This is a genomic window from Streptomyces sp. NPDC001985 (genome assembly GCF_040296845.1).
Classification (GTDB): Bacteria; Actinomycetota; Actinomycetes; order Streptomycetales; family Streptomycetaceae; genus Streptomyces.
On record NZ_JBEOYB010000014.1, the window covers coordinates 1 to 57,671 of the forward strand.

Here is a 57,671-nt window from a genome sequence, read left to right on the forward strand (position 1 = left end):
GCACCGGACGCACCGGACGCACCGGGCTCCCCCGGCGGGAACGGGCTCCGGTGCCGGTGCCGTACGAGACACCACCGCCGCGGGCGGCGGACGCCGTGCGCATCCCGTGATGGACGCGGCCCGTGTCCGCCGATCCCCGGGTGATGGCCGCGGTGGGGCTCAGGCCTGCTGGAAGAGTTCCGCGGGCAGCGGCTTGAGCAGCGCGTAGAGATCGTCGGTGATCGGGCGGTCCCAGCTCGCGATGGTGACCAGGACCTGGTCGCTGCGGTCGAACTGGACACAGGAGATACGGCTCTCGGAGAGCTTCAGCCGGCGCACGATGAGCAGATTGTCGCCCTGCATCACCGGGACGTCCTCGGTGCCGACGACCTCGACGGGCTCGTCGTTCTCCAGGGCGAGGAGGAGCTGGGCCACCTCGAAGGGGATCTGCCCCTCTTCCAGCTCCCGGGCCGGGGAGCCCTCGGGGAGATTGCCGATGATCATCGCGGGGCCGCGTCCGCCGAAGAGGTCATACCGCAGAAAGACGCCCTGACAGGTGCCGTCGGGTGCGGGCAGGAGCCCCGCGCCGAGATTGCCGGGCCAGTCCCCCGGGTCCATGGCCAGGACGTCGAAGTCCGGGCCCGCGGGTGTGGCGGCGCTGCGGCGGCGGAGGAAGGACATACCGCAATGGTACGTGTCCCAGGACACTCGGCCGACCGGGGGCCGGGGTGTGCCGGGGGCGGAATTCCCGGACCGGGGGTGCCGGCCGGTCGTCCCGGGGACGGAGCGGGCGGCGGGCGCCGGGCTTCCCCGGGCACCGGGGTGCGCGGCGCCCCCGGGGCCGTCAGGTCAGGTCGAACTCTCCCTCACGGGCGTTGCGCACGAAGGCCCGCCACTCGGCGGGGCTGAAGATCAGCGACGGGTTCTCCGGCCGGCCGCTGTTGCGCATGGCGATGAAGCCCTCCACGAAGGCGATCTGAACGTCTCCCGCTCCCCGGCTGCCCGACTGCCAGTCGGCGTTGCTGAGGTCGAGTTCGGGCTTCTCCCAGCCCGCAAAGAACTGCGTGGTGGTGCTCTCGGCCACGTCCGTGCTCCTCCCGCGTCGGCTCGGGCCTCAGCCTAGCGATCGACCCCCTTCCCGGACAGGCCGCGGACAGCAGGGGTGCGCGGGCGGTGGTCAGGTCGTGGGGGGCTCCGCTCCGACGAGCCACATGGCGAAGAACTGGGAGCCGCCGCCGTAGGCGTGTCCGAGCGCGCGGCGGGCGCCGTCGATCTGGTGCGCTCCGGCCTGTCCGCGCACCTGGAGGGCGGCCTCCGCGAAGCGGATCATCCCGGAGGCGCCGATGGGGTTGGTGGAGAGGACCCCGCCCGAGGGGTTCACGGGCAGTTCGCCACCGTTTTCGGTGACTCCCGCCTCGGTGAGTCGCCACCCCTCCCCCTCGGCCGCGAAGCCGAGGTTCTCCAGCCACATCGGCTCGTACCAGGAGAAGGGGACGTACAGCTCCGCGACATCGATCTCCCGGCGCGGGTCGGTGATGCCGGCCTGCCGGTAGACGTCGGCCGCGCACTCCCGGCCGGCCCGGGGGGAGACGAAGTCCTTGCCGGCGAAGAGCGTGGGCTCGCTGCGCATGGCGCCGCCGTGCAGCCAGGCGGGGGGTCTCGGTGAGCGGGCTGCGCCCGCCCGGCCGGTGAGGACCATCGCGCAGGCGCCGTCCGACGAGGGACAGGTCTCGGAGTAGCGGATGGGGTCCCAGAGCATCGGGGAGGACTGGACCTTCTCCAGGGTGATGTCGTGTTCATGGAGATGGGCGTACGGATTCCCGAGGGCGTTCCGCCGGTCCTTGTAGGCGACCAGGGAGCCGACGGTCGCCGGGGCTCGGCTGCGGCGCATATAGGCGCGGATGTGCGGGGCGAAGAAGCCGCCCGCGCCCGCCAGCAGCGGCTGCTGGAAGGGGACCGGCAGGGACAGGCCCCACATGGCGTTGGACTCGGACTGTTTCTCGAAGGCGAGGGTGAGCACGGTGGTGTGCACCCGGGCCGCGATCAGCTGGGCGGCGACCAGCGCGGTGGAGCCGCCGACCGATCCGGCGGTGTGCACCCGCAGCACGGGTTTGCCGACCGCGCCGAGGGCGTCGGCGAGATACAGCTCGGGCATCATCACGCCCTCGAAGAAGTCGGGGGCCTTGCCGAGGACGACCGCGTCGATGTCGGCCCAGGTCAGCTCGGCATCGTCCAGGGCTCGCCGGGCGGCCTCGCGGACGAGTCCGGCGATGGAGACATCCCGTCGGGCGGCCCGGTGCCGGGTCTGGCCGATGCCCGTGACGGCGACGGGCTCCTTGTTCATCACCGCTCCCCCTCCAGGACGGCGACCAGGTTCTGCTGGAGGCAGGGGCCCGAGGTGGCGTGGGCGAGCGCGCGGTCGGAGGCGCCCCGGTGGATCGCCGCGGCGGCCTCGCCGAGCCGGACGAGGCCGGTGGCCATCACCGGATCGGCGGCGAGCGCGCCGCCGGACGGGTTGACTCTCACCCTGGAGTCGAGGTTGAGGGATCGGCGGAGGACGACCTCCTGGGAGGTGAAGGGGGCGTGGAGTTCGGCGGTGTCCGGGGGCCGGTCGAAGGCCCCGGCGCGCTCGGCGGCGAGCCGGGTGGAGGGGGAGTCGGTCAGATCGCGCACCCCGAGGCTGTGGGCCTCGACGCGGTGGTCGATGCCCCGAATCCAGGCGGGGCGCCGGCAGAGCCGGCGGGCCCGCTCCCCGGCTGCGAGGATCACGGCCGCCGCCCCGTCGGCGCTCCGGGGGCAGTCCCCGGTCCGCAGGGGCCGGACGGCGTACTCGCCCGGCGGGACGGGGTCCGGCGGCCCTCCGGGGGCGCGGGCCCCGGCGTCGGCGCGGCTGCGGGCGCCGATCGCTGCGAGCGCGGCCTCGTCGGTGAGGCCGGCGTCGATCAGGGCCTGGGCCTGGAGCGCGGCGACGGCCACCGCGTCGGGCCAGAGGGGGGCGGTGTAGTACGGGTCGAGCTGCCGGGTCAGCACCTCGCTCACGTCTCCGGCGGACGGTTTCCCCCAGGCGTACACGAGCGCGGTGTCGGCCTCTCCGGTGAGGAGCTTCACCCATGCCTCGTACAGCGCCCAGGCGCCGTCCATCTCCACATGGGACTCGGAGATCGGCGGCCAGGCGCCGACGCCGTCCAGGGCCATGGTGAAGGAGAAGGCCCGCCCGGCGAGGTAGTCGGACGAGCCGGAGCAGGTGAATCCGATGTCGCCGGTCCGCAGCCCGGTCCGCTCCAGCACGCGGTGGAGGACCGGCATCAGCGTCTCGACCTCGGAGAGCCCGTCGGCGGGGTGGGGCTGCTCGGTCTGGGCAAAGGCGACGATCGCCACCTCGCGGGCGTACCGGGTCACAGCAGCTCCTTGTAGGTGTCGTACTCCGCGTCGGGCTCCCCGGTGGGGCGGTAGTGGTCGGGAGGGCGGCCGGTGTCGGTCCAGACGGGCTCGACGCGCAGGCCCATGCGGACCCGGTCCCAGGGGATGCCGCCGATCCGGGCGTGGAGGGCGAGATCGGCACCGTCGAGGGCGATATGGGCGTAGACGTAGGGAACCTCGATGTCCAGCCCTCGCGCCTTGATGTTGACGACGCAGTACGTGGTGACCGTGCCGCGCGGGCCGACCTCGACCTGTTCGGCGGTGGCGACGCCGCAGGTGGGGCAGGCGCCCCGGGGCGGTACACAGACCTTGCGGCAGTCGGGGCAGCGCTCGCCGACGGTGCGCCGGCCGGCGAGGGCCCGGAGGTGGGCGGTCTGCGCGCGGCCGGGTGTGTAGGTGTAGTCGAGCCGGGCGGGGGTCACGATGCCGGTGACGGGGTCCGGGAAGACTCCGCCGTGGTCGCGGGCGCCGCCTTCCGGCGGGGTGCTGTCGTACGGCTCGAAGCAGGCGATGTCGGTGATGGCCCCGGTGCGTTCGGCGGCCCAGCGGATACGGACGCGGATGCCGGTGCGCACCGCGCCGGGGCCGGGGGCGTCGAGGGCGTGCAGGAGCGCGGTGTCGGCTCCGTCGAGCCGGACGAGCACCCAGGCGAAGGGGGTGGTGAGCGGCTGGCCCCGGCGGGGGGCCGGGTTCCAGGCCCAGGTGGTGACGGTTCCGGTGGGGGCGACCTCGGCCAGGTCGCCCAGTTCGCCGGCGGTGACGGGGTCGTACTCGACGGGGGGTACGAGAATCCGGCCGTCGGTGGTGCGCACGCCGAGGACGGTGCGTTCGCGCAGGCCGGTGAGGAAGGCGCTCTGCACGGGTCCGAGTGAGCGGGTGAAGGGGAACTCCACCACCAGGGGGGCGCTCAGGGGTCCGGTCATCCGGTCTCTCCCTCCGGTCAGGCGCGGCGGTAGACGGGGTCGCGCTTCTCGGCGAAGGCGCGGGCGCCCTCGCGGGCGTCCTCGGTGTCGAAAACCGGCCAGCCGCGGGCGAGTTCGGCGGCGAGCCCCTCGCTCTCGGTGAGTTCGGCGGTCTCGTACACCGACGCCTTGACCGCCTCGACGGCGAGCGGTCCGCAGGCGTTGATCCGCTCGGCGGTGGAGAGGGCCCGGTCCAGGGCGGTGCCGTCGGGGACGACCCGGCCGACGAGGCCGACGCGCAGGGCCTCGTCGGCGCTGTAGGGGCGGCCGGTGAGCAGCATCTCCAGGGCGTGGGTGCGCGGGATCTGGCGCTGGAGCCGGACGGTGGAGCCGCCGATGGGGAAGAGGCCGCGTCTGACCTCGTACAGGCCGAAGACTGCGCTCTCGCCGGCGACGCGGATGTCGGTGCCCTGGAGGATCTCGGTGCCGCCCGCGACGCAGGGGCCCTCGACGGCGGCGATCACCGGTTTCCGGGGGCGGTGGTGGCGGAGCATGGCTTTCCAGTGGAGGTCGGGGTCGGCCTTCATCCGGTCGCGGTACCGCTCTCCCGCCAGGCCGGCGCCGGCGAGGGCCTTGAGGTCCATGCCGGCGCAGAAGGCGCCGCCGGCGCCGGTGAGGACGATGGAGCGGATGGTGTCGTCGGCGTCGGCTTCCAGCCAGCCGTCGTGGAGGCCGACGAGCATCGGCAGCGAGAGCGCGTTCCTCGCCGCGGGCCGGTTCATGGTGAGCACCAGGGTGGCGCCCTCGCGGTGCGCCGTGAGGTGCTCCGTACCGCTGTGTGGTTCCACGTCGTCTCCCATCCGCTTCTCCGATCCGCCTCTCCCGTCCGCCGGACCCCTCCGCGGGCCCGCGTCCCGGGACTGGAACAGGTTGCAGGAGGGGCGGGCGCTATTCAATAGCTTCCTGACAGTCAGTCAGATTTCTTCCGCGCCGCCCCTTCACAGTTGTGCCCGCTGCGGCTCTAATGACGGCCGGAGCCGGGATGCCCAGGGGCAGGAGGAGCGGTGGAGTACAACCTTGCCGACCTTTTCGAGTCGGTCGTGGATGTGGTCCCCGGCCGGGAGGCCCTGGTCGCCCTGGACCATCCCGGGACGGGTGCGGAGCGCCGGCTGACCTACCGGGAGCTGGACGCGGCGGCCAATCGCGTCGCCCACCATCTGACCGGAGCGGGGTTACGGCCCGGGGAGCACCTCGGAATCCATCTCCGCAACGGCGTCGAGTACCTCCAGACCCTGCTGGGCACGCTCAAGGCCCGGCTCGTGCCGGTGAATGTCAACTACCGGTACGTGGAGGAGGAACTGGTCCATCTCTACCGGGACGCCGATCTCGCGGCGCTGGTCTTCGATGCCGAGTTCGGCGGGCGGGTGGCGGCGGCGCTGCCGAGGACGGAGCGGCTGCGCCATCTGCTGCGGGTGGGCACCCCGCCGCCGGACGCGCCCGGGCCGGCCGGGGCCGTCCCGTTCGCGTCGGCCGCGGCACGGGCACCGGACGGGCGCGGCTTCGGTCCGCGGTCGGCCGATGACCAGTTCATCATCTACACCGGCGGCACCACCGGGATGCCCAAGGGGGTGATGTGGCGCCAGGAGGATCTGTTCTTCTCCGGTCTCGGCGGCGGCGCGCCGACCGGTGAGCCGGTCTCCTCGCCCGGGGAGCTGGCCCGGCGGGTCGCCGCGGGCGGCGACGGGATCACCTTCTTCCCCACTCCCCCGCTGATGCACGGCACCTCGACCCTGACGGCGTTCATCGCCTTCGGCTTCGGGCAGCGGGTGGTGCTGCACCGCGGATTCGTCCCCGGCGAGGTGCTGCGGACGATCGAGAAGGAGCGGGTCACCACTGTCTCGCTGGTCGGGGACGCGATGCTCAGACCGCTGGTCGACGCCTTGAGCGGGCCGCTGCGGGGCACCGATCTGTCCTCGCTGTTCAGTGTGTCGTCCTCGGGCGCGATCATGTCGGACACGGTGCGGGAGGAGTTCGCGGCGCTCGCCCCGAAAGTGCTGGTGCTGAACAACTTCGGCTCGTCGGAGTCCGGGTTCAACGGCACCGCGACCGCCGACTCGGGGCCGGAGCGGGGGTTCCGGCTGCGGGTCAACGCGCGGACGACGGTGGTCGACCCGGTGACCCATGAGCCCGTCGCGCCGGGGGAGCCGGGCCGGATCGCCCAGCGGGGGCATGTGCCGCTGGGGTACTACAACGACCCGGAGAAGACCGCGGAGACCTTCTTCCGGCGCGGCGGGGAGCGCTGGGTGCTGCTGGGCGACATGGCGACGGTGGACGAGGAGGGCGTGGTCACCGTGCTCGGCCGGGGCTCGCAGTGCATCAACACCGGTGGCGAGAAGGTGTACCCGGAGGAGGTCGAGCAGGCGCTCAAGTCGCATCCGCGGGTGTACGACGCGCTGGTGGCCGGGGTGCCGGACGCGGTCTGGGGGAACCGGGTGGCGGCCGTGGTGCAGACGCGCGCCGGGGCGCCGGCGCCGGACCTGGCCGAGATCCAGGCGCACTGCCGGACCCGGCTGGCCGGCTACAAGATCCCCCGGCGTCTGGTGATCGCTCCGGAGATCCGGCGCTCGCCCAGCGGCAAGGCGGACTACCGCTGGGCGCGGGCGGTGGCGGTGGCGGCAATGGCGGCCGAGGCGCCGGACGGCTCCTGAAGGGCCGTCCGGGCTCCGGGGCGGTGGCCGGGGCGGCGAGGACGAGGGCGGGGGCTGGGGCTGGGGCGGGGGCGGGGGTCAGATGCCGAACTCCGCCAGCGCGGCGAGGAACTCCTCCGGCCGGGTCTCGTGGATCAGATGCCCGGCGTCGATGGTGACCAGCAGCGCGCCAGGAATCCGCCCGGCGAGCCGGGCGAGCTGCTCCTGGGGGATGTGGCTGGCGGGACCGCCGCCGATCACCAGGGTCGGGGCCTCGATGGCGGCGAGGCGCTCGCCCCACGCCGGGTCCGGCGCGTTCAGCTCCGCGTCGATACTGGGCACCACCGGCCAGTCGAAGGCGAGTACGCCCTCCTCCCGCCGGGTCAGCGGGCGCGGCGGGTCCGGCGGGAACGGGGGCGGCGGGTCCTCGACCACGAGCCGGTCCACCAGTTCGGGTTCCTCGGCGGCGAGCAGGATCGCCGCCACCCCGCCCATGGAGTGGCCGATGACATCGACGCTGTCCAGTCCGAGCCCCCGGATGAAGGCGCTCAGCTCGTTGCGGAGCCGCTCGAAGCCGTACGCGCCGGGCCAGTCGCTCAGCCCGTGGCCACCGAAATCGGGGGCGTACACCCGCCGGGTGGCGGCGAGCCGCTCCGCGATGGCGGTCCAGTCCGCGCCGCTGCCGCCCCGGCCGTGGGCGAGGACGACGGGCGGGGCGGTCTCCTCGCCCCAGGTGCGGTAGGCGAGCCGGACCCCGTCGGCGTCCAGCGCCAGGATGTCCGGGGCGAGGAAGGCGCGGACGGTACGGACGAAGGCGCCGGGGTCGTCGAGCCAGGGGTGGTGGGCGGCGGCCTTGCCCTCGTAGGGGAAGAGCGCCGCCAGCTCCGCCGCGCGGGCGGGTCTGGCCCCGTTGTCGTGGGGTGCGGTCAGCAGCAGCACCGGGGCGTCCAGCAGGGCGAGCGCGGCGCGGGTCGCGGCCGGGTCGAAGACGCCGTCCGCCTCGGTGCCGGGCTCCTCGCTCCCGGCCCGGGTGCCCGGGGAGATCAGGGTGAGGGAGCGGACGCGCGCCGGGTGGCGCGCCGCGTAGAGGGTGGCCAGGTTCCCGGAGGCCGAGTGGGCGAGCAGATGCACCCGGTCCAGGCGGAGGTGCTCGCGGAGCGCCTCGATGTCGTCGGTCTGCCGGTCCCAGCGGCAGGTGGCCGGGTCGGCGGGCTCCGCCGAGCCGCCGGTGCCGCGCAGATCGAGCAGGACCAGCCGGTGGTGGGCGTCGAGCCCGCCGAGCGTTCCGTAGTAGGCGGCTGCGCGGGTGGGGCCGCCCGGCAGACAGATCAGGGGTTCGCCCGCTCCCTTCAGGTGGTAGGCGAGTTCCGTCCCGTCATATGCGGTGAACTTCGGCATGTGCCGATCGTTGCCCGCGCGGGGCGGCGAGTGCAATGGGCCCTGCCGGTCCCGGGCGCGCCGGTGCGCGCCGCGCCGGGCGGACGGGCGGGCGGCGGGCGGGGAGAATTCCGGGCCCTCCCCTTGCCACCGGCCCGAGGGGGCTGACTTACTGATCCACGGAAGCACGACCGAATGATCGGTAGCCCGGTTCGGACGAGTTACGGGAGTGGCCCGAATGGCGGAACTGCTGGACGCGGCGGAGCGGATGGATCTGGCGGAGCTGCGGGAGCTCCAACGGGAGCGGCTGCGGGCGAGCCTGCGCCACGCGTACGAGAACGTGGACTTCTACCGGGCCTCCTTCGACCGGGCCGGAGTGCGGCCCGAGGACTGCCGGTCGCTCGCCGATCTCGCCCGGTTCCCCTTCACCGTGAAGTCCGATCTGCGGGACACCTACCCCTTCGGGATGTTCGCCGTCGAACGGTCCGAGGTGCGGCGCATCCACGCCTCCAGCGGCACCACCGGCCGTCCCACCGTCGTCGGCTACACCCGGCGCGATCTGGACGTCTGGGCCGATGTGGTGGCCCGCTCGATCCGCGCGGCCGGCGGGCGGCCCGGCGACACCGTGCACATCGCCTACGGGTACGGCCTGTTCACCGGCGGCCTCGGGGCCCACTACGGAGCCGAACGGCTCGGCTGTACGGTCGTCCCCGCCTCCGGCGGGATGACCGGGCGCCAGGTCCGGCTGATCCAGGACCTGCGCCCCGAGATCATCATGGTGACCCCCTCGTACATGCTCACCCTGCTCGACGAGTTCGAGAAGCAGGGCGTCGATCCCCGGTCGACCTCGCTGCGGGTCGGGATCTTCGGTGCCGAGCCGTGGACGGAGGAGATGCGGCGGGAGATCGAGGAGCGGTTCGCCATCGACGCCGTGGACATCTACGGGCTGTCGGAGGTGATCGGCCCCGGCGTGGCGCAGGAGTGCGTGGAGACCAAGGACGGCCTTTATGTCTGGGAAGATCACTTTTATCCAGAGATCGTCGATCCGCTGACCGGTGAGGTGCTGCCCGACGGAGAGCCGGGGGAACTGGTGTTCACCTCGCTGACCAAGGAGGCGATGCCGGTGATCCGGTACCGCACCCGTGATCTCAGCCGGCTGCTGCCGGGGACGGTGCGGGCCTTCCGCCGGATGGAGAAGGTCACCGGGCGCAGTGACGACATGATCATTCTGCGGGGGGTCAATCTCTTCCCCACCCAGATCGAGGAGATCGTGCTCCGGACGCCGGACGCGGCCCCCCACTTCCAGTTGCGGCTGACCCGCGAGGGCCGGCTCGACGCGCTGACGGTGTGCGCGGAGGCGCGCCCGGGGACGGCGCGGGAGCGGCGCGCGGTGGCGGCGCGGCGAATCGCGGACGCCGTCAAGGAGGAGGTGGGGGTCTCGGTGGCGGTGGAGGTGGTGGACCCGGGGACGCTGGAGCGGTCGGCGGGGAAGCTCCGGCGGATCGTGGATCTGCGCCCGCCGGCGTCCGAGGGCTCTTCGGGGGCCGCTGGGGAGTTTCTTTCGGATCGGGCCGGATAGGTGAGCGGGGTCCGGTGCCGTGGATCGCGAGGCGGAGGAGGGAGTCCACGCGGAGCACCGGCGACCGGCGACAACGCGGCGGGGCGCGGTGCCGGGGCTCGCGAGCCCGGCACGATCCGAAAGAGACGGCCTAGGGGCTGAACGAGAGGAAGACGAACGCGGCGAAGAGCACCAGATGGACCCCGCCCTGGAGCAGGGTCGCCCGGCCCGGCACCACGGTCAGGGCGCTGACCACCGCCGTGAGGGCGAGCAGGACCATATGGGTGGCGTCCACGCCGAGGACCAGCGGTCCGGAGAGCCAGATGCTGGCGAGGGCGATGGCGGGGATGGTGAGGCCGATGCTGGCGATGGCGGAGCCGTAGGCGAGGTTGAGGCTGGTCTGCATGCGGTCGCGGCGGGCGGCGCGCACCGCCGCGAGGGTCTCCGGGGAGAGGACGAGCAGCGCGATCACCACGCCCACGACCGCCTTGGGCAGTCCGGCGGACTCCACGGTGTCCTCGATGGCCGGGGAGACGAGTTTGGCGTTGCCGACGACGGCGACGAGCGCCAGGATCAGCAGGCCGACGCTCCACCAGGTCTCGCGGTCGCCGGGGGGCGGGGCGTGCTCGTCGGGGTCGCTCTCGCGCCCGTCGGAGGGTACGGGGAGGAAGTAGTCCCGGTGCCGGACGGTCTGGACGCCGACGAAGAGCCCGTACAGGAGGAGGGACGCGGCGGCGGTGAACGCCAGCTGGTCGCCGGTGAACTCCGCGCCCGCGTGGCCGGTGGTGAAGGCGGGCACCACGAGCGTCATGGTGGCGAGGGTGCAGACGGTCGCGAGGGCGCCGCCCGAGCCCTCGGCGTTGAAGACGGCGATGCGGTTGCGCAGGGCGCCGACCAGCACGGAGATACCGACGATGCCATTGCAGGTGATCATGACGGCGGCGAAGACGGTGTCCCGGGCGTAGGTGGAGGCCTTGGCGCCGCCGCCCGCCATCAGGGTGACGATGAGCCCGACCTCGATGACGGTCACGGCGACGGCGAGCACCAGGGAGCCGAAGGGTTCGCCCACGCGGTGGGCGACGACCTCGGCGTGGTGGACGGCGGCGAGCACGGCGCCGATGAGGCAGAGCCCGACGATCGCGACGGCGATTCCGGAGAGGTCGCGTCCCCAGGCGCAGGCGAGGGCGATGACGGCGACGACCGGGACCCAGGTCGACCACTGCGATCGGAGCCTTGCCGTGCCGGTGGTCATGGGGAACAGGCTGCCAGGGGGTGGGGGGTGGCGCGCGGGGGGCTGGGCCAATGGGGGGGCTCGCCGTCCGGCGCACGGGGACGGCTCCTGTGCCACGGGAAACCCGGGCAGACCAAGCCGCTCCGGCGCACGGGGACGGCCCCGGGGCCGGAGGTAGCCCGAGCAAACCCAAGCCGGTCCGGCGCTTGGGGACGTGCCCGGGGCCGCAGGACACCCGGGCAAGCCCAGCCCGTCCGGCGTTTGAGGACGGACCCTGTGCCACAGGACCCCGCATCCTGCGGGCCACGGTCAGGGGCCAGCCCCCGAACCCCCGCGCCTCAAACGCCGGCGAGGCTGAAATACACCAGCCCGTCCGGCGCACCTCCCAGAGGACAGCGCTGGGGGAGCACGAGGACGGGCCCTGCGCCACAGGACACCCGAGCAAACCCAGCCCGTCCGGCGCTTGAGGACGGACCCCGGACCACAGGACACCCGAGCAAACCCAGCCCGTCCGGCGCTTGAGGACGGACCCCGGGCCATCAGGGGGCGGGGTCAGTGAGGAGGGGTGGGGGGCCAGTGCGGGGCGCGCAGGTGGCGTTTGTAGAGCTTGCCGTTCGGGTCACGGGGCATCGACCCGATGAAATCCACCGACCGCGGGCGCTTGTAGCCGGCCAGCCGCTCCTCGCAGTGGGCCAGGAGATCCGCCGCCAGCGCCGCACCGGGAACCCGCCCCGGCGCCGGCTCCACCACCGCCTTGACCTCCTCACCCCAGTCCGCGTGCGGCACCCCGAACACCGCCGCGTCCGCCACCCCCGGATGCGACAGCAGCACCCCCTCCACCTCGGCCGGATAGATGTTCACCCCACCCGAGATGATCAGGTCGATCTTGCGGTCGCGGAGGAAGAGGTAGCCGTCCTCGTCGAGCACCCCGAGGTCGCCCACGGTGAAGAACTCCCCGATCCGGTTGCTCGCCGTCTTGGCGTCGTCCCGGTGGTAGCGGAACCCCCCGGTGCTCATCCTCATGTACACCGTGCCCAGCTCCCCGGGCGGCAGCCGGTTCCCGTCGTCGTCGAGGACGGCGAGTTCGCTGATGGGCCAGGCCCGGCCGACGGTTCCCGGCCGCTTCAGCCACTCCTCGGCCGTGGCGAACGCCCCGCCCCCCTCGCTCGCCGCGTAGTACTCCTCGACACACCGCCCCCACCAGTCGATCATCGCCCGTTTCACCTGCGCGGGGCAGGGGGCCGCGCCGTGGACGGCGTGCCGCATGGAGGAGACGTCGTACCGTGCCCGCACCTCGTCCGGCAGCGCGAGCAGCCGGTGGAACTGGGTCGGCACCATATGCGTGTGGGTGCAGCGGTGCTCCTCGATCAGACGGAGCATCTCCTCGGCCCGCCAGGTGTCCATCAGCACCAGCGGATGCCCGATGTGCAGCGCGGCGGCGGCGAACTGGAGCACCGCCGTGTGGTAGAGCGGTGAGCAGACGAGATGGACATTCCCGTCGAAGGGCCTGATGCCGAAGATCCCGAGGAAGCCGCCGAGGGGGGTCTCCTCGGGGAGCCTGCCCGGCAGCGGCCGGCGGATTCCGCGCGGCCGTCCGGTGGTGCCCGAGGTGTAGTTCATGACCCAGCCGAGGGTGCGGTCCGCGGGCGCGGTGCCCGGCCGGCCGTCGAGGAGTTCGCCGTACGGCCGGAATCCGGGGATGGTGCCGACGGCGTGGCGGTGGCTCGGCGGGAGGCCCGCCTCGTCGGCGGCGGCGCGGGCCGTGTCCGCGAACCGCTCGTGGGCGATGAGGACCCGCGCGCCGGAGTCGGCGACGATCCAGGCGGCCTCGGCGCCCACGAGATGGTGGTTGACGGGGACGAGATAGAACCCGGCCTGGGTGGCGGCGAGGTGGGCGGTGAGGAACTCCGCCCCGTTGGGCAGGACGGCGGCGAAGGCGTCGCCGCGCTTCAGCCCCGCCGCCCGCAGCCCGTGGACGAGTTGGTTCGCGGCGGCGTGGAGCCGTCCGGCGGTCCACCGCTCGCCGTCGGGGGCGGTCAGTACGGTGCGGTGCGGGTCCGCCGCCGCCTGCGCCCAGAACCCGGTCGGCCGCTCGGTCACCGGTCAGCCCCTTCCGGCGATGCGGTTGATCCGGTCCACGGCCCGTTCGAAGCCCCGGGTCAGATCGTCCACGACGGCCTGGACGCCGCGCTCGGAGTTCATCCGGCCGACGATCTGGCCGACGGGGGTGCCGAGCAGCGGTACCACCTCGTACCGCTGGATACGGGAGACGGCGTCGGCGACCAGCAGCCCCTGGAGTGGCATGGGCAGGGTTCCGGGGCCCTGGGGGGTGTCCCAGGCGTCGGTCCACTCGGTGCGGAGCTGGCGGGCCGGTTTGCCGGTGAGGGCGCGGGAGCGGACGGTGTCGCCGGAGCCGGCGGCGAGGAGCTTGTCGGTGAGCGCGCGGGAGTGGAGTTCGGCCTCGGTGGTGGTGAGCCAGAGGGAGCCGAGCCAGGCGCCCTGGGCTCCGAGGGCGAGAGCGGCGGCGATCTGCTCCCCGCTGCCGATGCCGCCCGCCGCCAGCACGGGCAGCGGGTCGACGGCCTCGACCACCTCGGGGGTGAGCACCATGGAGGCGATCTCGCCGGTGTGGCCGCCCGCCTCGTACCCCTGGGCGACCACGATGTCGATCCCCGCGTCGGCGTGGCGGCGGGCGTGCCGGGCGCTGCCGGCGAGGGCGGCGACCTGGATGCCCCGGGTGTGGGCGCGCTCCACGACGTCCCCGGGCGGGGAGCCGAGGGCGTTGGCGAGAAGGGCGATGGGGTAGTCGAAGGCCACATCGAGCTGGGCGCGGGCGACCTGTTCCATCCAGCCGGTGATGCGCCATCCGGAGCGCTCCCCTTCGGGCAGTTCGGGTACGCCGTGCCGGGCGAGGGTGGACCGGACGAACCGGCGGTGGCCCTCGGGGATCATCGCCTCGACCTCGGCCTCGGTGACGCCCTCCACCTTCTTCGCGGGCATCACCACGTCGAGTCCGTACGGCTTGCCGCCGGTGTGCTTCTGCATCCAGTCGAGATCGCGCCGCAGTTCGCCGGGGGCGGTGTAGCGGACGGCCCCCAGGACGCCGAGTCCGCCCGCGCGGGTGAGGGCGGCGGCGACCGCGGGGAACGGCGTGAAGCCGAAGATGGCGTGCTCGATCCCCAGGCGTGTGCTCAGCTCCGTCTCCATGGGCCGCAGGATGCCGCAGCCCGGTGGCCGAGGGAAGAGGTTTCCTGATGCTTCGTCAGAAATCCCCGCGGGTGCGGCGGCGCCGCTCCGGCGTCCGGGGTGGTTGACAGCCCCCGGGCACCGGAAGAAGGTTTCCTTGCTGTTCGGGTTCCGGAAACGACCGTCGGGAGTGGGTTCGCGGATGTCGCAGGACGAGGGCGCGGCGGGGCGGGGAATCAGCCGGCGGAGGCTGGGGGGCGGGGTGCTGGCGCTCGGTGGGGCGCTCGCGCTGGCGCCGATCCCGTTCGCCGAGGCCGCGGAGGGCGGGGCGGGCCGGGGCGCCCCGGACGGCGGGGCGCTGAACGGACCCGGCGGCGGGGCTCGGAGGCCGGTGCTCCGGCACGGCACCCCGGAACGGGCGGGGCTGCTGCCGGGCCCGCTGGAGCGGCTCGTCACCGACGCGGAAACGTTTCTCGGCCCCTCCCCCAAGCACCCCTGGTACGCGGGTGCGGTCCTGCTCGCCGGGCGGGGCGGCACCGTCGCGCTGCACCGGCCGATCGGCAAGGCGCTGCGCTACGCCTCCTACGACGAGAAGACGGACACGGCGGTGGAGCTGCCGCCCGAGCAGCAGATCGCGATGGACCGGGACACCGTCTTCGACCTGGCCTCCGTCTCCAAGCTGTTCACCTCGATCCTGGCGGTGCGGCGGATCGAGCGGGGCGCGCTGGAGCTGGAGGCCGGGGCCGCCGAGTACCTCCCGGAGTTCGGCGCGGCGGGCAAGGGCGGCATCACGGTCCGTCAGCTGCTCACCCACACCTCGGGGCTGCGCTCCTGGATTCCGCTGTACACCGAGCCGACCCGCGAGGGGAAGCTGCGGATGCTGTGGAACGAGGCCCCGGCATCCCCTCCGGGGAGCCGCTATCTCTACTCCGACCTCAATCTGATCACGCTTCAGCTGATCCTGGAACGGATCACCGGTCACCCTCTGGATGTCCTGCTCCACGACGAGATCACCGCTCCGCTCGGGATGCACCGCACCCGTTTCAATCCGCCCGCCTCCTGGAAGCCGGGGATCGCCGCGACCGAGGACGCCCGGCCGCCGTGGTCGGGCCTGGACCGGGGAATGGTCCGGGGCGAGGTCCACGACGAGAACGCCTTCTCGTTCGGCGGGGTCGCGGGCCACGCCGGGGTCTTCTCCCGCGCCTGGGACCTCGCGATCCTCGCCCGTACCCTCCTCAACGGCGGGGTGTACGGAAAGGCGCGGATTCTCCGCCCGGACTCCGTGGAGCTGATGTTCACGGACTTCAACACCGCCTTCCCCGGCGATGAGCACGGCCTCGGCTTCGAGCTGTACCAGCACTGGTACATGGGTGCGATGGCCACCCCGCGCACGGCGGGACACACCGGTTTCACCGGGACCAGCCTGGTCCTCGACCCGGGCAGCGACTCGTTTCTGATCGTGCTCGGCAACTCCGTCCACCCGGTGCGCACCTGGCGCTCCGGCAGCGCCCCCCGCGCCGCCGCGGCCAACCATCTGGCGCGGGCCGTCGCGGTGCGCCCCGAGCGGGGACGCACCGCCTGGTTCTCCGGTACGGCCGCTTCCGCGACGGCGACCCTCGCCCTGCCGGAACTCACCGGGCTCGGGCGGCGGGCCCGGCTGCGCTGCTCGCTCTGGTGGGACACCGAGCCGGGGGCGGACCTGCTCCTCCTGGAGGGTTCGCCGGACGGCGGGGCGAGCTGGCGGGCGGTGCCGTTCACCACCGTACGGCCGGGAGAGGAGGAGGCCGTCCACTCCACGGGGTCGGTGAGCGGCTGGTCCGGGCGGGTCTGGCACCGGCTGACGGCGGATCTGGCGGAATGGGCGGAGGGACGGGGGACGGGAGTGCGGCTGCGCTGGCGGTACGCGACGGACCGGCTCCACTCGGGCCGGGGCGTGTATGTGGACGCGATCCGGGTGGAGGACGCCGGACGGACGGTCTTCGACGAGTCCCGGGCACGGGACGCGGCCCGGATCGAGGCGGTGGGGTGGGTCCGGTCCCGGGACTGAGGGGCAGGGCAGGGGCGGGCCCAGGGAGGTTCCTTCGGGTCGGGCCGGGTCGGTGAGCGGGGTCCGGTGCCGTGGATCGCGAGGCGGAGGAGGGGGCCCACGCGGAGCGCCGGCGACCGACGGCAGCGCGGCGAGGCGCGGTGCCGGGGCTCGCGAGCCCGGCACGATCCGAAAGTAGACGGTCTAGTGGCCCAGCGCCGCCATCGCGGCGTTGTGGCCGGGGATTCCGCTCACTCCCCCGCCGCGCACCGCGCCCGCCCCGCACAGCAGCACATTCGGGTGCCGGGTCGCCACGCCCCACCGGCCGGCCGGCGCGTCGTCCGCGTAGGGGAACGCCAGGTCCCGGTGGAAGATGTGGCCGCCGGGGAGCCGCAGCTCGCGCTCCAGATCGAGCGGTGACTTGGCCTCGACACAGGGCTCGCCGTTCTCGTCGGTGGCGAGGCAGCTCTCGATGGGCTCCTCCAGATGGGTGTCGAGTTCGGCGAGCGTGGCCGCCAGCAGCGCGGCACGGGTGGCGTCGTGATCGCCGGCGAAGAGCCGGGCGGGGGTGTGGAGACCGAAGAGGGTCAGGGTCTGGCACCCCTCGGCGGCGAGCCGGGGGCCGAGGATCGACGGATCGGTGAGGGAGTGGCAGTACAGCTCCGACGGCGGTGCGCCGGGCAGCCGGCCCGAGGCGGCCTCCCGGTAGGCCCTCGCCAGCGCGGTGTACCCCTCGGAGACATGGAAGGTGCCGGCGAAGGCATCGCGCGGGTCGACGGAGTGGTCCCGGAGCCGGGGCAGCCGCCGCACCACCATGTTCACCTTGAACTGGGCGCCCTCGACGGCCGGTGGCGGCTCCTCGCCGAGCAGGGCGGCCAGTTCCGTGGGTGAGGCGTTGACCAGCACCCGGCGGGCGCCGACCGCTCCCTCGGCACGGCCGGCGCCGTCGGCGGCCAGGGCGCGGAAGGCGACCCGGGCGTCCGTGCCGTCGGTCTCGATCGCGGTCGCCTCGTGCCGGGTGACGATCTCCGCCCCGGCGTCGCGGGCGGCGGCGGCCAGCGCGTCCGTCAGCGCTCCCATGCCGCCGACCGGCACATCCCAGTCGCCGGTGCCGCCGCCGATGACGTGGTAGAGGAAGCAGCGGTTCTGGATCAGGGACGGGTCGTGGGCGTCGGCGAAGGTGCCGATGAGGGCGTCGGTGAGCACCACCCCCCGGACCAGGTCGTGCGAGAACCACTCCTCGACCGCCACCCCGAGGGGCTCCTCGAACAGCAGCCGCCAGGCCCGCTCGTCGTCGATCCGCTCCCGCAGCTCCCCTCGGGTCGGCAGCGGCCCGGTCAGGGTGGGGAAGACCCGGCGGGCGACCCGCGCGGTCATGGCGTGGAAGTCGCGCCAGGCCGTGTACTCGCGCTCGTCGCCGGTGAGCGCCGCGAAGGACTCCCGGGTCCGCCCCGCGCCCACCAGCAGTCCGCCGGAGCCGGCCGGGGTGTACGAGGAGACGGTGCGTCTGCGTACGGAGAAGGCGATCCCGAGATCGCGCACGATCTTCCCGGGGAGCAGCGAGACGAGGTACGAGTAGCGGGAGAGGCGGGCGTCGACCCCGGCGAAGGGGCGGGTGGAGACCGCCGCTCCCCCGGTGGCGGCGGCGCGCTCCAGGACCAGCACCGAGCGTCCGGCGCGGGCGAGATAGGCGGCGGCGACCAGGCCGTTGTGGCCGCCGCCGACGATGACGGCGTCGTACGAGCTGTGGAGGGGCGAGCTGTGTACGGGCATGCCCGGGACCCTAGTGCCCCCGGGGGCGGGTTCCCAGAGAGCAGGCGCGCGCGACGAGCCGGGGGGCGCGGGTGCTGGGCGCGGGTGCTGGGGGGCGGTCGGGTGACGGGAGCGGTCAGGTGCCGCGGCGCTCGCGGAGGGCGGCCACCCTGCGGTAGAGCTGCACGGCCTCGGTGTGGCGGCCCAGCTGTTCCAGGCAGTGCGCCTCGTCGTTGCGGCTGGCCAGGGCGTCGGGGTGGTCGAGGCCCAGCACCCGCTCGCGGGCGGTGGCGACCTGTCCGTAGACGGTGAGGGCCTCGTTCCAGCGGCCGAGCCAGCCGAGGCCGACCGCCACCTCCCGGCGGCTGACGAGGGTGTCCGGGTGGTCGGGGCCGAGCACCCGCTCGCGCAGGGCGCCGACCTCCAGGGCCTCGGTGAGCGCCTCGTCCCAGCGGGTGAGCCGGCCGAGGTTGACCCCGAGGCCGTGGCGGGCGCGCAGGGTCTCGGGGTCGGCCGGGCCGTGCAGCCGGGTGCGGTCGTCCACCAGGAGGCGGTACAGCTCCAGGGCCTCGGTGCTGCGGCCGAGGCGGCCGAGGCTTATGCCGACCTCGTAGCGGGCGGCGAGGGTGTCGGGGTGGTCGGGGCCCAGCGCCCGGGCCCGGGCCGCGGCCACCTCGCGGTAGGTGGCGAGCGCCTCGGTCCAGCGGCCGAGCCTGCCCAGGGCGTACGCCACTTCGTACCGGGTGACGAGGGTGTCGGGGTGCTCCGCGCCGAGCACCGCCGCCCGCGCCGCCGCGACCTCGCAGACCAGCCGGAAGGAGTCCTCCAGACGCCCCAGTCTGCTGAGATTGAAGGCGAGGTTGTGCCGGCAGCGCAGAGTGTCGGGGTGGTCGGGGCCCATGCCGCGCTCGCGGGCGGCGAGCACGGCGGCGTAGACGTCGTTGGCCTCGAAGTGGCGGCCGAGCTGTCCGAGGACGTACGCCGTCTCCTGCCGGGCGGCGAGGGTGTCCGGGTGGTCGGGGCCCAGCGCCCGCTCCCTGCCGTCGGCGACGCGGACGAACTCGCGCAGCGCGTCCTCGGCGCGGCCGGTCCTGCTGAGGGTGAAGCCGACCTCGTAGCGGCTGGCGAGGGTGTCGGGGTGGTCGGGGCCGAGCGCGTGCTCGCGTTCGGCGGCGACCGCCCGGTGGACCTCCCCGGCCTCCTCCCAGCGGCCGAGCCGGCCGAGGCTGAGCCCGGCGTTGTGCCGGCCGGCGAGCACGCCGAGCAGCTCGGGCGACGGTGTGGGCCGCTCGGTCCCGGCCCGGGGCGTCGGCAGTCCTCCGCCGCCGCGCGGGTCGGTCAGGGTGGTCCACTCCCCGGTGAGGCCCGCGCTGTGGTCGGGGAGCACGGTGCGCAGCCCGGTGTCCACCGCCTTGTGACCCGCCGTCATCCCCCGGGTCCACATCGGCAGCCCCGGCAGCCCCGGCAGCCCCGGCTCGAAGCCGGGCGGGACCGGGACCGGGGCGGCGTGGGCGCTTCCCTGACGGACGATTCGGCGGCGCAGGTCACGGGCGTCGGACGGCCGCTCGTCGGGGGTCTTGGCGAGGAGGTCGAGCACCACCCGCTGGAAGTGGTCGGGGATGTCGTCGCGGTGGGTGTGCAGGGGCTGCGGCACGGTGTCGCGGTGGCCGACGAGGACTGCCCAGGCGTCCTCGTGGTCGAAGGGGGGCACGCCGGTGACGATCTCGTACAGCACACACCCCAGGGAGTAGAGATCGCTGCGGTGGTCGATGACGCCGCCGCCGATCTGCTCCGGGGACATGTAGTGCGGGGTGCCCATCGCGATGCCGGTGCCGGTGAGCTTGGCGGAGATGCCCATGTCCTCGCCGAGGCGGGCGATGCCGAAATCGCAGATCTTCACGGCGCCGTCGGTGAGCCGCATGATGTTGGCGGGTTTCAGATCGCGGTGGACGATGCCGCGCTCATGGGTGTAGGCGAGGGCGTCGGCGACCTGCTCCGCGATGTCGACGACCTCGTGGACCGGGAGCGGGCGGCGGCTGTTCTGCTCCAGGAGCTGGCTGAGGTTGTGGCCCTCCAGCAGCTCCATGACGAGATAGAGCACCCCTTCGTACTCGCCGAAGTCGTGGACGACGGTCACGCCCCGGTGCTGGAGGTTGGCGGCGACCCGGGCCTCCCGGCGGAAGCGCTCGCGCAGCACCGTGGTGAACGCGGAGTCGTGCTGGGGCGCCATCGGCTTGAGGCACTTGACCGCGACCCGGCGCCCCAGGGACTCGTCGACGGCGCTCCACACCTCGCCCATGCCCCCGCGCCCGATGACTTCGAGCAGCCGGTACCGGCCCTGGATCAGCCTGGTCTCCGCCATCGCGTGGTGTCAGCCCCCGTCTTTCCGCTCCGCCCTCCACGGCAGCACCAGTATGGCCGCCCGACCGCGCGGTTTGTACGGGCCGGGCCGCCCGGCGGGTCCGAGCCGCGCCCCGGGGGTCCGGGGGCGGGGTGGAGGGCAGGGGGGTGGGGGCACGGGGTGGGGGTTCCTTCCGGGGGGCTTGAGGGGAACTTGCCCGGGGGGAGGGGGGCGCCAACCGGAATTGGGGGGCCGTGTTCGCGGGGGTGTGCGCGGGGCGCCCGGGCATGTGTGTCTTCGGCCCGTCTGTGGGGTGCCTCCCAGAGGGAGCTCTGGGGCGTTCGAGGGCCCCGCGCCACGGGTGAGCCGGGGTGATCTCAGCCCGTGCGGGGGCAGCTCCGGGGGAGCTTGAGGACGGACCCCGCGCCACGGGAGGCCCGAGCCATCTCAGCCCGTCCAGCACACCCAGCCCGTCTGGGGGCACCTCCCAGAGGCAGCTCCGGGGGAGCTTGAGGACGGACTCTGGTCCACAGGAGGCCCGAACCATCTCAGCCCGTCCGGCGCTTGAGGACGGACCCTGGTCCACAGGACCCCGCACCCTGCGGGCCACGGTCGGGGGCCAGCCCCCGAACCCCCGCGCCTCAAACGCCGGCGGGGCTGAGTGGGCGCGGCTCAATCGCAGGCCGGACTGGGGTTGCCCAGGTCGCCAGCGGGCCTGGGGTAGGCGCCCGAACGCCGGAGAGGATGAGGGGCGCTGCCCAAACGCCGGCCGGACTGGGGTTGCCCAGGTCGCCAGCGGGCCTGGGGTGGGCGGCCCAAGCGCCGGAGAGGCCGGGGGCGCGGCCCGAACGCCGGAGAGGCTGAGGGGTGCTGCCCAAGCGCCGGAGAGGCCAGGGGTGCTGCCCGAACACCGGAGAGGCTGGAGTGGCGCTGCCCGAACACCGGAGAGGCTGGAGTGGCGCTGCCCGATCGCCGGAGAGGCTGAGGGCCGGCTCAAACGCCGGAGGGCAGGATTTCGTGCCTCGGGTCGCCGGAGGGGCTGAGAGGGCGCGCCTCAAACGTCCGCACGGGTGGATTGGCACGCCTCAAACGCCCACAGGCGTGGTCGCCTGCCCCGGACACCGGAGAGGGAGAGTGGTGGGCCTCGCCGCCGGGGGCCCGGGCTCCCGAGGCGTCAGGGGGTCTCAGTGGGGCAGCGCGGAGCGCTTGGTGAAGGTGACCGGGCGGAGGCCGGTGAGGCGGTCGAGGACCGCTTCGAGGCCCTCCTTGCGCCGGGGAGTGTCCAGCGTCCGCTCCCAGCCCTCCGGCACCCGCGCCCCGGCGGGCCACAACCCGTGCAGCCCCTCCCCGTTGGTCAGCAGGACATGTCCGTGGTCGTCCGCGCGCTCGGCGGGGTTCGGCATGGTGGTCTCCTCGGGAAGGCGGCTGCTGCCCTGAGCACGCGCCGGGTGCCCCCGGTGGTTCACTCCCGGGTTTTGAGCGGGCGACGGGCTCCGCCCGTGCTCCCGTTGAGACGAACCGGCGCCACGGGAAGGACGGAACAGAGATGACGGCGGTGGCACAGCGCCCTGCGGACGGCTCCACCGGGGGACGGCGGCCCGCACCGCTGCCCCGTGAACACCCGCCAGGCCATGGCGCTCCGCCGACCGGGCCCCCGGTCGGCCGCGTGACGGTCTGGGGCGCCGCGGCGGCCCTGGCGGCGGTCGGCGTCGCGGCCCCGCCCCTGCCCGGAGCCGCCTCGCTGGCCGCCGCCGCGCTCCTGACCGGGGTCACGACCGTACGGCTGGGGGGCCGGTCCCTCGCCGACCGGGCGGCGGCCCGGCTGCTGCTGTGGGCCCGGGGACGCGCACCCGGCACCTCCCCCAGCGGCCCGGCGGCCGCGCTGCGGCCCCTGCTGCCGCGCTTGAGTGTGCGGCGTGCCGAGGGCCGCAGCCGTACCCGGCTGGGCATCGTGCACGACGGCCGGGCCTGGGTGTCGCTGGTCGCCGTCGAGTCCGGCCCGGGGCCCGGGGACGGCGGCGGCCCCCGGGAGCTGCCGCTGCGGGAACTGGGCGACCTCCTCCACCTCGACGACATCTGCTACGACTCCGTCCAGCTCCTGGTGCACAGCGTCGGCGCGCCGGACGGCCCCGACGGCGCGGGGGAGCTGTGCGCCGGCGCCTACCGCCAGCTCAACACCGGTTCCGCTCCGGTGCTGCGGCAGATCTGGGTGGCGGTCCGGCTGGACGAGGCCGGGTGCGCCGCGGCGATCGCGGCCCGGGGCGGCGGGGAGCCGGGAATCCGCCGGGTGCTGCGGCGCGGTGTGCTCGCGGCCGTCGCCGTACTCGCGGACGCGGGGTGGCGGGCCCGGGTCCTCGACGAGGAGGAGGCCGCCGGGGCGCTGGCCGAGGCGGCCGGAGCGCCGCCGGGGCCGGGCGGGGCCACCGGGCCCGCCGCGGCCGAGAGCTGGAGCGAGTGGCGCGCCCACGGCACCGGCCATGTCACCCACCGGGTACGGAAGTGGCCCCGGGAGACCGGTCTCACCGGACTGCCGGAGCTGCTGGCGGCGCTCCCGGCCCGTGCCACCGCGCTGTCGGTGACCTTCACCACCACCCGGGAGTGCGCCGTCGCGGTACGGACCGCCGGGGCGGCCCGGGAGGCCGGCGACGGACTGCCGTCCGCCGCCCGCGCCCTCGGCACCCCGTTGGCGCGGCTCGACGGGGAGCACGCGGCGGGGCTGCTGGCCACCGTGCCCCTGGGGCTGTCGCCGGGACGCGGGGCCGACCGGGGCCGGGCACCCGCCGTGCTGCCCCTCGCCGCCGGGGGAGTCGTCCTCGGCACCGACCGCGACGGCGTTCCCGTACCGGTCCCGCTGATCCGGCGGGAGCCGCTGCGGCTCGGTGTGCTGCTGGAGCGGGAGCGGGCCGCGCTCGTGGTGTTCCGGCTGCTCGCGGCGGGGGCACTGGTGCATGTGCGGTCACCGCGACCCCAGGTGTGGGCGGGGCTGCTGAGAGCCTGTGGGGCCGGTCGCGACCGGCTGGACATCGGCCTGCCGGGCGGTGCGACCCCGCCGCCCGGTTCGCCGCTCCGTCCGGTGGTGGTGGTCGACGAGTTCACCGGGGGCGGCGGCGCGCCGAGGCCCGATCTGGGCGCCTGGCAGCTCGGTGTCGGCCTGCACCGGCAACCGCCCGGCGGGGACACCGAGGCGCTGCGCCGGTACGACGCGGTACTGGCCCCCCGGGTCGCGCTGCCCACCGCGCGCCGGCTGACCGAGGCCTACGGGCTGCCCGGAGAGGCGCTGCGAACCCTGCCGGTGCTGCCCGGCGACGCGAGCGCGCTGCTGCTCCCCGGGGAGCTGCGCACACTGTGGATCAGGCCGGTGCCGGCCGAGGAGGCCCTCCTCACCGCCCCGGTGCCGCCGAGCCATGGCTGAGCGGAGGTTCGTCGGCGCGGTGCTCGTCCCGGCGCTCCTGGTCGTGGGCGGGCCGGTGGCAGCGGCCGCGCCCGCCGACCGGTGCGCGTCCGCGTCCGTCCGCACCACTCCCGAACTGCCCTGGTCCCAGGCTCGGCTGGACCCGCAGCGCGCCTGGGACCTCACCCAGGGGGAGGGTCAGACCGTCGCCGTGGTGGACTCCGGCGTGGACGGTACGGTGCCGCAGCTCGCGGGCGGGGTGCTGCGCGGCGCGGACGTGGTGGGCGACAGCGGCCGGGGGGACACCGACTGCGTGGGGCACGGGACCTTCGTCGCGGGGATCATCGCGGCGCGGCCGGTGGCGGAGCTGCGGTTCGCGGGGGTGGCGCCGGGTGCGCGGATTCTGCCGGTGCGGCAGACGACCGACGGGGCGGACGGCACCGCCGACGGGATGGCGCGGGCGATCCGGCGGGCCGTCGACGCGGGCGCCGGGGTGATCAATGTGTCCGTCAACTCCCCCACCAGGAGCCGGCTGCTGGACGAGGCGGTGCGGCACGCGCTGGCCGGGGATGTGCTGATCGTCAGCTCGGCGGGGAACACGGACGGCGCGGAGGGCGGGGCGTCCGGCGCGGTGAGCTTCCCGGCCGGGTACCCGGGGGTGCTGGCGGTGGCCGCGGTGGGGCGGGACGACCGGCCGGCGCCGTTCTCGGCGAGCGGGGAGTTCGTGGACATCGCGGCGCCGGGGGTGGACATTCTGAGCCTGGGGACGGGCGGGCCGGGGCACCGGGTGGATCAGGGGACGAGTTTCGCGGCGCCGTTCGTGGCCGGGACGGCGGCGCTGGTGCGGGCCAGGCACCCCCGGCTGACGGTGGAGCAGGTGATCCACCGTATCCAGGTGACGGCGGATCATCCGGCGGCGGAGCTGCCGGAGCCCGGGGTGGGGTGGGGGATCGTGAATCCGTTCGAGGCGGTGACGGCGGTGGTGCCCGGGGAGGCTCCGGCGCGGGTCTCCCCGCCGGGGCGGACCCCGTCGCCCGTCGCGGAGGCGACGCCGCCCGATGCCTCTGGCGGGGCGGCCGCGGAGCCGGGGGCGCGCGGGGTGCTTCCGCTGCTGCTGGGGGTCATGGGGCTGACGGCCGCGGCGGTACTGGCCCTCACCCTGGCCCGGCGCCGGGCGCTTCGGACACGGCACGGACGGTGGCGTACCGGCCGGTGACCCGCCCGGCCGCCGGGTCCGGCTCGCTCGCCCCGGGTCTCGGGCCCGGGGCGTCGCGGTCACCGGCGGACCGGCGGCACCGGTACGCCCCGGTACGCCCCGGTCGGCTCCGGTCCGCGCCGGCTCCAGGGGCCCGCGCGAGCGTCTGGTCCACGCCGGCCACGCGCACATTCAGCGGGTTCGGCACGGCGGGCCGGCCGGGGTGTCGGCGTGTCGGGCCGAAGGCCGTCACCACGGTGCCGGCGACCCGGATCTCGGCGTGCCCGATCACGCCGCCCCGGTCACCGCCCGCGACAGTCCCCCCGCCGGACACCCGGGTGACGGAGCCGGGGAATCCTCCCGTGCCGTCGGTGACCACCCGGGGCGCCATGGTCGTAAGCCCCCCGGCGCGGCCGTGTTGGTCCGCTCGGGCATCGCGGTCCCCCCGGAGGTGTCCGCCGCCGGCAGCCCGAAGGCTGATCAGGCCGGATTCTGTCCTGGATCAGCGGGATCGGCTCGGGCCCCGGGGACCGGCTGAACCGCCGGGCCCCGGGCCCCCAGGTCAGGACGTGCGGGCCGTCTGCACCAGGCGGGGGGTTGCCCGGCGGGTGATGAGCTGGGCGCGGCCCGGGGGGAGTTTCCGGGGCGGGACACCTCCCAGGAAGCTGCCCTCCTCCCTCCCGCAGGAGAAGAGCAGGGACGGCGTCCCCAGCTCCAGCAGTCTCCGGAGCGCCGGATCGCTCATCCCCCGCATCGCGTTCGCCGAACTCCGCGCCACCACCACGTGCAACCCGATCTCCGCCCCCTGCGCGAGCAGTTCCATCAGCGGCGCCAGGGGCTGGCTCCCCGGGTTGGCCAGCAGGTCGTAGTCGTCGATCAGCAGATAGAGCCGGGGTCCCTGCCACCAGTCGCGCCGGGGCAGCCGGTCCGGGGTGATCTCCGGTCCCGGAACCCGCTTCACCAGCGACCCGGCCGCCTGTTTGACCAGCTCCGCCAGGCCCGAGCCCTGGACCGCGTAGCCGAGCCGGTACCGCTCGGGCACCGCGTCGTAGAGGTTGCGCCGGGTGTCCGCGAGGACCACCCGGGCCTCGGCGGGCGAGTAGCGCTCGGTGACCGCCCTGCCGACCAGCCGGAGCAGATTGGTCTTGCCGCACTCGGTGTCGCCGATGGCCAGCAGGTGCGGGGTCTGCCCGAAGTCGTGCCACTGCGGGCTCAGCCCCGCCTCCTCCAGTCCCAGCGCCATCCTCAGGTCCCCCTCGGCGGGCGGCAGTTCCCCGGCCGGGAGCAGCGCCGGAAGCAGCCGTACCGGTGGCGCCACCGGGCCGTCCCACCCGTTCGCGACGGCCTCCACCAGGCCCCGGTGGGCCTCCGCGAGCCCCTCCGCGCTCCCGGTTCCGTCCGTGCGGGGCACGGCGGTGAGGAAGTGCAGCCGGTCCGCGGTCAGCCCCCGGCCCGGGGACCTGGGCACCAGCGCCTGCGCCTTGGAGTTGATGTCGGACTCCATGGGGTCGCCGAGCTTCAGCTCGAACCGGGTGCCGAGCGCGTCGCGCAGCCAGGACCGGAAGTCCATCCACCGTCCGGAGGCGATCACCAGATGGACCCCGTACCCCAGCCCCCGCTGGGCGATCTCCTGGATGGACGCCTCCAGCCGTTCGAACTCCGTCCGCAGCGTCACCCATCCGTCGACGACGAGGAAGACATCGCCGTACGGGTCCTCGTCGAGGAAGCGCCCCCCGGCCCGCGCCCGGCGGTACTCGGCCATCGACTCGACCCCGTTGTCCCGGAAGAACTCCTCGCGGCGGTCGAGGATGCCGGTGACCTCGGAGACCGTACGCATCACCCGGTCCGCGTCCAGTCGCCCGGCGACGCACCCCACGTGCGGGAGCCCGCGCAGCGAGGCCAGGGCGCCGCCGCCGAAGTCCAGGCAGTAGAACTGCGCCTCGACCGGGGTGCGGGTGAGGGCGAGGGCCGTCACCAGGGTGCGGATCAGGGTGCTCTTGCCGCTCTGGGTGGCGCCCACGACGCCGATGTGACCGTCTCCGGCGGAGAGGTCGGCGGTCAGCACATCGCGCCGCTGCTCCAGCGGCCGGTCGACGACACCGATGGGCACGGTGAGTCCGCCGGGGCCGCCGCCCGTGGCGGCGGCGGACAGCAGCTCGCCCAGGGTGGGCGGCGCGTCCAGCGGCGGAAGCCAGACCTTGTGCGCGGGCGGGCCCTGGCCGGCGAGCCGGTCCACGATGATGTCGAGCATGGTCTCGGCGGTGTCCGGGCCGTCCGGGCCGTCCGGGGTGTCCGGCTGCCCGCCGTCCGGCGCGGTGTCGGCGGCGCGGACGACATGGGGCTCGACATACCGGGAGGTGAACGGCACCACCTGCTGTTCGATCACCGCCTGCCGGACCGTGCGCCCGGCGGGAGAGCGGTAGGCGCCGGAGACATAGGCGGCCCGGAAGCGGACGAGGGTGTCGGTGTCCGTGCGCACATAGCCGTGGCCGGGCGCGGAGGGCAGATGGTGGGCGTCCGGCACACCCAGGACCGCGCGGGACTCGGAGGCGGAGAAGGTGCGCAGTCCGATCCGGTAGGACAGATGGGACTGGAGGGCGTGAATCCGGCCCTCCTCCAGACGCTGTGAGGCGAGCAGCAGATGGACCGCGAGGGAGCGCCCCAGCCGTCCGATCATCACAAAGGTCTCGATGAACTCCCTCTTCTGGGAGAGCAGTTCGCTGAACTCGTCGACCACCACGAAGAGGGAGGGCAGCGGATCGAGCGGCGCCCCGGCGGCCCGCGCCTTCTCGTAGTCGAAGACGGAGCTGTGGTTGCCGGCGGCGCGCAGCAGCTCCTGGCGCCGGTTCAGTTCCGACTGGAGCGCCTCCTGCATCCGGTCCACCAGGGGCAGTTCGTCGGAGAGATTGGTGATCACGGCGGAGGTGTGGGGCAGCCGGTCGAGCCCCAGGAAGGTGGCGCCGCCCTTGAAGTCGACGAGGACGAGGTTGAGCGCCTCGGAGGAGTGGGTCGCGGCCAGGCCGAGGACGAGGGTGCGCAGCAGCTCGGACTTGCCGGAGCCGGTGGCGCCGATGAGGATGCCGTGCGGGCCCATACCGCCCCGGGACGCCTCCTTGATGTCCAGCTCCACCGGCCCGCCGTGCTCGGAGATGCCGATGGGGATGCGGAGCTGGTCCCGGGGCGAGCGGGGCCGCCAGGCGGTGGCCGGGTCGAGGCGTTTGGCGTCGCCGAGCCCCAGCAGGGCGGGGAGTTCGAAGTCGGCGGCCTCCGGCTCCGCGCTGTCCGGGCCCGCCTGGCCGACGCGGTGGGCGGTGAGCAGCCTGGCCAGCCGGGCGGCGCGTGCGGCGCTCAGGGTGTCGGGTGCGCAGATCCGGGTGAGTGCCTCGCCCCCTGCGCGGTCGCGGGTGACCCGTTCGACCGTGTCGTCACCGACGCGCAGCCGCAGCACATAGCGGTTGTCGCGGCGGGGCAGGGCGTCGGCCAGGTCGATCACGACGGCGTTGCGGTAGCCGCTGACGGCGGCCTGCGCCGAGGCGGGGAGCGCGGCGCCGTCGACGACGATCACGACATAGGGCTCGTCGGCGGAGACCTCGGCGGCGGGCTCGAACCCCGGGCGCTCGCGCAGCCGCTCGCCGTCCAGGAGTTCCTCCAGCCGGCCGAGGTCGTCGGTGATCAGCCGGACCGGGCCGGCGCCGTCGGACGCCGTCGGGTGCAGGGTGTGGGGCAGCCATTTGGCCCACTCCCACTCCTCGGCCGCCCGCCCGGTGGTCACTATCCCGATCCGCAGGGTGTCCGGCGCGTGGAGGACGGCCAGCGCGGCGAGCAGGGAGCGCACCAGACCGCGGGCGGTGTCCCTGTCCCCCTCCAGCAGCACATGGGCGAAACCGCGCAGATAGAGCGAGACGGGTACGCCGGGGAGGGTGGTGTACGCCTCGACGAAGCGGCGCAGGGCGTGGCTGCTGACGGGCTCCAGGTCCTCGGCGGGGGCCGACCTCGGCGGGACCGGGCGCACGGCGAGGGGCTGGTCGCCCGTGCCGATGCGTATCTCACCGAAGTCGGGGTGGGCGGGGCGGCGTTCCCAGAGCCGGGCGCTCAGCGCGATCGACCAGAGTCCGCCGGGGTCGGGGAACTGCCAGAACTGGTGTCTGCGCTGCTGGTCGGCGACCTTGCGCAGCGTGCGGCGGGACTGTGCCAGATACCGCAGATAGGCACGGCGCTCGCCGCGCAGTTTGCGTTTGCGCTCCATGGGGCCGCGCAGCAGGTTCATGACGAGCATCAGTACGGCCGACAGGCCGGTGACGGCCATCATCACATAGCGGATGCCCGTGCTGATCCCGGGGACGACGAACATCATGCCCATGGAGGCGGCCATCATCAGCGTGGGCAGAAAGCCCATCAGGGCCTGCATGCCGCCGGGTTCGAGTTCGGGGAGGGTGGGCGGGGCCTGGAGGTCGAGTTCGCCTTGCGGCAGCTCCGGGGCCGGGCGCCGTGGAGAGCGGCGGAAGAGCACGGTGGCCATCTGGCCTCCCATCGGTTCGGGCGGGGCGGGCACGAGGGGGTCCGTACGGCGGGGTGCCGTACGGACCGGTCCCTGCGGCGGGGTGCCGGCGCGGCTGTGCGGGCGGGCCGTACCCAGGGCACGGAGGAGGCGGGAGCCCGGATCACCCGCCCCCGGAACCCGTACGGTCCGGGCGCGGAAGGGGGGACCCGGCGGGGGCGCGGGGTGCGCGAAATGGTTCTGAACCCGTCGCGGGGGCCCGCCGTGCACTCCGGTGTGACCAGCCACGCGGCCGGCGACCTGTGCCGGATGATGCTCGTGACGCCCGCCTCGTCCCTGGAGGTGGCCGTCCCCTCGGACGTTCCGCTGCACGATCTGATGCCGGCGCTCCTCGGCTGCGCCGGTCCCGGTCTCGCGGACAGCGGACTGGACCATGACGGCTGGGTGATCCAGCGGCTGGGTGAACCGGCGCTGGACGAGGAGCGGACCCTCACCGCGCTCGCCGTGCGCGACGGCGAGACCCTCCATCTGCGCCCGCGCCGGTCCGAGTTGCCCGTCATCGACTACGACGATCTGATCACCGGGGTCGCGGAGGGGGTGCGGGGCCGCCCCGACCGGTGGTCGGACCGGATGACCCGGGTGATGTTCCTGGCGCTGATGTCGCTGGCGCTGGTGGTGGCCTGGGCGGTGCTCCTCCTCGACGGGCCCGAGGTGCCGAGGGCCGCCGCGGCGGCCGGTGCGGCGCTGCTCGCGCTGGTCACGGGGGCGGTGGTGGCGCGAGTGCTGGACGACACGGCGCTCGGTGGGCTGCTGGGCCTCGCCTCGGTGCTGTTCGCGGCGCAGGCCGGGTATCTGGCGGCGGCGGTGCCCGGTACGGACAGCGGGCCCGCGCGGACGCTGGCGGCGGGGGCGGCCGCGCTGACCGTGACGGTGCTCGCGATGGGGGCCGTCGCCCGCTGGCTGCCGGGCTTCGCGGCGGCGCTGACCGCCGCCGCCGCGCTCGCCATCGGCGGGCTGCTGTCGCTGACGGCCGGGCTGGAGCGGGGCCAGTCGGCCGCCGTGGTGCTGGTGGTGGCGCTGGTCTTCAACGCCACCGTGCCGATGACCGCGTTCCGCCTCGCGGATCTGCGGCTTCCTCTGCTGCCGACCACGGCGGACGAGCTCCAGGACCAGATCGAACCGGTCGGAGCGGGCCGGGTGCTGGAGCGGGCGGTCGTCGCCGACCAGTACATGACGGCGCTCTTCGCCGCGGTGGGTCTGGTGTGCGGTGCCGCGCTGTTCGCCCTGGACCCGGCGGACGGCTGGGCTCCGGCCACGCTGTACGGGGCGTCCTGTGCGGCTCTGCTGCTGCGGGCCAGGGTGCTGACCGGGGCGGGGCAGCGGATCGCGCTGCTGGTCCCGGCGGTGCTGGGGTGCGCGGCGGGGGTGGTGGGAGCGGCCGGGGAGCTGACGCCCGTTCTCCGGCCGGTGGGTCCGGTGCCGCTGCTGGTGGTGGTGGCGGGGTTGCTGCTGGCCGCCGCGCGAGTGCTGCCGGGCCGGCGGCTCGTCCCCTACTGGGGACGGGCGGCGGAGATCGGTGAACTGCTGATCGGGGTGTCGATGCTGCCGGTGCTGCTGGCGGTCCTCGGGACGTACGGCTGGGCCCTGGCGCTCTTCGGCTGACGCCCCCCCCGCCCTCTCCCCTCCCATCCCATCCCATCCCATCCCATCCCCCGCACTCTCCCCCGACCCGAGGCGGATCGACCATGCAGACGCGACGGGACCAGGTCCAGGCCCATCTCTTCACCCTGAGCCGGGTGCAGGCGGGGCTGATCCGCGGGGAGCCGGACGCGCCGGAGACCCCGATGCGCAGATTCGCCCTGGGCACGGCCGCCGGGGCGCTGGCGGCGGTCGTGGCGGTGGCGGGCTTCGCGGCCTTCGGCTTCATCTCGCCGGGCAGCAGCAGGGCGTTCCAGAAGGAGGGGACCCTGGTGGTGGTCAAGGACAACGGGAGCCGCTATCTCTATCTCGGCGGGGCGCTGCGCCCCGTGGCCAACCGCTCATCGGCCCTGCTGATCACGGGCAGGAGCGCGCTCACGCCCCGGACGGTCACCGCGAAGGCGATCCGGAAGGTCCCCCGGGGCCCGGCCGTCGGCATCCCCGGTGCCCCGGAGGGGCTGCCGGGGGCCCGGGACCTGGACCGGGGGAGGTGGGTCGTCTGTTCCACCGAGGCCGACGACGGACAGGGCGGCCGGGTCCCCGTGGTGACGGTGCACGCCGGGGGCCGGCCGGAGGGGCTGCGGGCCCTGGACGCGGACGAGGCGCTGCGGGTCGTACCGGCTCCGGGTCCGGCCGCCGGCGGCGCGGAGGGCGCGGGCACGGAGTTCGTGGCGTGGAACGGCCGCAGATTCGAGGCCACCAGCCGCAACGCGCTCACCGCGCTGGGGCTGGCCAATGTCCGGGCGCTCCCGGTGGGTCCGGCCTGGCTCAACACACTGACCGCGGGTCCCGATCTGGCGCAGGACGACGTACCGGACCGGGGTGAGCCGGGGATCACCGTCGGCGGGGTGGCCACCCGGATCGGCCAGGTCCTCAGGGACGACACCAACGGCAACCACTTCCTGGTGTGGCGGGCGGGCATCACCCCCATGACCAGGACCGAGGCGGCGCTCGTCCTCGGCGACCCGAGGACGGCGCCCGCCTACCCCGGCGGTGTCCCCGTCGCCGTCGGGGTCAACGCGGCGGCCGTCGCCCGGACCGCGATCACCGAGCGGCCCCTCAACGAGGCGGGGCTGCCCGCCGTCCCGCCGCGTCCGGTGGCCGACCCGGGCACGGGCTCCCTCGCTCCGTGCGCCGAGGTGGAGCCGGGCGGCGGGGCGGAGCGGAGGGCCGCCGTACGGCTGGCGGTACGGGACGCGGCGGACGGGCCCGAGGGCTCCGCCGGCCCGGCTGCGGGCGGTGGTGTGCTCGCCGACCGGGTGGTGGTGCCCGCCGGACGCGGTGTGCTGGCGCAGGTGGAGTCCACCGCCGGGGATGTGAGCCCCACCCTCTTCCTGATCACCGACGCGGGGGTGAAGTACCCCCTGGCCACCCCCGATGTCGCCAAGACCCTCGGCTACGGCACCGCGGCGGCGGTGACCCTGCCGAGCCGGGTCCTGGCGCTGGTCCCGACGGGACCGGTCCTGGACCCCGAGGCGGCCAAACGGCCGTCGGCGGCCGACCCGGGCCGTGCGCCCGCACCGGCCGCGACCACTGGAACCTCCCCCTCCGGCACCCCGTCCCGGGGCCGGAGCCGATCCCGAAGGAGCCTCAGATGTCAGGTGTGAACTCCACCAGCTTCGCCGGTATGAAGAAGGGTCATGAGCTGCTCGTCAACGCCGGCAACGATCTGCGCCGCGAACACGAGGGCGCCAAGGCGACCACCGCGGAACTCCAGCAGTACTGGCAGTCCGAGTCGTCCACGGCCTACCAGAAGATGATGGGCGTCTTCGACACCGAGATGCAGAACGCGCTCAGTGCCCTGGAGGAGATCGAGCTGAAGATCGAGCAGATCTCGGGGGCCCAGGTCCGCACCGACGAGGACAGCAAGCTGGCCGTCTCGGAGATGAACCGGGCCCTGGAGGCCGCCCTCCAGGGCCCGTGACCCCACCGACGGACCGCCACCCCGCGCGGTATCGAGCGAACAGCCGAGAGCTGACCGAACCGAGGAGAGAGACCCATGTCGATCAACGCCGACTACAACGGTGACGGCTTCATATCCCACGGCGAGGCGATGAAGGGCTCCATGGAGGCCCTGATCCAGGCAGCCGGCAACCTGCGGGAGATCCTCACCAGGCTGGAGTCGGAGATAGCGCCCACCTTCGCCGACTGGCAGAGCGAGGACCCCACCGGAGGCGCCAAGGCGGTGTACGACGACTGCCAGCGGCGCTGGAACGAGGCCATCACCAAGCTCCAGGAATTCCTGGGGCGGGCGGGTCTGGGGGCCGGTGACGTCGCCGACATCTACCAGGGCGGCGACCGGATGGCCGCCCAGATCATGTCCGGCTGACCCCGCGAACCCCCGCCCGGCGGGCCGGGAGCCGCCCGTGGTGAACCGTGTCCCCGTTGTTCACCACGGGCCCCGCCGAACGGCGGATGACACACAACGCATGACGCATGACGCACGACGGATGACGGATGACGGACCGGAAGCACGGAAGCAGGTGAGTGACACATGGCGGGCAAAGGAAGCCCGGAGATCGCCGTGGAGCCCCGGGACCTCGAACTCCTCGGCGGCCATCTCAAGGAGGTGGCGGGCAGCGGACTGCCGGCCATCGGACGGCGGATGGAGACCGCCGTCATCCCGGAGGCGGACGCCGAGTTCTTCCCCGGGACGGTGGAGCTCAAGGCCACCGTCGACTCCGTGCGCGACAGCATCACCGAGGAGATCACCCGGCTGGCCGGATTCCTGCGGACACTGGGCGACGATCTGATCGACGCGAGCCGGAAGTACCGCGACAGCGAGGACATGGCCAGGGCGACGGCCGACGAGCTGGGCCGGCTGCTCCAGGAGACGTCCGAGTTCATCGATGTGCGCGAGGCCGGGCTCGCCAAGGCCGAGGAGCGGGAGACCGGGCGGACCTCGGAGCGGGCGGCCCGCCGGGGCGAGAGCGGCGCACCGGGCGGCAGTGACGGCCCCGGCCCCGACGGCTCGGTCCGGGACCCGGAGGCGGACGGCGACAACAACGGCGTCAAGGACGGTGACCAGTACGTCGAGGGCGACGCCGACCTCGACAACGACGGCCGGCTCGACACCTTCGAGAAGGAGTACGGCGACAAGGACGACGACGGTCTCGTCGACCACAGGGACGACGCCGAGGGCAACGGCCTGCCGGTGGACGACACGCCGGGCGACAACCCGGTGGGCGCGGTGCCCGTCACCGCGCACGAACCCCCCGCCGGGACCCCGCCCCAGGCCCCGGGCGCCTCGATCGACGCGGTCGCGCAGGGTTTCAGCGATGTCCTGGACGGAGTGGGCGACTTGCTGGACGGCCTCGCCGAGGACCAGGACCTGGACGGCGTCAAGGACAGCGCCGACAACAGAATCGAGATCGTGGACAAGGACAACGACGGCGTCAACGACACCAACCTCGACGACGAGGTCGACTCGGACCGTGACGGCTACGCGGACGACCTGGAGATCGTCGCGGGCTCCGACCCCAACGATCCGGCGAGGTGACCCATGGCCGTGTACGACTTCACCGGTCCCGGCGCGACGGCGGCGATCGCCGCCACCCAGGCCGAGATCAACACCTTCAACGCCGGCCACCGCGTCCGCGCATCGTCCGTGAGCGGGGACGGGGTGCCCACCTTCAAGGGGCGCCCGGCGGGCGGCCGTGCCCTGGTCGCGGTCACCCCGCGCACCCCGGCGCCCGGCGCCCGGACCGCGACCCGGGCGAGTGAGGTGACACCGAGGGCCCCGGGCCGGGACGCCGCGAACCTCCGTGCCGGGGGCGCGGAAGCCGGGAGCGGCGGTCTGCTGAACCGCGCAGCCGGGGGCACGGCCGGCCCGGGCGCGAACGGCGGTCCGCAGAACCGCGCCGCCGGCGTCACCGACCCCACGACCAGGCTCAGTTCCACGGCCACCCCGCCGCCGGGCACGGGGGCCGCCGCGCTCTCCACCGGCACCGGTATCGGTATCGGTACCGGGGCGCTGGAGAAGCAGGCCGGCCAGGGCCTCGGCGCGCTGACCGCACCGGCGGGCGGCCCCCCGGCCACCGGCTCGGTGGGCCGGCCCGGCGGCCCGGCACCGGGCTCGGCGACTCCCCGTACTCCGAGTAGCTTCGATTTCGGCGGCGGCACCGGCCGGGTGAACGCGCTCGCCGGCAGCGGCGAGAGCGGGCTGAGCACCACCCGTACCTCCGCCGCCGGGAACGGCTCCGGTGCCGGTGACGGATCGCGTACTCCGCGGATCGACGGCTCCGGAGTCGGACGGCTCGCCGGTACGGCGGACTTCACCGGCACCGGCCGCGCGGGCACCCCGGACGGCGGCGGCGAACGCCGGCCCGCCACCGGGCGGATCGGCACCCCCGATCTCTCCGGTGCCGGGCTGAACCTTCCGGGCGGTTCCGGTGGTGACGGCAGGACCAAGCTGTCCTCACTGAGCGCGGACGGCCTGGGATCGGCCGGTACGGGGTCGGGCGGCGGCGGAGCGGCCGGCGGAGCCGGTACCGGCGGGGTGGGGAGCCTCTCCGCCGGGTCCCTCGGCAAGGTGGGAGGCCCGGGTTCACCGGGTGGCGGGGCCGCGAGTCTCCTCTCGGGCGGTGGCTCGGGCGTCCTCGGCGCGGGGACGGCGCCCGCTGGGCCCGCTCTCGACACCGCCACCGGCATCCGGCCCGCCCCCGGCCAGGCGGGTGCCGCCGGCGGCCCCGGCGGAGCGGCCCCGGGCGGCGCCCCGATGATGCCGATGGGCGGCATGGGCGGCGGGATGGGGGGAGCGGCCCCCCAGAACCCGCAGGAGAAGGAGAGCGCGGCGGACGCCTGGCTCACCGAGGACGAGGACATCTGGGGCGGCGGCGACTGCGCCCCCGGCCGGCTCGGCCGCGACTGACAGAGAGAGGGAAACAACATGGGTACACCGGCGGCTCCGCCGACGGAGGCCAACCTCGCCTATCTGAGCAGGGCCATCACCGCCATCGAGAACCTCGACGCCCAGGCGTACTTCAACGCCGCCGGTGTCTTCGTGGAGGTGGCGGACCTGCTCGTGGAACTCTCCGGGGAGCTGGGCACCAGGTCCCGGCGGCTGACCTCGGAGCAGGGCGGCGCGAAGGGATGGACCGGGGAGGGGGCCGAGGCCTTCCTCAGGGTGGCCGCCGAACTGGAGGCGTTCCTCACGGAGTTCGCCGAGGTCGTGCGGGGCCGCGAGGCGCCCACCCGGGCCGCCGGTGAGGACGTGCTGGAACTGAAGCGCGGATTCGAGGCGATCCTCCAGGCGAACGCCGTCAACGGCGGGGGCCGGGAGACGACCCCCCAGGTCTTCCCCGACAAGCCGCCGGCCCTCGATCCGGTCGTGCCGTTCGAGGCCTATATCGCCTGACCCCCAGCCCACCCCATCAGCCCACCGGGCCGACCGGCGGCCTGACCGTTTCGACCCGCCCGACCGAGATTCCCGGGAGCGACCGGGAGGAGCGCGGAGGAGACCGTGAAACCGTCCAACGAGGCGCTGCTCAAAGAGATCATGGCCGATTTCGAGAAGACCCGGGACACCTTTCTGGACGTGCAGCGCCGGCTGAGTTCGCTGGAGTCCGCGGTCCAGTCCCCCGACCGGACTCTGACCGTCACGGTCGACGCCCGGGGTGAGCTGAGTTCGCTGGCCTTCCGCGGCACCGGCTACCGCGCGCTGCCGCCCGCTCGGCTGGCCGAGCTGATCGTGACCACCGTCCAGAAGGCCCAGCGGGAGCTGCGGGACAAGGCCCGCGGTGTGGCCGGGCACCTGACCGACGGGCCGGCGGCCACCTTCGACGGGTCGTCCTGGTGGGATCTGCTGCCGGGCGCCGACGATCCGGCGAACAAGGAGTTCTTCACGGCGGTACGCGGTGGCACCGGCGGACCGGGCCCGGGCCCGACCGGCGGCGCGACGGCCACGCGGAGCACCGCCGTGCTCGACGACAACGACGAAGACGAGCACCAGCACCAGCACCAGCACGAGAACGGGCGTGCAGCCGGGACGAGAGGGAGCCGGGACCCATGGCGGTGATCAAGAACAAGGAGAACGAGGAGATCGTCATCGTCCCCTCGCAGATGAGACCGATCATTCCCCGGCTCGACGACATCGCCCGCCGGGTGCGGGCCATCGGAGCCGATATCGAGTTCGTGGGGTCGACGCCCCTGGAGGGTGACCCGGCCAATGAGACGTACCAGGCGGTGATGGAGGTGCTCGGCAAGGCCCCCGAGGTGGTCGAGGGGTACGCCGCGGTGGCCGAGGGGATCACCAACATCGGCAAGGTGGTCGAGGGGATGGCCAAGGCCGGGGAACTGGCCGAGTCCACTGGTCAGGAGGTCGTGATCGGTCTGAGCAACAGGCTGCCGGAGTCCCCTCCCCCCGCACCCGGAGGGGCGGCGCCCGGCACGGGCACCGGCACCGGCGGCAGAAGGAGCTGACCCCGGACCGACCCGCGCCGCCGCCCCCGCCCCCGTCCCCGCCCGTCCGGAGGATCTCCATGCAGGGTGACATCGACCCGCCCAGGGAACTCGCCGAGATGCTGGCCATGGTGGCCGGTGAGAACTGGCCCTACGTCAGCGAGATGGACCTGCTGCGGCGCGGCCGGGCGCTGCTGGCGGCGGCCGCCGACATCGAACCGCTCGGGCCGGAGTTCGGGACGGAGGCACAGAACGTCCTCGATGTGACGAAGGGGGCGGGGGCGAGGGCTTTCCGGGACATGACCGAGCGGTTCGCCCGGGGCGAGGGGTCGAAGCCGGGGGCCTTTCCGGGGCTGGCCGACTCCTCCGACCTGGTGGGGGACTCGGTGGTCACGGCGTCCAACAATGTCGAGACGGCGAAGATCACCATTATCGGGATGGCCGCCCTGGTCTTCGCGGAGCTGGTGGCCGCCGCGATCTCCATGGTGATCACCTTCGGCGCGGCGGCGGCGGCCGGAGCCGCCCTCATCAAGACCACCATCCTGCTCATCCGCAGACTGATCACTCAGCTCATCAAGTCGATTCTCTCCGGCGCGCTGATGATGGGCGGAATGAACGTCATGGCCCAGCTCATTCAGGTGCTGCGGGGCCACCGGGACGGATTCGACTTCGGGGAGATCGGGAAGAGCGCGCTGATCGGCGCTGGAGCGGGCGCCATCGGTTTCGGGATCGGCAAGGGGCTGGGGAAGGTCTTCGGCAAGGGCTTCGGCGGGCAGATCCTCACCAATACGCTCACCGAGGGGCTGACGGAGCACGTCCTGGCGAAGGTGATGCCGCTCTTCGACCCGAACGCGAAGGAGGACGACCCGGGGCTGATGCCCTTCGTGGGCGGGTTCTTCGAGAGCGGCGCGGAGGGCCTCAACAACAAGGCCAAGGGCAGTAACGTCTTCAACAAGTTCAATGTGCCGGTGCCCGCGGTCAATATCGATGTGCCCAACTTCGATGTGCATGTCTACATGGAGAAGGGGACATCGACAGGGGCGCCGCTGCCGAGCCCGGGGGTGGGGCTGTTCAGCGGCAAGACCGGGATGATCGACCCGTCGACGGGTACGTTCATCGACCCGCCGGCCGACCCGCCGGTCGACCCGGCTCCCGCTCCCGCTCCCGCTCCCGCTCCCGGGAAGCAGGACCCGTTGGCGGTCCCGGCGCCACCGGCCGACGGCTCAGCCCCGACGAGCGCACCGGCTCCGGATCTCTCCGTGGGGACGGACGGGGGTACGGGGCCCCAGCCGTCGGGCGCTCCGGACCCGGCGGGGCCGGTGAGCGCCGCACCGGCACCCGGACCGGCCCCGGAACCGACGCCCGCCCCCACCCCCGCCCCTGCGGCCACCCGGCCCCCGGGCCCTGACGCCGTACCGGCTCAGTCCCCCGGGCAACAGCCCACCACCGGACAGTCCGGCCGGGACCAGCCGCCTCCCGTGCCGTCGGAACCCGCTCCCGGCGCCCCGGCATCCGTCGGTCCGCCGTCGAACACCCCGCCCCCGCCCCCGCCCCCGAGCACCGCGCCGCCGCCCACGCCCACACCGGCACCAGCGCCCGCGCCCGCGCCCGCGCCGGAGATCTCCGTACCCTCCAGCGTCGCCACGGACGGCCCCGCGCCCCCGAGCGGACCCGCGCCGGACACCTCCGTACCGGACGGCCCCGTACCGGACGCCTCCGTACCCGACGGCCCGGTGCGGGACGACCCGCCGCTGACCGCCCCGGACAGGGCACCGGACGGCGCCCAGGGACCGGCGGCGTCCGAACCGGTACCCGCCGCCGGCGCCGGACAGCAGCCGGAGACCTCCCGTCCCCCGGCCGCTCCCCCCGCGCCGGACAGCCCGGACAGTCTGGACAGCATCCTCAACCCGCCCCAGGCCACGGCTCCCGCCGGGCAGGAGAGCGGTCCCGCTCCCCAGGCCCCTCCGGTTCCGCCGCCCCCGGCGGCCCCCGGCACACCGGGTGCCGCCCCGGGCCCCGGGACCTCTGACGGCGCCCCCGGGCCGGGCGCCGGACCCTCCAGCGCGCCCGGCCCGTCGGGCGCGTCCCTTCCGTCCGGCGCCTCATCGGGCACGGACGCGGAGACATCTCTGTCCGGGGCGGCGCCCCCGCCCCCGCCCGGCAGCGTTCCCGAGGCGGCGCCCCCGCCCCCGCCCGGCAGCGTTCCCGAGGCGGCGGCCCCACCAGCGTCCCCGGCGTCCAGGCCGCCGGAGCAGCAGTCGGCGCAGCCCGGCGCGGTGCCCGTCGGCGGGGCGTCCCCGGGGCCGGGGGGTGCCGGTGGCGCGGTGCCGACGGGCGGCCCCCAGGCACCGGCACCAGCACCGGGGCCGGGCCCGGTCTCCCCCGCCCGGCCGGGCGGCATCCCCGCTCCCCCGCCGCCGCCCCCCGTGAAGCCGGGAGTCGCGCCCCCGTCCGCCGGGCCGCGTCCGCCCCTGCCCGGTCCCCACAAGAAGGGCAAGAGCACGGGCGGAGCCGGGAGCGCCGGCAAGGCCCCGGCCATGGTCACCCCCGCGCCGAACCCGGTCGGAAAGGAAGCGATCAAGAACCTCGCGTCCCGGGCGACCCCCGTGCCGCTGCGCACCGAGCGGTTCGACCCCCGGGCCCATCCGCAGGTGTCCACCCGGCCCGGTCTGCTGGACGGCAGAGCCACCCTGATCCGTGCGGACATCAGCCGCTTCCAGGGCCCGAACGGCGTCTGGATCAGGGATCTGACGGTCACACTGCCGGTGCGGACCGACCCGGCCCCCGGAGGGCTCCCCGCCTCGGCGCTGCCCGCCCTGGAGCAACAGATCCAGGACATCCTCGACGCCCAGGTGAACACCGGCTACCACCTGCCGAGGTCGGGGGATCAACTGCACATCGGCGTGGAGCTGACACCGGCGGCCCCCGGGGACGGCGAGGCCGTCACCGTGACGTACTCCCCCGCGCCGGGCCGCTCGGACCAGCTGAACCTCAAGCTCCACCCGCCGGGGGCGTCACCGGCCCAGCAGGCCAAGGACGCGGGCATGCTGCTGCACGAGATCCTGCACTACACGGGGTTGAGCGACACCTACCAGGACGGCAACTCGCTGTTCCGCGACACCCCGGACAAGAGCGCCACCGCCGGGATCATGGCGGCCACGACCGCCCTGCCGAACGGCAGCTTCCCGCTGGAGTATCTGTCCCGGATCGAGGACACCATCGACTCGGGTCCGGTCCTGCGCGACTCCCCGCTCCCCGGCGGAACCCCGCCCGGCCCCCCGGTCCCGTCCGCCGGCGAGACGCCCCTCTTCGACCCGAGCCAGGAGCCTCCGGCGTTCTACGAGTCGTCCCAGCAGCTCACCCAGGATCTGCTGGACTCGGCCAAGCCCGCGAACTCGGTGGACTTCACCCCGTCCCCGCAGACCAGCCTGCTCGGCCCCGACCTCTTCGGGCTCCGCCGGCCGGCCCCGCCCCCGCCGTTCATGGCGGGGCACGACTACTCCGGGCTGCTCGGGTCCCAGACCATCTCCTTCCTCGACGAGATCAACCTGGCGAACGAGGGCACCCCGTCCCACGCGAGCATGGCTCCCGCGTCCCTGGAGGCGGTGGACGACTGGGCGATCCGGCACGAACCGCCGCCGGACAAGCTCGGCGACTGGGCGCCCGGCCAGGTGCCGCCGCTGCCGGCCGTGATGATCACACCGTGGACCATCCACACCATCTGGGTCGGCGGGCCGCTGCGGGACGCCGGCACCATGGCCGCATTCCGGCAGAACCTGGCCCTCGCGGCGGACGGTTACAGCGGTTCGGCGCAGACGGTGCTCTGGACGGACGTGAGCCGCGCGTCCTTCGACCGGGCCAAGCAGGAGCCGTCCCCCGACGACAGCGCGGAGCTGATCGAGATCCGCTCCATGCTGACGTTCGCGCGGGACCACGGCATCGTCCTGGCCAATGTGGACGAGGTCTTCAACTCCGAGTCGCCGATGACGCTCCACGAGTTCTACAAGGCGGAGATGTCCAAGCAGGCCGGACCGGGCTACGCGGCGGCGAGCGACATCCTGCGGCTGGAGCTGATGAAACGATTCGGCGGGATGTACATCGACGGGGACAATCTGCTCAACACCCTGGAGAACTTCGAGGCGACGATCACATCGGAGCAGGCGTACGCGGTCCAGAACAGCGCCAACATCGTGGGGAACTCCTTCCTGGCCATGCCCAAGGGGCACCCCTTCGCCGATGTCTACCTCACCGAGATCCTCTCCCGGTACGGCAAGACCCAGTTCCAGCTTCTCCCGTCCGCCACCACGGCCCTGCCTCCCGCCTTCTTCATCACCCCCATAGGGAAGGTGCACCGCAACTCGGTCATGGCGCGGACCGGTCCCGAGGTGATGCGCTCGGTGGCGGCGACGCTGGGGCTGCCCTCGGTGTTCGGGTTCCCGGGCATGCCGGGGGTGACCTTCATCAGCAACGCGAGCTGGGTCAAGCCGCCTCCGTCGACCACCGGCACCCCGGCTGTTCCGGACGGCGCCTCCACCCTCCTCTTCACCCAGAACGTGGTGCAGTCGCTGGTACGGGATCTGTACAACCGGAACGGCGACCTCCATCTCACCCAGGCGGACCTCGCGGTCAAGAAGCACGTGCAGTCACAGCTGGTCCTGGAGAGCGCGGTCTCCTTCATCGCGGCCCGCCCGGAACTGGCCGGGCTGGTCGACCGGCTCACCGACCGCCGGCTGGAGTCGGAGGGCGAGGTGAGGACCGAGCTGTCCGAGCTGATCAGAAATCTGTTCGACTTCGACGGTCCGCGGATGGAGGGCAGCACCGAGAGCTCCTGGCTCGGGGAGTTCGCCACCCCGGTGCGGTTCCAGCCGGCCGGTCAGGGTCAGACAACCCAGGCCGACGACATCACCGGCGCCTTGGGGGAGGTCTCGCTCAACCCGAACAACACCTGAACCACTCATCGCCCGGCCCCTCCGTCGTCGGGGCCGGGCGATGGGTCCCCTCCGTCCAGCAGTTCCGCCTCGCTGAGCCCGGCGAGCAGCATCGGCATCTCCGCCATGACCAGATACTCGTCCCGGCAGCCGTCGCAGCGCTGCACATGACAGGCGACCAGCGCGTTCTCCTCCGGGCTGAGCGCGTCGAGCACATAGGCCCCGAGCAGCAGCCGTACATGGGCGTCCGCCCCGTGCTCTTCGGTCACGCGGGCCCCCGCTTCGTGTTCTCCGGCGCCTCGGAGGAATCCCCGCCCGCTCGGAGGCCATTCTGCGGACAGTTGCCGGGCGGCAACAAGGTTCGGTACGGGGCGGATCGGCTCGGGTCCCCGGTCACGCCCCGTCCGCCGGAGCGCCCTCCCGCGCGGTGAACCGCCAGGCCGCCGGGGTCGCCGGCTCGCCGAGGACGACGGGGACGAAGGGGGCGGCGGGGGCGGCGGGGGCGGCGCGGAGCCGGGCGAGGGCCGTCTCGTCCTCCGGGGTGTCCAGGGCGCAGAACACGACAGTGAGGCGCGGATCGGTGCGGTCGGCCCACCGGGAGACCAGTTCCGGCAGGGACGGGAGGCGTTCGGCCGCCTCCGCCCCCTCCTCGGCGGCGACCCGGCCCACGGCGACCGTGTGGACCGGGGCGGGTCCGGCGGAGAGCTGGAGCACCAGGGTCTCCAGGAGGCGCCGGGCCGCGTCGGGGTCCCCGGTCACGGCGACGGGGCCGGGGGCGCGGGCGAGGTCGAGGAAGAGGCAGCCCGCCGGTTCGGCGGAGCCGACACAGACGAACGCGCCGTCCCCGGCGGGGGTCTCGTACGGGACGGGGAGCCAGACGACCGCCTCGTCCCCCGGGGCCGGGCCGCCGGCGCCGAAGTCGATGTCCACGGTGTCGTCGCCGAAGTGCACCCGCAGGGGCGGGGCGAGACTCCGCCGCACCTCCACGCGCCGTCCCCGGGTACGCCGCCCGGGGGCTGCGGGAGGGGCCGCCGGGGCGCTCGCCTCGGGGTCGGCGGCGCCCGGCGGGAGCGGCTGGGAGGGAGCCGGCGCACCTCCCGCGGGTGGGGCCGCCGGGGTCCCGGAGGGGGGAGTGCCGGCCCCGGGAAGGCCGACGGGCATCACGGATGCAGCGGACACGGCGGTCGGGTGGGTCACGGTGCCGGCCACTCCGGCCAGAGCCCCGATGGGCGCCGAGGACCGGGCCCCGTCGGGGGCGTCAGGCCCGGAGTGGATCGCGCCCCGGGCGGCGGGCGTGGTTTGCGCGGTGGGCACGACCGGAGTGGCGGGCACGGCCTGCGCGGCGGGCACCACCGGACCGGCGGACGCGGCCCGTACCGCAGGCACCAGCCGAGCGGCGGGCACAGCCACCCCGGAGTCCGCCACCCGCCCGACGGGCACCACCGGCGGGGCCGGCGCCGCAGGCGAAGTCACCCCGGAGTCCGCCACCTGTGCGGCGGGCACCACCGGTGGGGCCGGTGCCGCAGGCGAGGCCACCCCGGGGTCCACCACCGGACCGGCGGGCACAGCCCGCGCGGCGGGCACCACCGGACCGGCGGACGCGGCCCTTACCGCAGGCACCACCCGAGCGGCCGGCGCGGCCACCCCGGAGTCCGCCACCGAAACGGCGGGCGCAGCCACCCCCGGCTCCGCCACCGAAACGGCGGGCACAGCCCGCGCGGCGGGCACCACCGGACCGGCGGACGCGGCCCTTACCGCAGGCACCACCGGACCGGCAGGCGTGGGCGCCCCCGATTCCGCCATCGGATCAGCAGACACCACCAGTGGGGCCGGTGGGGCAATCCGTGCGGAGGGGGCCGGGGCCGCCGGCCCGGAGACGGCGGGTGGGCGGCGGCGGCGCAGCACCAGCGTCGCCCCGGCCGCGCCGGTGGCGAGGGAACCGCCGATGGCCAGGGCCAGGGGCAGCGGCCCCGACCCCTCGGACGGCGGGGCGGCGGCCCGGGCCGCCGGCCCCTCCCCCGGGGCGCCGGGCGCCGGCGTCGCGGGCGCGGTTCCGGGCAGGGCGCCGAACCGCACCCCGGCGCCCCGGGCGTCCGGCGGCAGCCGGAGAACCCAGCCCGCCGGAACGGCGGTGGCGCTCTCCATCACCTTCCCGTCCGGCTGTCTGCGCCCCTTGTTCAGCTCGAAGATCTCCTGGAACCGGTTGCCGTCCCCGAGGGTGCGCTCGGCGATGGCGAAGACGAACTCCGGTTCACCGCCGGGCTGCTCGCTGACGATGTAGTACTTCACCTTCGCTCCGTCGTCCGCGCTCGCTCTCGTACCGACCGCTCCCGGGAGGGACACGGCCAGAGCGAGCGCGGCCACCACCACGGCGCGCCGCGCCCGATCCGGCAGTACATACGGTGCGTACCGTGACATGCGACATCCTCATCGGTCGCCGGGACAGGGCTCTCCCCGGTGCACGGCACGGCTCCCGCGCGGGTTCAGGGCGCCTCCCGGGCGGGTGGCCGGTGGGCGGTGCCCTCGGCGGCGCTGCGGGCGACCTCGGTGCGGGAGCGGACCCCGAGCTTGCCGAGGATGCTCGACACATGGCTCTGGACGGTGCGCGGGGAGAGGAACAGCTCCCCGGCGATCTGCGGGTTGGAGTGCCCGGCGGCGACCAGCCGGGCGACTCTCAGCTCGGCGGGGGTGAGCGCCGCCCAGCCGGTGCGCGGGCGTTTGCGCCGTACGGTCCGGGGGCCGGTGCGCACACCGAGGGTGCGCAGCCGGGCGGTGGCCCGTCTGATGTCCCAGGCGGCGCCGAGTTCGCGGTAGCGCTCCAGGGCCTGTTCCAGCAGTCCCCGGGCGGCGGTGGGATCACCGAGGGCGGCGGTGACGGACGCGGTGTCCTCCAGGGCGCGGCCGAGGTGGAGCGGGCGCTGGGTCTCACGGTAGTGGTCCACGGCGGCGAGGAGGGGGCCGATGTCCTGGTCGACGAGGCCCCGGCAGCGCCGGGCGGCGGCCGTCCGCCCGGCGTGCGGCTCCCGTTCGGCCTCGCTGCGGCAGAGCGCGGTGGCGGCGCGGGCGGTCGGGCGGTCACCGGTCTCCAGGGCGAGCCGCACGATGTCGGGCAGCCACTGGTGGCGCTGGTCCAGGTCGTGGGCGTACGCGGGGTCGAGGGTGGGCCGCAGGATGGCGAGGGCGTCACGGGGGCGGCCGTCGCGCTCGGCGAGGAGCGCCCCGGCCATCAGCCGGTAGCCGCAGGGGTCGCGCCGGGGGCCCGTGGGTCCGGGACCGTCGTGGAGGGCTCCGTAGTGGGCCCGCGCGCCGGGGCCGTGGTCGCGGTGGCCGTGGATGAGCGCGGCGACGCCGTGGCCGAGCGCGGGCAGGGACGGGGCGGCCGGCGAGCCGGTGGGCCGCTCCAGTTCGGCCAGGGCGGTGTCCCAGTGGCCCTGCCAGTAGTTGAGTACGGCGGCGATGGCGGCGATCTGGCCGAGCTGTCCGGTCATCCGCTGCTCGGAGGCGTCCTCGCGGGCCTCGTCCAGGGCGCGCAGGGCGTCCTGGGGCCGGTCGGCGAGGTCGAGCAGTACGGCCTGGTGGGTCAGGATGCCGATGCCGACATCGGTGTGGTTGCGGGCCATCCAGCGGGTGGAGGTCCGCCGGGCGCCGATCCGGCCGAGGGTGTGCAGCGCCCGGGTGTTCTCGGCCAGGGCCGCCCGGGTGTGCCGGGCGCGCAGGAGGACGCAGGCGAGGGTGTGCCGGCCGTACACCTCGCCGAGCGCGGGCGCTGTCCTGCCGGGTCCGGAGAGGAGTTGGCGGGCGAGTGCGGCGGCCCGGTCGTGGTGGCCCGCGCGGTGGTGGGCGAGGGCGCGCAGGCCCCGCAGTGTCTCGGCCCACTCGGGGGCCATGGGGGCCGGGTCCGGGTCCTGGGGCCGGTCGAGTGCGGTGAGTGCCGCGTCCCAGTCGCCCGCCCGCAGGAGTTCCTGCACCAGGTGGACGAGGAGTTGGGCGCGGGTGTCCGGGTCGGTGGTCTCGGTCAGCAGTTCGCGCAGGACTCCGGTGTGGCGGGCGCCGCGCAGCAGGAGGACCGCGTCGGTGAGGTGCCGCCGCAGGGGAGCCCGGCGGGTGTCCTCGGGCGGGAGGGCGGCGAGGCAGCGGCGGAGCAGTTCGACGGCCGCCTCGGGGTCGCTCCCGGCGAGTTCCGCGGCGGCGGCGGTGGTCCAGCCGATGGCCCAGCCGTCGGTGCGGGGCCCGGCGGGGAGCAGTTGTCCGGCGACGCGTGCGACGGGGGCGCCGGCGGCGGCCAGGGCGCGGGCCGCGGCGCCGTGGCGGCGGGCGAGGAGGGGGCCGGGGACACGGGCGTTGAGGCCGAGGCGGACGATCTCCTGCTGGAAGCGGAGCCGTTCGCCGGCGTCGGTGAGGGTGCCGTCGGCGATCGTGTCGTCGACGGTCTCCAGCAGGGCGAACGGGTCGGTGCCGGTGACGGCGGCGAGTTCGGCGCCGGTGCAGCCGGCGGGGAAGAGCGCGACGGCGTGGAGGATGTCCAGGGTGGTCGCGGGGAGGGTGTCGAGGCGGCGGGCGACGGCGCGGGGGATCGGCGGCGGGCCGGGGTCCTGGGCGGTGCCGGTGCTGTCGGGCCGCCAGGAGTCGAGGAGTTCGCGGGCGTAGCCGGGGTGGCCGCCCGCCAGGGCCAGCCGCCGGCGCAGGGCGGGTCCGGGGGCGGCGCCGGTGACCTCGGTGGCGAGGTCGGTGATGTCCCCGGCGGACAGCGGGCCGAGGGCGAGCAGGGTGGTGCCCCGGTCCAGCAGATCGCGCCGGAGCCGGTGGGGCCGGTGGTGGCGCGGGGTGTGCCGGACGGTGGCGGTGAGCAGCAGCGGGATGCGGCCGGTCGCCCGGCTGAGCCGCTGCCAGAGCAGCAGTGTCGCGCCGTCGGCGTGGTGCAGGTCGTCGAGGAGGAGGGCGAGCGGGGCGTCGCCGGTGATGCGGTGGATCAGTGCGGTGAGGCGGTCGACGAGCGCCGGGGGCGAGGGGGTGTCGGGGCCGAGGGGGGCGGGGTGGCGCAGGAGTGCGGCGAGTGCGGCGATCCGGGCGCAGTGCGCGGGGTGGGCGGGCCGGTGCCGGGCGAGCCCGTCGAGCACGGGCCCGAGCGGGACGCGCGGTCCGCGCCCCCCGGTGGCGGCGACGGTCAGGGCCCGGCAGCCGGCGCGTTCGGCGTCACGGGCCGCCCGGTGGAGGAGGGCGGTCTTCCCGATGCCCGGTTCGCCCTCGATCAGTATCGAGCCGCCCCTCCCGCCGGCCAGAGCCCTGAGGTGCTCGGTGAGCTGCCGGGTCTCGGATGTCCTGCCGGTCCACGGGCCGCCTGCGCTGTCCGTCTCCACGGTGTCCGGTCTCCTTCCCTGTGTCGTCGTGGTCCGGTGCCGGGCCGCGGGCCGGGCCGCCGCCGAGTGCTCTGCGGCGGCCGGCCTCGCTGCCGATGGCGGTGCGCGAGTGTGCGCCCAGCTTGGTGAGGATGTGTGAGACATGGGTCTGTACGGTGCGGGGGGAGAGCAGCAGTTCGGTGGCGACCTGGGGGTTGGTGCGGCCCTCGGCGACGAGCAGGGCGACCTTCAGCTCTGCGGGGGTGAGGGCGTCCCAGCCGGTCTTGGGGCGGTCGGCGGCTCCGCGCCCTCCGCGCCGGACGCCGAGGGCGCGGAGCCGGGCGTCGGCGCGCGCGGTGTACCAGCGGGCGCCGAGCTGCTGGTGGATGTCGACGGCGCGGGCGAGTGCGGTGCGGGCGCCGTCGGTGTCGCCCCGGAGGGCCAGTACGGCGGCGAGGTCCTCGTGGGTGGCGCCGAGGCCGGTCGGCGCGCCGTGGCGGCGGTAGTGGGCGGCGGCGGTGCGCAGGGGCGCGGGGTCGGTGTGGAGCAGTCCCCGGCAGCGGAGGGCGACCGCGCGCCGGCCGAGGTCGGCGGGGGCTGCGGCGGCTTCGGCGTCGGCGGTCTCGGTGGCGGCGCGGGCCCGCGCGGTGTCCTGGAGGGCGAGGGCGAGGCGTACGGTCTCCGGCAGCCAGGCGCCCCGGTGGGTCCACTCCTCGGCGGAGCCGGGGGCGAGGGTCTCCCCGAGGAGGGCGAGTGCCGCTTCGGGGTCGCCGTCGCGTTCGGCGAGCAGGGCACGGGCCAGGGGCAGGAACGCGGGGGCGCGGCCCGCGGTGTTCTCGTCGGTGGCGAGCCGGGAGCGGGCTTCGTCGCGCTGGTCGCGGCCGGTGAGGATCACGGTGGCGAGGCCGTGCGGGGTGACGGGCAGCCAGGGTTCGGGGTGGTGGTGGGCGAGGTCGAGTCCGGCGAGGGCCTCGTCCCAGCGGCCGGCCCGGTAGTGGAACCAGGCGGAGACGGTGTGCGCCCAGGAGCGGCGGACGCCCGAGCCGGTGCCGTCGGCGAGGGCCTCCGCCTCGGCGAGCCAGGTGCGGGCCTCGGTGGTGTGGCCGAGGGCGTCGAGCAGCCGGGCGCCGTGCAGGGTGCGGGTGAGGACGAGATCCCGGGTGACATCGCGTCGGCGGGCGGCCTCCCGGGCCCGTACCGTCTCGGCGATGGCGCCCTCCCGGTCGCCGGCGCGGTCGAGCAGCCGGGCGCGCACGGAGCGCGCGTACGCCTCGGGGACGGGGGCCCGGAGGCGCAGGGCCTGTTCCAGGACCTGGTCGGCGAGGGTGCCCGCTTCCTCGAAGCGGTGTCCGGAGCTGAGCAGCAGGGCGCGGAGCGCGAGGGAGCGGGTGGTCCACCGGGGGTGGCCCGCGCCGGCGGCGAGGGCTTCGTCGACGGTGGCGTGGGCCTCCTTGAGCCGGCCCTCCTGGAGGAGGGCGAGGGTGGTGAGATGGCTCAGCCGGGCCCGGCGCACGGGGTCGGTGGTCCGGTCGTGCAGGTCCCGGGCCTGGTCGGCGGCGTCGGGGCGGCGCAGCAGATAGGCCCCGGCGGCGGCTGTCTCCAGGAGGCCGGGGCGGTCCGGGGGTATCCGGTCCCGGACGCGCGCGACGAGGTCGGCGGCGGCCCGGGGGTCGTGGCGCAGCACTTCGGCGGCGTGGCTCTCCAGCCAGCGCGCGGTCCAGTCGTCGTCGGCGCGGAGTCCGGTGGCGGGGAGCAGTTGGGCGGCGACGAGGGGCGCCGGGGCGCGGGCGGCGGCGAGGGTGCGCGCGGCGCGGGTGTGGAGGGCGGCGCGCAGGGGTCCGGGGATGCCGGCGCGGAGGGCGGCGTGGGTGGTCCCGTGGCGGAAGCGGAGTGTTCCGCCGGCGGTCTCGGCGAGGACTCCGTCGGCGAGCGCCTCGTCGACGGCGGGGCGCAGGGAGGCCCCGGGGCGTTCCATGACGGCGGCGAGGTCGCGGAGGCGGAAGGCGGGGCCGAGCAGGGCGGCGGTCCGCAGGGCGGTGAGGGTGGGCGGGGCGAGGTGGGCGAGCCGGTCGGTGAGGGCGGCGGCGAGCGCGGGCGGCAGCCATGCCCCGGTGCCGGTTTCGTTGCCGGTTTCGTTGCCGGTTTCGGTGGGGCCGGTGGTGAGTTCGGCGGTGTCGCCGGTGATCCGCAGGGTGTCGCCCGTGGCCGTGGCGGCGAGGAGTTCGCGCAGGTGGCGGGGGTTGCCGCCGGCGTGGCCGAGATGGCGCAGCAGCCGGGGGCCCGGGGGGACGCCGAGAATCCGTTCGGCGAGCCGGGCGGTCTCCCGGAGGCCGAGCGGCAGCAGGGGCAGATGGGTCGCGCCGCTGTCGAGAAGGTCCCGTGCGGATGGGGGCGGGGTGCCGCCCGGGGCGTTCCGGATCGCGGCGGCCAGCAGCAGGGGGCGCTGCCCAGCGGTGTCGGTCAGCCGCCGCCAGGCGCGCAGACTGGGCCCGTCGGCCCACTGGAGGTCGTCCAGGACGAGGACGACGGGGGCGGCGCGGCAGAGCCGGTCGACGAGGGCGAGCAGCGGCGCGGCCGGGTCGGTGCCGCCGTCCGGGGGTTCGGCGCCCGCGGGACCGGGGCCCGAAGGGCCGGGGCGGGCGTCGGCCAGACAGTTCCGCAGGGCGCCCAGCGGGACGGAGCGGCCGAGTTCATCGGCGGCGCCGGTGAACACCCGGAGGCGGAGCCGGCGGGCCTCCTCCGCGATCTGGGAGAGCAGCGAGGTCTTGCCGGAGCCGCGTTCGCCCTCGGCGATCAGGCTGCCGCCCCGGCCGGCGGCGGCGTCCCGGAGCAGTCGGCGGACGCGTCTCATCCGTGTCTCCCGGCCGTCCGTCGCGCTCTCCGGTGTCTGCTGTGCCACGAACACGCTCCTCACCGCGCGGAGCTGATGCTGCGTCGCTGTGGCCGGCCGGTGGCGGCCGGAGGACGAGGGCGCCCGGGCAGCCGCTCCATGTGATCCGGATGATCCGGGTGATCCGATGGGGTTCTCCCCCGTCTTCCATCGATCACGTGTTCGCCTCTGGTGGCGTTCAGGGTTGTCGTGAAGTGACCGGCCGGTCCGGCCCGGCCGGGTGGGGGGCGGGGGACCCGGGAGAGGTGGCGCGGGGGTGAGGGGGCACGGGCCGGGCGCCCGGGCGGGGGGAGCCGCCGTTCCGTGCTGCGGCCGTGTCTCAAAGACTCCGCCGGCGCGGGCCCGGGAAGCGCGGGCGGGGACGGGGCCGGTTCAGCTCAGGACGCTGTAGCCCTTGAGGGCCCCGCGCAGCGCGCGCAGCGCGTAGTACGTACGGGACTTGACCGTGCCGGCCGGGATGCCGAGGACCTCGGCGGCCTCGCTCACCGACAGCCCGCGGAAGTAGACCTGCTGGAGCACGGCCCGGTGCTCCCTGGTGAGCCCGTCCAGCGCGGCGCGCACATCGAGCGCCTCGACCGCGGGCTCGATCGGGTCCTCGGTCTGCATCAGGGAGCTCTCCAGGCCGTGCGCCGCCTCCTTCGCCCGTGACATCCGGGCGCGGCGGGCGTCGATGGCGAGCCTCCGGGCGACGGTGAAGAGCCAGGGCCGCATGGAGTCGTGGTCGGAGCGCAGGGCCTCGGGGTGGCGCCAGGCCCGGATCATCGTCTCCTGGAGCAGGTCCTCGGCGCGCTGGGTGTCGCCGTAGGTCAGCCCCAGCAGAAAGCCGAACAGGGCGCGGCCGTGTTCGCGCTGGAGCTGTGCCAGCTCGCCCTCGCTGGTGTGCGCGGGGGTGGGTAACGCGGACTGGCAGAGAGCCGATGCGGTCACGGCTGTACTCCTTGTCTGGCGTGCGGACCCGTGGTCCTGCGGGGAGGTGGCACCGCCAGAGTGCTGCCGCCGCGCGGGTGCGGGTATCCGCCGACTGGCGGAGGTGACGGAGCGCGTCGGCCGACGGTCGAGTGGCTCCCGGCGACCGCTCGGCGCAGGGACGAGTGGTCGAGCGGCGGCGGGTGAACTCCGGGAGCCGCGCGGTACGTGTCACAACCGGGCCGGCCCCTCGCTCCGGGGCCGGGAGAGCTTCAGCGGCGGCGACGGGCTCCGGGCCCGGGCGCCGGGACGGCGGACGCGGCGGCCCCGGCGAAGCGCCCGGTGGGCGGGGGTGCGGTGCGCGCCCCCCGAGAGGAGCGGGACCGCCGGAGGCCGTACCCCGCGCTCCAACGGCGCCGAACGGTCGAACGGTCGGGCCCGGCGGCTCCCCCGGGCGGGAAGCCCCGGCCGCACCCGGACCGGCGCGGGGGCGCGGGGTGCGCCCGTGGCAGACGGGGCGATGGGTGTGCCCGCACCGCCGGAACCGCCGTGCGGGGCGGGCCCGTCGACGCACCGGGACGCACCGGAACGCACCGGCGCGGACGGAGCCGCGGGGACAGGCCGAACCGCCGGGTTCACCGGTACCACCGGAACCACCCGAGCCACCGGGACAGACCGAACCGCCGGATCACCAGTACCACCAGAACCACCGGGACAGGCCGAACCGCCGGATCACCAGTACCACCAGAACCACCGGGACAGGCCGAACCGCCGGGTTCACCAGTACCACCGGAACCACCCGAGCCACCGGGACAGACCGAGCCACTGGCCCCCGGGCCAGGCGGAACTGGCCGGGGCTCCAGGGCCGCCGCCCCCCTGAAGGCGGGCAGGGCCCGTCGATACCCTGCGGCGACCCGAACCGCCGGGGCGGAAGGAGCAGAGCCACCCCAGCCACCGTGCCCCCTGTGGCAGGCGCGGCCGTTGGTGTGCCCGCACCGCCGGAACCCCCGGGGCGTACAGGACCATCGGCGCGCCGGGGCCGCGCGAACCCTCCGGGACCACCCGAGCCGCGCGAACCGTCGGGACCACCCGGGCAGGCCGGGCCGCCGGAACCCCCGGGCAGGCCGGGCCGCCGGAACCCCCGGGCAGGCCCGCCCCGCAGGGCGGCGGGACCTCCGAGCCCCCGGCCCAGTGAAAAATCCGCTGTACCCGGATCGCGCACCTTGCGATCATCACGGGATGGGTTCACTCAGGATGCACGCGGGCCAGACCGAGACGGACACGGCGCTGGTGCGCCGGCTGCTCGCCGCCCAGTTCCCCCGGTGGGCCGGTCTGCCGGTCGAGCCGGTCGACTCCTACGGCACCGATCACGACATCTACCGGCTCGGCGACCGGCTCTCGGTGCGCCTCCCCTGCATCGGGTGGGCCACCGGTCAGGCGGCGAAGGAGGCCCGCTGGCTCCCGAGGCTCGCGCCGCGTCTGCCGCTCGCCGTGCCGGTGCCCCTGGCACTGGGCCGCCCCGCCGAGGGCTACCCCTACGACTGGTCGGTGTACGAGTGGCTGCCGGGCCACAACGCCAACAGCGGCCTCCACGACCTGGAGCGGGCCGCCGTCGACCTGGCGGCCTTCATCACCGCGCTGCGCGGCGCGGACACCGAGGGAGCGCATCCGAGGGCGGCCGGCGGCCGGGGCGCGCCCCTCCAGGAGCTGGACGAGCAGGTGCGCCGGGCGATCGGGCGGCTGGGCGACCGCGTCGACGGCGCCGCCGCGCTGCGCTCCTGGAACACCTCGCTGGCCGCGCCCGCCCCGTCCGCCGGGGAGGTCTGGGTGCACGGCGATCTGCTGGCCGGCAATCTGCTGGTCACCGGCGGCCGGCTGTCGGCGGTCATCGACTTCGGCGGCCTCAACGTCGGCGACCCGGCGTGCGATCTCCAGCCCGCCTGGAATGTCTTCGCGGGCCGGAGCCGCGAGCGGTTCCTCGCCGAGCTCCGGGTGGACGACGCCTCCCGGCTGCGCGGGCGCGGCTGGGTGCTCTGTCAGACGGTGACCGCTCTGGCGTACTACTGGGACACCAACCCCTCGATGGTGCGCCAGGCCTCGCACGCCCTGGCGGAGGTCCTCGCGGAGTCCGCCCCCGGGTGACCCGGCCCGTGCGCCTCAGCGGCGGACGCGGGGCATCCCGAGGCCGATCCAGGAGATGATCTCGCGCTGGATCTCGTTGTTCCCGCCGCCGAAGGTGAAGATGACGGCCGACCGGTAGCCGCGCTCCAGTTCGCCGTGGAGGACGGCCGAGGCCGACCCCTCCTTGAGCGGGCCGGCCGCGCCGACGGTCTCCATCAGCCAGGCGTAGGCGTCGCGGCGGGCCTCGGAGCCGTACACCTTGACGGCGGAGGCTTCCTGGGGGGTGAGGGTGCCGTCCTGGACGGCGTTGACCATCTGCCAGTTCATCAGCTTCATCGCGTCGAGGCGGGCATGGGTGCGGGCGAGCCGGCCGCGCACCCAGCCGAGGTCGATGACCCGGCGCCCGTCGGCGAGCAGGGTCTCGGCGGCCCAGCGCCGGACATCGCTCAGGGCGCGGATGGCGGTGGTCCCGTGGGCGGCGAGGGTGACGCGCTCGTGGTTGAGCTGATTGGTGATCAGCCGCCAGCCCCTGTTCTCGGCGCCGACCCGGCGGGTGGCCGGAACCCTGATGTTGTCGTAGTGGCTGGCGGTGGTGGAGTGCGAGGCGAGGGTGTTGATGAGGGTGCAGGAGTAGCCGGGGTCGGATGTCGGCACCAGCAGCATGGTGATGCCCTGGTGGGGCGGTGCCCCGGGGTCGGTGCGCACCGCGAGCCAGACCCATTCGGCGGTGTCGCCGTTGGTGGTCCAGATCTTCTGTCCGGTGACGGTGTAGTGGCCGCTCTCCTCGTCGCCCTCGCGGACGGCGCGGGTTCTGAGGGCGGCCAGATCGGTGCCGGCGCCGGGCTCGCTGTAGCCGATGGCGAAGTCGATCTCACCGGAGAGGATCTTCGGCAGAAAGTACGTCCGCTGCTCGTCGGTGCCGTAGCGCATGATCGTGGGGCCGACGGTGTTGAGCGCCATCAGCGGCAGCGGTACGCCCGCCTGGGCCGCCTCGTCGAAGAAGATGAACTGCTCCATGGGGCTGAGCCCCCGGCCGCCGTACCGGGTGGGCCAGCCGACGCCGAGCCAGCCGTCGGAGCCGAGCCGGCGGATGGTCCGGCGGTAGAAGCGCTTCTGCTCGGCGAGGTCGCCGTGGCGGGCGCGGACGCTCCCCGGCACCAGTCCGGCGAAGTAGGCGCGCAGTTCCGCGCGCAACCGCTGCTGCTCGGGTGTGTATGCGAGGTGCACGGCCCCTCCAGAGTCCCGTGGGCGTTCCCAGGCGCGGCGCACACAGTAGAACGTGTTGCAGGAATCCGGAAGGGCCATGGCTCCCGCGCCTGTCAGGCCCCGGTGCCCAGCGACGCGTACACGGCCTCGATCAGGGCCCTCTTGCGCGGGTCGTCGGCGAGGTCGGGGCCCATCCGGTTCATGACATAGCCGACGCTGATCCCGGCGTCCGGGTCGGCCAGGCCGAAGGAGCCGCCGAAGCCGTCGTGGCCGTAGGCGCGGGGGTTGGGGCCGTACGATCCGTGCTCGCCGCTCAGCCAGACACCGAGCCCCAGCTCCGTCTCGAAGGGGATGCCGATGCCGAGGACCAGGTCGTGGCAGCGGCCCTGGCCCTCGCGGACGCGTTCGGCCGCGCCGGGCGAGAGCACTCCGCGGTCGCCCGCCAGGACGCCGTAGAGCGCGGCGACGGCACGGGCGGTGCCGTGGCCGTTGGCCGCGGGGAGGTGGGCCGCGCGCCACTCGGGGGTGTTGGCGTCCGCGCCGTCGATCGGCGGGTTGCCCAGTGCCGCCAGGACGAGCGGGGGCATCCGGGCCCGGAGCGCGCCGTGGTCGCTCGCGGCGGGCGGCGGGGGCTGCACCAGTTCGGCGGCGCGGCCCGCCTGGTCCTCGGGGAGGCCGATGGTGAAGTCGATCCCCAGCGGCCCGGTCACCTCCCGGGCCAGGAACTCCCCCGGGAGCAGGCCGGTGATCCGCCGCACCACCTCGCCGACGAGATGCCCGTAGGTCAGCGTGTGGTAGCCGGAGCGGGTCCCCGGCTCCCACCAGGGCGCGGTGGCGGCGAGCCGGGAGCAGGTCAGCTCCCAGTCATAGGCCTGTTCGAGGGAGTGGGGCTCGCGCAGCCCGGCGAGACCGGCGCGGTGCGCGAGCAGATGCCGTACCAGGACACCGTCCTTCCCCGCGGCGGCGAACTCCGGCCAGTACGCGGCGACGGGGGCGTCCAGGTCGAGCAGGCCCCGGTCGGCGAGGAGATGGGCGCAGAGGGCGGTGGGCCCCTTCCCGGTCGACCAGACGTTGACGAGCGTCTCCCGCTCCCAGCGGCGGGTACGGGCCGCGTCAGCCCAGCCGCCCCAGAGGTCGACGGCGGTCCGGCCGCCCACGAGCACGGTCACGGCGGCGCCCAGTTCGCCGCGTTCGCGGAAGTTCTCCTCGAACGCGGTCCGCACCGCTCGCATGCGGTCGTCGCATATGCCGTCGACGCCAGGGACAGGGGGTGCGCTCGGGGACACGGTCGGCCCTCCCGGTTGAGGGCGGGCACGAGAGGCCCGCCGGTGTACGAGACGACGCGTAACCGTAGCCACTGGCCCGGCCGGCGAGAAGGGAGCGGCGCGGGCCTGACCCGCTCCGGCGGGAAAACGGCCCACCGGCCGCCCCCCTCGCGCGGGCCGGTCCCCCCGAACGGCGAGGATGGGTTCACGAAGATCCTCCAAGCCCCTCCCCCGGAAGGACCCACGATGGCACCGGACCCGGCCGACCCCGTACTTCTGCGCACCGAGGGCCGCGCCGCCCACCTCGTCCTCAACCGCCCCCGCGCCCTCAACGCGCTCACCCGCCCCATGGTCCGCGCCCTGGCCGCCGCGCTCGACGCGTGGGAGGGGGACGCGGATGTCCGGACGGTGGTGATCTCGGGGGCGGGTGAGCGGGGGCTGTGCGCGGGCGGCGACATCCGGGCGATCCACGCGGACGCCGTCGCCGGCGGCCGGGAGTCGGTGGACTTCTGGCGGGACGAGTACCGGCTCAACGCCCGTGTCGCCCGCTTCCCCAAGCCCTACGCGGCGCTGATGGACGGCATTGTCATGGGCGGCGGAGTGGGTGTCTCGGCGCATGGGAGCGTACGGATCGTCACCGAGCGCTCGGTGGTGGCGATGCCGGAGACCGGGATCGGCTTCGTGCCCGATGTCGGCGGTACGCATCTGCTGGCGCGGGCGCCGGGTGAGCTGGGCACCCATCTGGCCCTGACGGGGCTCCCGGTGGGGGCGGCGGACGCGATGCTCTGCGGACTCGCCGACCGCTTCGTGCCGTCGGCGCTGCTGCCGGAGCTGTCGGCGGCCCTCGCCTCGGTGGAGCCCGAGGAGGCTCTGGAGCGGTACGCGCGCACCCCCGGCGCGGGTGAACTGGCCCGGCACCGGGCCTGGATCGACAGCTGCTACCGGGGGGACTCGGTGGAGCGGATCGTGGAGCGGCTGCTCGGGCACGGTGACCCGGCGGCCGGGGAGGCGGCGGCGACGATCCTCACCAGGTCGCCCACCTCGCTGAAGGTCACCCTCGCTGCGCTGCGCCGGGCTCGGGCGCTGGGAGCGCTGGAGCCGGTGCTGGAGCAGGAGTTCAGGGTGTCGTGCGCCGCGTTCGCGGCGCCCGATCTGGTCGAGGGCGTACGGGCCCAGGTCATCGACAAGGACCGCAGGCCGCGCTGGTCGCCCGCGGAGCTGTCGGGGGTGACGGAGGCGGCGGTGGAGCGGTTCTTCGCTCCGCTGCCCGAGGGGGAGCCCGGCCTCTTCGGCGGGCCCGGGGCGGTGAACTGACGGCGGGGGAGGCCCGCTGCGGGCCTCCCCCGCCGTCAGGCGGTGCGGTCAGACGGAGACGACGT

39 protein-coding genes (1 of these 39 running past the window's edge) are annotated in these 57,671 nt (G+C 74.9%); 17 read left to right on the forward strand and 22 right to left on the reverse strand.

All coding sequences use genetic code 11. The annotated features are described in order from the left end of the window. Positions 1–159: 159 nt before the first annotated feature. The 6 genes from ABT122_RS08615 to ABT122_RS08640 all read right to left on the reverse strand — a co-directional run bounded on the left by ABT122_RS08615 (position 160) and on the right by ABT122_RS08640 (position 5,161). Entirely contained in the window at positions 160–660 is a 501-nt protein-coding gene (locus ABT122_RS08615; RefSeq protein WP_351547421.1) for a hypothetical protein, read from the reverse strand. Positions 661–823: 163 nt separating this feature from the next. Further along, on the reverse strand, positions 824–1,063 hold the full coding sequence (locus ABT122_RS08620) for a DUF397 domain-containing protein (RefSeq protein ID WP_351547424.1): 240 nt from the start codon (positions 1,061–1,063) through the stop codon (positions 824–826). Positions 1,064–1,156: 93 nt separating this feature from the next. Further along, positions 1,157–2,323: a thiolase family protein gene (locus tag ABT122_RS08625; protein WP_351547427.1), complete on the reverse strand. Its 1,167-nt coding sequence runs from the start codon at positions 2,321–2,323 to the stop codon at positions 1,157–1,159. Then, the gene (locus ABT122_RS08630) at positions 2,323–3,378 is read right to left on the reverse strand and encodes a thiolase family protein (RefSeq protein ID WP_351547430.1); all 1,056 of its coding nucleotides are present in this window, start codon (positions 3,376–3,378) and stop codon (positions 2,323–2,325) included. Before ABT122_RS08630 ends, ABT122_RS08625 begins: the two co-directional genes overlap by 1 nt. After that, positions 3,375–4,322: a Zn-ribbon domain-containing OB-fold protein gene (locus tag ABT122_RS08635; protein WP_351547432.1), complete on the reverse strand. Its 948-nt coding sequence runs from the start codon at positions 4,320–4,322 to the stop codon at positions 3,375–3,377. Before ABT122_RS08635 ends, ABT122_RS08630 begins: the two co-directional genes overlap by 4 nt. A 17-nt stretch (positions 4,323–4,339) precedes the next feature. Continuing rightward, a complete protein-coding gene (locus ABT122_RS08640) occupies positions 4,340–5,161 on the reverse strand; it encodes a crotonase/enoyl-CoA hydratase family protein (RefSeq protein ID WP_502976119.1) in 822 nt (273 codons plus the stop codon). A gap of 204 nt (positions 5,162–5,365) precedes the next feature. On the opposite strand from ABT122_RS08640, the gene ABT122_RS08645 reads away from it, so the two are divergent. Then, positions 5,366–7,009, forward strand: coding sequence for an acyl-CoA synthetase (locus ABT122_RS08645; protein WP_351547437.1), 1,644 nt, complete (start codon positions 5,366–5,368; stop codon positions 7,007–7,009). A 78-nt stretch (positions 7,010–7,087) separates the two neighbouring features. Here the strand turns inward: ABT122_RS08645 and ABT122_RS08650 are convergent, their stop codons facing one another. Beyond that, positions 7,088–8,386, reverse strand: coding sequence for an alpha/beta fold hydrolase (locus ABT122_RS08650; protein ID WP_351547440.1), 1,299 nt, complete (start codon positions 8,384–8,386; stop codon positions 7,088–7,090). A gap of 217 nt (positions 8,387–8,603) precedes the next feature. On the opposite strand from ABT122_RS08650, the gene paaK reads away from it, so the two are divergent. Continuing rightward, positions 8,604–9,944 carry a phenylacetate--CoA ligase PaaK gene (gene paaK / locus ABT122_RS08655; protein ID WP_351547443.1) on the forward strand — a complete coding sequence of 447 codons (1,341 nt, stop codon included), beginning with the start codon at positions 8,604–8,606 and terminating at the stop codon, positions 9,942–9,944. A gap of 130 nt (positions 9,945–10,074) precedes the next feature. On the opposite strand, the gene ABT122_RS08660 is transcribed toward paaK, so the two are convergent. From ABT122_RS08660 to ABT122_RS08670, 3 genes are all read right to left on the reverse strand, one after another. Further along, complete coding sequence (locus tag ABT122_RS08660; protein ID WP_351547446.1) at positions 10,075–11,175, reverse strand: calcium:cation antiporter; 1,101 nt, start codon at positions 11,173–11,175, stop codon at positions 10,075–10,077. Positions 11,176–11,706: 531 nt separating this feature from the next. Continuing rightward, positions 11,707–13,254 carry an acyl-CoA synthetase gene (locus ABT122_RS08665; RefSeq protein ID WP_351547448.1) on the reverse strand — a complete coding sequence of 516 codons (1,548 nt, stop codon included), beginning with the start codon at positions 13,252–13,254 and terminating at the stop codon, positions 11,707–11,709. Positions 13,255–13,257: 3 nt separating this feature from the next. Continuing rightward, positions 13,258–14,361: a nitronate monooxygenase gene (locus ABT122_RS08670; RefSeq protein ID WP_351547451.1), complete on the reverse strand. Its 1,104-nt coding sequence runs from the start codon at positions 14,359–14,361 to the stop codon at positions 13,258–13,260. Between the two features lie 181 nt (positions 14,362–14,542). Between ABT122_RS08670 and ABT122_RS08675 the strand changes: the two genes are divergently transcribed. Beyond that, positions 14,543–16,387, forward strand: a complete 1,845-nt coding sequence (locus tag ABT122_RS08675; RefSeq protein WP_351547454.1) for a serine hydrolase domain-containing protein — start codon at positions 14,543–14,545, stop codon at positions 16,385–16,387. Between the two features lie 183 nt (positions 16,388–16,570). Here ABT122_RS08675 and ABT122_RS08680 read toward each other — a convergent pair whose 3' ends face one another. The 3 genes from ABT122_RS08680 to ABT122_RS08690 form a co-directional block, all read right to left on the reverse strand. Then, entirely contained in the window at positions 16,571–18,139 is a 1,569-nt protein-coding gene (locus ABT122_RS08680; protein ID WP_351547457.1) for a phytoene desaturase family protein, read from the reverse strand. 115 nt (positions 18,140–18,254) lie between these two features. Beyond that, on the reverse strand, positions 18,255–20,480 hold the full coding sequence (locus ABT122_RS08685; RefSeq protein WP_351547460.1) for a serine/threonine-protein kinase: 2,226 nt from the start codon (positions 20,478–20,480) through the stop codon (positions 18,255–18,257). A gap of 1,163 nt (positions 20,481–21,643) precedes the next feature. After that, on the reverse strand, positions 21,644–21,862 hold the full coding sequence (locus ABT122_RS08690) for an MbtH family NRPS accessory protein (RefSeq protein WP_351547462.1): 219 nt from the start codon (positions 21,860–21,862) through the stop codon (positions 21,644–21,646). Between the two features lie 263 nt (positions 21,863–22,125). Here ABT122_RS08690 and eccE point away from each other — a divergent pair, with 263 nt between their 5' ends. Continuing rightward, positions 22,126–23,871, forward strand: coding sequence for a type VII secretion protein EccE (gene eccE / locus ABT122_RS08695; protein WP_351547464.1), 1,746 nt, complete (start codon positions 22,126–22,128; stop codon positions 23,869–23,871). Then, positions 23,864–25,066 (forward strand): type VII secretion-associated serine protease mycosin, encoded by a 1,203-nt coding sequence (gene mycP, locus ABT122_RS08700; RefSeq protein WP_351547467.1) that lies wholly within the window; start codon positions 23,864–23,866, stop codon positions 25,064–25,066. The genes eccE and mycP overlap by 8 nt, the downstream gene beginning before the upstream one ends. Before the next feature lie 541 nt (positions 25,067–25,607). Here the strand turns inward: mycP and eccCa are convergent. Beyond that, positions 25,608–29,564 carry a type VII secretion protein EccCa gene (gene eccCa, locus ABT122_RS08705; RefSeq protein ID WP_351547470.1) on the reverse strand — a complete coding sequence of 1,319 codons (3,957 nt, stop codon included), beginning with the start codon at positions 29,562–29,564 and terminating at the stop codon, positions 25,608–25,610. Positions 29,565–29,777: 213 nt separating this feature from the next. Here eccCa and eccD point away from each other — a divergent pair, with 213 nt between their 5' ends. The 10 genes from eccD to ABT122_RS08755 all read left to right on the forward strand — a co-directional run bounded on the left by eccD (position 29,778) and on the right by ABT122_RS08755 (position 42,589). Continuing rightward, on the forward strand, positions 29,778–31,205 hold the full coding sequence (eccD, locus tag ABT122_RS08710) for a type VII secretion integral membrane protein EccD (protein WP_351547473.1): 1,428 nt from the start codon (positions 29,778–29,780) through the stop codon (positions 31,203–31,205). Between the two features lie 83 nt (positions 31,206–31,288). After that, complete coding sequence (gene eccB, locus ABT122_RS08715; protein WP_351547476.1) at positions 31,289–32,848, forward strand: type VII secretion protein EccB; 1,560 nt, start codon at positions 31,289–31,291, stop codon at positions 32,846–32,848. Beyond that, complete coding sequence (locus tag ABT122_RS08720) at positions 32,836–33,165, forward strand: WXG100 family type VII secretion target (RefSeq protein ID WP_351547478.1); 330 nt, start codon at positions 32,836–32,838, stop codon at positions 33,163–33,165. Before eccB ends, ABT122_RS08720 begins: the two co-directional genes overlap by 13 nt. Positions 33,166–33,240: 75 nt before the next feature. Further along, complete coding sequence (locus tag ABT122_RS08725; protein WP_351547481.1) at positions 33,241–33,570, forward strand: WXG100 family type VII secretion target; 330 nt, start codon at positions 33,241–33,243, stop codon at positions 33,568–33,570. A gap of 165 nt (positions 33,571–33,735) precedes the next feature. Beyond that, complete coding sequence (locus tag ABT122_RS08730; protein ID WP_351547484.1) at positions 33,736–34,740, forward strand: hypothetical protein; 1,005 nt, start codon at positions 33,736–33,738, stop codon at positions 34,738–34,740. Positions 34,741–34,743: 3 nt separating this feature from the next. After that, positions 34,744–36,111: a hypothetical protein gene (locus ABT122_RS08735; RefSeq protein WP_351547487.1), complete on the forward strand. Its 1,368-nt coding sequence runs from the start codon at positions 34,744–34,746 to the stop codon at positions 36,109–36,111. Positions 36,112–36,129: 18 nt separating this feature from the next. Then, positions 36,130–36,597, forward strand: coding sequence for a hypothetical protein (locus ABT122_RS08740; protein WP_351547490.1), 468 nt, complete (start codon positions 36,130–36,132; stop codon positions 36,595–36,597). Positions 36,598–36,702: 105 nt separating this feature from the next. Further along, on the forward strand, positions 36,703–37,257 hold the full coding sequence (locus ABT122_RS08745; RefSeq protein WP_351547493.1) for a YbaB/EbfC family nucleoid-associated protein: 555 nt from the start codon (positions 36,703–36,705) through the stop codon (positions 37,255–37,257). Continuing rightward, positions 37,248–37,661, forward strand: coding sequence for a hypothetical protein (locus ABT122_RS08750; protein ID WP_351547496.1), 414 nt, complete (start codon positions 37,248–37,250; stop codon positions 37,659–37,661). The genes ABT122_RS08745 and ABT122_RS08750 overlap by 10 nt, the downstream gene beginning before the upstream one ends. Positions 37,662–37,720: 59 nt before the next feature. Next, positions 37,721–42,589 carry a WXG100-like domain-containing protein gene (locus ABT122_RS08755; protein ID WP_351547499.1) on the forward strand — a complete coding sequence of 1,623 codons (4,869 nt, stop codon included), beginning with the start codon at positions 37,721–37,723 and terminating at the stop codon, positions 42,587–42,589. A gap of 5 nt (positions 42,590–42,594) precedes the next feature. Here ABT122_RS08755 and ABT122_RS08760 read toward each other — a convergent pair whose 3' ends face one another. The 5 genes from ABT122_RS08760 to ABT122_RS08780 form a co-directional block, all read right to left on the reverse strand. Further along, positions 42,595–42,837 carry a zf-HC2 domain-containing protein gene (locus ABT122_RS08760; protein ID WP_351547502.1) on the reverse strand — a complete coding sequence of 81 codons (243 nt, stop codon included), beginning with the start codon at positions 42,835–42,837 and terminating at the stop codon, positions 42,595–42,597. A gap of 124 nt (positions 42,838–42,961) precedes the next feature. Then, entirely contained in the window at positions 42,962–44,986 is a 2,025-nt protein-coding gene (locus tag ABT122_RS08765; RefSeq protein WP_351547505.1) for a hypothetical protein, read from the reverse strand. Positions 44,987–45,051: 65 nt separating this feature from the next. Then, complete coding sequence (locus ABT122_RS08770) at positions 45,052–47,847, reverse strand: helix-turn-helix transcriptional regulator (protein WP_351547645.1); 2,796 nt, start codon at positions 47,845–47,847, stop codon at positions 45,052–45,054. Continuing rightward, positions 47,762–50,803 carry an ATP-binding protein gene (locus ABT122_RS08775; RefSeq protein WP_351547508.1) on the reverse strand — a complete coding sequence of 1,014 codons (3,042 nt, stop codon included), beginning with the start codon at positions 50,801–50,803 and terminating at the stop codon, positions 47,762–47,764. The genes ABT122_RS08770 and ABT122_RS08775 overlap by 86 nt, the downstream gene beginning before the upstream one ends. A 363-nt stretch (positions 50,804–51,166) precedes the next feature. Next, positions 51,167–51,721, reverse strand: a complete 555-nt coding sequence (locus ABT122_RS08780; RefSeq protein WP_351547510.1) for a sigma-70 family RNA polymerase sigma factor — start codon at positions 51,719–51,721, stop codon at positions 51,167–51,169. Between the two features lie 1,218 nt (positions 51,722–52,939). Between ABT122_RS08780 and ABT122_RS08785 the strand changes: the two genes are divergently transcribed. Next, complete coding sequence (locus ABT122_RS08785) at positions 52,940–53,842, forward strand: aminoglycoside phosphotransferase family protein (protein ID WP_351547513.1); 903 nt, start codon at positions 52,940–52,942, stop codon at positions 53,840–53,842. A 15-nt stretch (positions 53,843–53,857) separates the two neighbouring features. Here ABT122_RS08785 and ABT122_RS08790 read toward each other — a convergent pair whose 3' ends face one another. Continuing rightward, positions 53,858–55,048: an acyl-CoA dehydrogenase family protein gene (locus ABT122_RS08790; RefSeq protein WP_351547516.1), complete on the reverse strand. Its 1,191-nt coding sequence runs from the start codon at positions 55,046–55,048 to the stop codon at positions 53,858–53,860. Between the two features lie 92 nt (positions 55,049–55,140). After that, positions 55,141–56,259, reverse strand: coding sequence for a serine hydrolase domain-containing protein (locus ABT122_RS08795; RefSeq protein ID WP_351547519.1), 1,119 nt, complete (start codon positions 56,257–56,259; stop codon positions 55,141–55,143). Between the two features lie 279 nt (positions 56,260–56,538). On the opposite strand from ABT122_RS08795, the gene ABT122_RS08800 reads away from it, so the two are divergent. Then, the gene (locus ABT122_RS08800) at positions 56,539–57,606 is read left to right on the forward strand and encodes an enoyl-CoA hydratase/isomerase family protein (RefSeq protein ID WP_351547522.1); all 1,068 of its coding nucleotides are present in this window, start codon (positions 56,539–56,541) and stop codon (positions 57,604–57,606) included. Positions 57,607–57,654: 48 nt separating this feature from the next. On the opposite strand, the gene ABT122_RS08805 is transcribed toward ABT122_RS08800, so the two are convergent. After that, positions 57,655–57,671: the 3' portion of an SDR family NAD(P)-dependent oxidoreductase gene (locus tag ABT122_RS08805; RefSeq protein WP_351547525.1), read on the reverse strand. 781 nt of this gene lie beyond the right edge of the window; 17 of the gene's 798 nt are visible here — the last part of the coding sequence; the start codon falls outside the window, past its right edge — the gene reads right to left on this strand; it ends in the stop codon at positions 57,655–57,657.

Bases quoted from the DNA above. Each gene is read 5' to 3' on its own strand.
- ABT122_RS08640 (WP_502976119.1), bottom strand. From the start codon at position 5,161: ATGGGAGACGACGTGGAACCACACAGCGGTACGGAGCACCTCACGGCG.
- ABT122_RS08730 (WP_351547484.1), top strand. From the start codon at position 33,736: ATGGCGGGCAAAGGAAGCCCGGAGATCGCCGTGGAGCCCCGGGACCTC.
- eccD (WP_351547473.1), top strand. From the start codon at position 29,778: ATGGTTCTGAACCCGTCGCGGGGGCCCGCCGTGCACTCCGGTGTGACC.
- ABT122_RS08720 (WP_351547478.1), top strand. From the start codon at position 32,836: ATGTCAGGTGTGAACTCCACCAGCTTCGCCGGTATGAAGAAGGGTCAT.
- ABT122_RS08795 (WP_351547519.1), bottom strand. From the start codon at position 56,259: ATGCGAGCGGTGCGGACCGCGTTCGAGGAGAACTTCCGCGAACGCGGC.
- ABT122_RS08660 (WP_351547446.1), bottom strand. From the start codon at position 11,175: ATGACCACCGGCACGGCAAGGCTCCGATCGCAGTGGTCGACCTGGGTC.
- ABT122_RS08785 (WP_351547513.1), top strand. From the start codon at position 52,940: ATGGGTTCACTCAGGATGCACGCGGGCCAGACCGAGACGGACACGGCG.
- paaK (WP_351547443.1), top strand. From the start codon at position 8,604: ATGGCGGAACTGCTGGACGCGGCGGAGCGGATGGATCTGGCGGAGCTG.
- ABT122_RS08635 (WP_351547432.1), bottom strand. From the start codon at position 4,322: ATGACCGGACCCCTGAGCGCCCCCCTGGTGGTGGAGTTCCCCTTCACC.
- ABT122_RS08750 (WP_351547496.1), top strand. From the start codon at position 37,248: ATGGCGGTGATCAAGAACAAGGAGAACGAGGAGATCGTCATCGTCCCC.
- ABT122_RS08800 (WP_351547522.1), top strand. From the start codon at position 56,539: ATGGCACCGGACCCGGCCGACCCCGTACTTCTGCGCACCGAGGGCCGC.
- eccCa (WP_351547470.1), bottom strand. From the start codon at position 29,564: ATGGCCACCGTGCTCTTCCGCCGCTCTCCACGGCGCCCGGCCCCGGAG.
- ABT122_RS08615 (WP_351547421.1), bottom strand. From the start codon at position 660: ATGTCCTTCCTCCGCCGCCGCAGCGCCGCCACACCCGCGGGCCCGGAC.
- ABT122_RS08735 (WP_351547487.1), top strand. From the start codon at position 34,744: ATGGCCGTGTACGACTTCACCGGTCCCGGCGCGACGGCGGCGATCGCC.
- ABT122_RS08685 (WP_351547460.1), bottom strand. From the start codon at position 20,480: ATGGCGGAGACCAGGCTGATCCAGGGCCGGTACCGGCTGCTCGAAGTC.
- ABT122_RS08675 (WP_351547454.1), top strand. From the start codon at position 14,543: ATGTCGCAGGACGAGGGCGCGGCGGGGCGGGGAATCAGCCGGCGGAGG.
- ABT122_RS08650 (WP_351547440.1), bottom strand. From the start codon at position 8,386: ATGCCGAAGTTCACCGCATATGACGGGACGGAACTCGCCTACCACCTG.
- ABT122_RS08755 (WP_351547499.1), top strand. From the start codon at position 37,721: ATGCAGGGTGACATCGACCCGCCCAGGGAACTCGCCGAGATGCTGGCC.
- ABT122_RS08680 (WP_351547457.1), bottom strand. From the start codon at position 18,139: ATGCCCGTACACAGCTCGCCCCTCCACAGCTCGTACGACGCCGTCATC.
- ABT122_RS08625 (WP_351547427.1), bottom strand. From the start codon at position 2,323: ATGAACAAGGAGCCCGTCGCCGTCACGGGCATCGGCCAGACCCGGCAC.
- ABT122_RS08690 (WP_351547462.1), bottom strand. From the start codon at position 21,862: ATGCCGAACCCCGCCGAGCGCGCGGACGACCACGGACATGTCCTGCTG.
- ABT122_RS08740 (WP_351547490.1), top strand. From the start codon at position 36,130: ATGGGTACACCGGCGGCTCCGCCGACGGAGGCCAACCTCGCCTATCTG.
- ABT122_RS08765 (WP_351547505.1), bottom strand. From the start codon at position 44,986: ATGTCACGGTACGCACCGTATGTACTGCCGGATCGGGCGCGGCGCGCC.
- ABT122_RS08725 (WP_351547481.1), top strand. From the start codon at position 33,241: ATGTCGATCAACGCCGACTACAACGGTGACGGCTTCATATCCCACGGC.
- eccB (WP_351547476.1), top strand. From the start codon at position 31,289: ATGCAGACGCGACGGGACCAGGTCCAGGCCCATCTCTTCACCCTGAGC.
- mycP (WP_351547467.1), top strand. From the start codon at position 23,864: ATGGCTGAGCGGAGGTTCGTCGGCGCGGTGCTCGTCCCGGCGCTCCTG.
- ABT122_RS08670 (WP_351547451.1), bottom strand. From the start codon at position 14,361: ATGGAGACGGAGCTGAGCACACGCCTGGGGATCGAGCACGCCATCTTC.